The sequence below is a fragment of the Chloracidobacterium sp. genome, assembly GCA_016720705.1.
In the GTDB taxonomy this organism is placed as follows: Bacteria; Acidobacteriota; Blastocatellia; order Pyrinomonadales; family Pyrinomonadaceae; genus OLB17.
Genome location: JADKKB010000007.1, coordinates 692,059 through 749,226 on the forward strand (window position 1 = coordinate 692,059; position 57,168 = coordinate 749,226).

Sequence of the window (57,168 nt, forward strand, 5' to 3'; positions counted from 1 at the left end):
CTTCCGATCATTGCTTGCCTCAGTGATCGCCATTCTTTATGCCTGACTAGAAGCTTTGCGAACTTTGATAAATTCGTCGCGGCTCTGGGATGTATCGCGTGCAAGGCTATACATACGGGGAAAATTTGACTGTCATCCAAATCGGATAATTGGACCGTAGGTACAATCGAACCAAAGGGGCATCGTCAGGGGGATTTATCATACTCCACTATATATCCGCTTCCGGCGGAAGCGAGAATAAATGTGTCTGCATCAGATTCGTAAACACCGAAATAAAGCTTTGGCCGCTTTCCGTCTGTCATTCTGATAAAACATGATAGCGGAGCCTCGATCTTTTCACGATGAGCAACTGTAAAACTGCCTTTGGCCGAGCCGTTGAAAACGACGAGCATAAGATTCTGGTCATCCTTGCGGGACTCGGCATCTTCGGTCGTCGCAAACACTGGTTTGCCTGAGCGTGTCAGTAGCAGAGCAAAATCCTGAATCCTGTCACGGTTAAAATCCCCTGTCAGGTAATAAGGCTTAAAACTTTTCCCAAAGTAATCACGCATTTCGACCAGTGTCTTGTCATCGATCGCATACTCCTGCAAAAACCCTTCCCCGTCGTGTGTCGCTAGATAGTTCTGCAACTCAGCAGCATGTTTAGGTCGCAGGTCATCAACCGACTTTTGGCCCAAAACAGAGGAGCCCAGCAGCATGATTATTAGAATTATCACCTTCATTATTTGTTACGTTCCGGTCCTCTCACGCCAGCTTTGCGTTGGACCGCCCTCATCTCGTCGTTCCATCGTTATTGCCCCCGGTGCCGGGCAGATAAGGTAACAGAGATTGCAGCCGACGCATTCCTTCTCGATAACGCGCGGATAGCGTAGGCCGTTCGATTCGACGAACTCAAATGATTGATGGGCACCGTCCTCGCAAGCTACGTAGCAGAGATTGCAGCGGATGCAGTGCTCCTCATTGACGTGAGCTTTGACGTCGTAGTTTAGATCTAGATTTCCCCAGTCGGTGATGCGGCCTACGGATTTACCGACAATGTCGTTGACCGAGGCATATCCTTTCTCGTCGAGATAATTATTGAGCCCGTCGATCATATCTTCGACGATGCGATAGCCATAGTGCATCACCGCCGTACAGACCTGGACCGAACCCGCACCGAGCAACATAAATTCGACCGCGTCGCGCCACGTATTGATACCACCAATGCCCGAGATCGGAATATTGAATTCAGCGTCGCGGGCGAGTTCGCTGACCATATTGAGCGCGATCGGCTTGACCGCCGTCCCGCAATACCCTCCGTGGGCGGCCATTCCATTGACGTTCGGATACGGAATTAATGTGTCGATATCGACGCCCATTACGGAGTTGATGGTGTTGATAAGCGAGACGGCATCGCCGCCGCCCTTTTGAGCGGCACGTCCGGGCGGCACGATATGCGTCACATTCGGCGTGAGTTTAACGATAACCGGGATGTTCGAGACCTCTTTGACCCATTCGGTGACCATCGAGGTGTATTCCGGCACTTGTCCCATCGCGGCGCCCATTCCGCGTTCGCTCATACCGTGCGGACAGCCAAAATTAAGCTCAAACCCGTCACAGCCCGTGTCTTGAGTCCGTTTGGTGATCTCTTGCCAAGCCTCTTTTCTAGACTCGACCATCAGGCTCGCGATTACGGCGTTGTTAGGATATTTGCGCTTGCAGTCGGCCATCTCCTTGAGATTGATCTCGAGCGAACGGTCGGTGATCAGCTCAATATTGTTGAGCCCGATCAGCCGCGTCGGCCCGCTATCGAGTCCTGCCAGCCTGGACGAAACATTGGTGATCGGCTCGCCCAGAGTCTTCCAAACCGCTCCACCCCAACCGGCGTCGAACGCCCGTTCGATCATCGACCCCATATTAGTCGGCGGTGCCGAAGCGAGCCAGAATGGATTAGGAGATTTGATCCCCGCAAAGTTGATTTTTAGGTCTGCCATATAAAATTTTTAGCCGCAGATAAACGCAGATGACGCAGATTAAGACAAATTATTTTTTTACGCTTTTCACTGTAAATTACTGCTCACCTACCGATTAACTTTCTTGCGCTCATTTCCAAATACCGCACGTTTGAACTCAGGCTTTGGCCCGAAATTAAGTAATAACCCCACCTCGATCTCAGTCGCTTTAAGGTAATTGAGCAATTGCGCGATATGAGCCGATTCGATAGCCCGGACGGCCTTGAGTTCGAGTATGACGATCCGGTTCACCATAAGATCTGCAGCAAAGTCTCCGACTTGTGTCCCACGAAACCAGACCGGAATAGCTATTTGCTGATTTACATCGAAACCCTTTTCCTTCAGTGCAATCGCAAGCGAGTTTTCCTAGACTGACTCAAGAAATCCATATCCTAATTCGTTATACACCTCATAAAAAGTGCCGATTATACTTTCCGTCAATTCGGAATGCTTAAATTGTTCGTTTTCCGGCATGGCTCTCACCAACGGCTCAACAAAATGCAAATTCCTATCAGCGTCATCCGCGTTTATCTGCGGCTAAAAACTCCTATGCTCCCGCAAAGGTCACTTTTTCACCGGTCAGCGACAAATGCATTCCGATCGCGGCGTGTTTGCCCATTTGGGCGGCGTCGACAGCCTCGGCACCGCCGTTGGCGCAGTCGCCTCCGGCGAAGATATTGGGGTCCGACGTTTGCATTTGTTCATTGACGACGACACGGCCCTTTTCGTCGGTTTCGACACCGGCTACGTCGCTAAAGAATGAAGCCATTTTCTGTTGGCCAATCGCCTTGATCACTTGATCGCATGCAATTTCGCTCACAAGCCCGGCGGCATCGGAAACTCGTATGGCCGTAACTCGTGTGTCACCTATAATCTCGACCGGCGAGGCTTGCCACATAAACTCAACGCCGTCTTTGCGGGCGAGTTCCATCTCGTAATCGTATGCCGGGGCGTCCTTTTCCGTTCGGCGATAGACCAGCGTGACCCTTTCGGCTCCGAGTCGTTTAGCTTGAGTGACGGCGTCGATAGCAGTGTTGCCTGCTCCGAGAACAACGACATTCCGGCCGAGCGGAACAGACTTCCAGTCGCGGGTTTTTATCCGTTCGATAAAGTGCAGTGCGTCAATGACACCGTCGAGGCTTTCGCCGGGAATACGTAGTGAGTTGGTCTCGCCTAGCCCAACGGCGACAAAGATCACATCGTGCAACGAACGCAATTCTTCAATGCTCACGTCAGTACCAACTGCGGTATCCAGCCTAAATTCGACACCCAGCTTTCTGACCTGCTCAACTTCGGCGTACGACACGCTCTTCGACATTTTGTATTCGGCCATCCCGTAAGTGTCGAGGCCGCCTGCCTCGGCACGGCGCTCATAGACCGTCACAGAGTAGCCGAGCCGGGCAAGATAGGTCGCACACGAAAGTCCCGACGGTCCCGAGCCGACGATACCGACTGACTTGCCATTTGGCTTACCGGCAGTAAACAACGGCTTGCCGCTAGCGATCGCAAAGTCCGTCGCGTATCGCTGCAGACGCCCGATCTCGATCGGCTTATTGACCAGAGTTTTCTCGACACAAGCCCCCTCGCATAGCACATCGACGGGACACACGCGGGCGCAGGACGCCCCGATCGGATTCGCGTCAAATATGACCCTGGCCGCTCCGGTTAGATTCCCGTTGGCGATACGCTTGATAAATCCCGGCACATCGATATGCGTCGGACAAGCGTGCATACACGGAGCGTCGTAGCAATACAGGCAGCGATCGGCCTCAACCGCGGCCTCGGCCGCCGTCATCGCCGGATCGATCTCAGAGAAGTTTTGCTCGATCTGAATTATATCGAGCGGTGAGCAATAATTATTTGCCATATAGGTCTTTCAACATTTTGAGAACCGTGGCCTCAAGCTCGGGTATCTTGTTTGTGACAGCATCCCACACAAAATCGTGATCTACACCGAAGTGTTAATGAATCAACGTATCGCGCATACCGGCGATAGATTTCCATTGTAACTCTGAATAGTGCATTCGAATTTCGTCAGGGATCTGCTTGACCGCTTCGCCAATGACTTCGATACTACGAACAAACGCCCGTTTCGCCATTTCGTCATTCAAAAACCCGTCCTCGTCCAGAGCGGAAGATCTTGTCGAAAGGAATCGGTTTTCGTCCAGAATATGACGAAGATATTCCTCAATCGATAACACCATATTCAACCTCGGCTAGAATCTTGGGTCCGATATACGGGCTCAGTGACTCAGGCGTTACGATATCAACCTTGCGGCCAAACATATCTTCCAAGAAAAAAGAAAGGTTTATAAAGTTGTCAAAGGATTTCCTGCCGGGCTTAAATTCAATGAGTAGGTCAACATCGCTTTCGCTAGTCTGTTCATTCTTCACAAACGAACCAAACAGTCCGAAGCGATGCACTCCAAACTGCGACAGCGAAAGGCGGTTCCCCATCATTTTACTTACGATCTGCTCTTTGCTTGCCACTAACATAAGGTCTATTTTACCTTTACAAAATACTTGCCGTTGAACCTATAGGCGATATATTTATCTGTGACGCGACCGCCGTTCAAAAATTTCGGATCCTCTAACACAACGGGAAATCGAAATTCTTTCTTTTCCGGGTCGAATGAGAATAGCCTGATGGGACGTTCCGGGTGGTCCACGACTGAAAAGAAATCATATTCAAAACTAATTGAACCCGTAAGTCCCGAATTAGTGCGAATCATTTTCATATTTGTATTTAGTCGTTCGCCATCGATCCTGAATACCTCGAGTTCCTGCATTGCAAGTGGATTGGACAAGATGAATGTGGAATTGGCAAGGTAGACATTTCCCTGCCCGGTATTTACCTGAAATATTTGATGATAAAACCCTCCGACGCTAAAGTCCTCCGACTCCGGAAAGGACCACGAACGCACTTTTCCACTCTTGCCTTGGTATTGAAAAACGCTTTTATAGTCATGCATCGTCCCGCCTTCTTCCGTGTCCCACGAGTAGATGCGGAACTTGCCGTCCCGAGACGTCGAAATGAATATCTCCTTGGAAAGAGATGGAAAACTATAGCCCAATGTTCTCGTCAGTTTTGCGTATACCCGTAGCTTTTTGCTGAACGCGGCGTTTTCTTTACCGAGTCGGTCGTAATCGCGGCTCGGTCCATACGCCGAATACTTTTTGATGGTGCGCACGTGAACCATTAATTCGCTCTCGATCTTTCCGACAGACTGTGCGGAAGCAGCGATCGCAGCCAGGATAATGGCCACCGACGCAACTGTGACTCTTAAAGCGTGTTTCATATAGACTGATCGTCAATGATCGGGCCGTATAAGTCGGGGCGACGATCGCGGACAAATTGCCACGTGTTGAGGACCTCACGTGTCTTGTCCATATCGAGGTCAGCGACGATGAGTTCGTCCTGATCGCATGAGCAGACCCAAGAGGATAACCGCTAGTGGTCTCTCTTATATGTGACGGCACGTCAATGCCCGTCGGACACGCCTCAATGCATTTTGCATCGTAGCAATACAGACCGCGGGGATTGCTTCGTGCGTCACCTCGACCGCAGTCAACGCCGAATCGATCGCTACGAGATTTTGCACGATCTGAGCAATATCGCTCGGTATGCAAAAGCGTTTGTCCATAGTCTGGCCGCGAGTATTTTATCACTCAGTACGCAGTTTCTTCGTCATCAAAATCCCCGACAATCCAAATAAGAATAATCCGGCACCGATAGGCAGAAATATCGCGGCCATTTCATACGGGGCAGTCGCGGCGGAGCCTTCTTCCAATGCCTTTAACAACTCATTAGACTCAGCGGACTTTTTCGGCGAGCTGTACGGAGCGCTGTACGTGAGATAGCTGACAGCACCGTACGCTAGATTTCCGAGCCCGATGAATAAGATCAAAATGAAGAACACCCGAAGCGCGATGCGCGGTCCGTTCGATCGGATCAATTTACGTTTGAATGTCAGAACAAGTGCAAGAAGCGCGAACAAGGCTCCGACGAGCATTCCGCCCGATAAATTGCGAGCGAGTATCCGATACGAGAGCCGCCCGAGGTCCGCCTGAAGATCGCCGGAGGACCCCCAAAGACTGTATAAATAAAACGCTGCGGCAGCAAATCCGACAACCGAGACTAAAAAGCATAGACCAAAGAAGATCTTCTGCATCGTCGTGCCGCGGTAAACTGCTTCGTACTGAACAGGTATCGCAGCAACCTCAGGCTCAAGCACGGGCGGTGCTGGAATTGCAGCGAACGGTGCCTGCGTCGGAGCCGCATTCGGAAACATCACGCTGAGCTTTTTCCATTCCGTTTCACCCTGCCGGATGCCCATATCGTCGGGCGAAAACTGACCGCCGTGAAGCTGATCAATTACCTGATCTTCTTCAAAAGGGCCGAATTGCTGGCCATTCCTGTGGATATAGATCGACATAAATTCCTCCTTGTTCTAATCAGCAACGATCGGGCCGTACAGATCGGGGCGGCGATCGCGGAAAAATTGCCAGGTGTTGCGGACCTCGCGGATCTTGTCCATATCGAGGTCAGCGATGACGAGTTCGTCCTGATCACGACTGCCCACGGCGAGCATCTGGCCGCGCGGATCGCAGAAATAGCTCTGGCCGTAGAATTCGCCGATGTTCCAAGGTGCCTCGGTGCCGACGCGGTTGATCGCTCCGACAAAATAGCCGTTTGCGACCGCGTGAGCCGGTTGTTCGAGTTTCCAGAGATATTCGCTTAGCCCCGCGACGGTCGCCGACGGATTAAAGATTATCTCGGCACCGTTAAGGCCGAGACATCGTGCGCCTTCCGGGAAATGCCGGTCGTAGCAAATGTACACGCCGATCCGGGCAAATGCCGTATCGAAACACGGATATCCGAGATTGCCGGGGCGGAAATAGAATTTCTCCCAAAATCCGGGCGCGACGTGCGGGATATGTGTTTTACGATATTTACCGAGATATTTGCCATCAGCATCAATGACCGCTGCCGTGTTGTAGTAGATGCCCGATATTTCCTCTTCGTAGATGGGCACGACGATGACCATACCGAACTGTTTAGCAACGTCCTGCATCAATTTAACGGTCGGGCCGTCGGGCACCTTTTCAACGGCCTCATACCAGCGCGTCGTTTGTTCTGCACAGAAATATGGCGTCGTAAATATCTCCTGAAAACAGAGCATCTGGACGCCCTGACGCGCCGCTTCCTCGACGAATTTCATCTGGTGGTCGATATTCGCTTTTTTGATCTGCTCGATCGGCGCATCGGCCGCAGCCTGGTTGTGGGCCTGGATCAGGCCGGCTTTGATTATTCTAGACATAGTTTTTCACTCAATAGATCAAATGATTTTGCACAGTTTCAAGACTACGGTTTAGCAAATTTTGCGTCATCGACGGTGACGCTTTTAACCTCAAGTATCTTACGCGTCCAAGTGATGCCCGGCATCGCAAATCTTGTCGTCGCCGGGAGCTTTACGCCCCCAAAGTCCTTGTATTCGCTATAATCGACCTGATATTGAAATTGGCCGATGACGGTCATTGCCGATGCGACGCGTCGTACGAGTTGGCCCGTGAGCACATCGAAAATAAGCTGTTCTCGCCGATTATCGGCAGTCGTAGCATTTATGATGTAAACTTCGCGGCCGTCGATACGGTTCAGGAAGCGAAATTCCAGTTTGGCGTAAATCGACTTGATATCAGCATTGCCGAAAAGCTGAGCATCGCGTTTGATCTGCTCCGCCTCAAATGCCTTGAGCTCAACTGCCTCCGTGTTGCCAAGTTTTATTGCGTCCTTACCGTCAAAGAGTTCGGTAACGACATAGTCGGCATACCTGGTATCCGAGCGATACTTGCCGCCTTTCAGCCATATCTCCTCGGGCTCGACTGTTTTGCCGTCGGGTTCGATGCGGCTCGCCTTGATCTGACGTGACCCGGCCTTGGCGAGTGCGGCTTTTCCGCCGAGAGCCAATTCATATTTGGCAAGTATCTCATCGACGGTCGGCTTGACCGCCGGTTGCTTCGGCCGCTCCAGCGGGGGCGGAGGCGGCATCAGACTAGGTAGGGCGGCGGGGCGCTCGTGTCCGTTGTGACAAGTGTTGCACGACACTTCGGGCTTGCCCTCAAAATATGTCTTGTTAAGTTCCCAAGTCATTTTGATCATCTTGCGGGCGATGTCCTTATGGTCGATCCCGTCTTTGTCAAAATCCTTGTCATTCGACACGTGACACATCTTACAGTCAACGCCGAGACTTGCGGACATTATGTTCATCACCTGGCCCAACTGATCGGCGGGCATATCGTTGAGAACCTTGATGTTCTTAAACTTCTGGCCCGCGGTTACGGTCTGCGTCTGCGCGGTAACGGACGGCAAACGGATCGCAAAGGTTGCGGCCAAACCGACCGTCAGCACGACGATCAGCAATTTGATCTTCTGTTTCATCAGTACCCTCTTAGCTCATCCAATTGATGCCCGCCTCCGGATTCCATTTGGTGGTCGTCTTTTTAAGCTTGGTCCAAAAGTCGATCGAGCTTTTGCCCGTGATGTCGTTCGCACCAAATCGCGAATCGTTCCAACCGCCGAATGAGAATGGTTCGCGGGGCACAGGCACGCCGATGTTGACGCCGATCATACCGGCACTCGCGTGCTCCATAACGTATCTCGCGAGCCCGCCGCTCTGCGTAAAGACCGCCGCAGCGTTGCCGTAGGGATTGGCATTTTCGATCTTGAGAGCCTCGTCGAGTGTGTCGGTACGCATTATAGAGATGACCGGGCCGAAGATCTCCTCGGTAGCAACCGACATCTCAGGCGTGACATAGTCGATAACGGTCGCACCGACGTATGTGCCGTTCTCCTTGCCCTCGACCACGGCTCCGCGGCCGTCAACCAGGATCTTTGCACCGTCGCTTTCAGCCTGAGTGATGTAGGACTCGATCCGTTGCTTTGCCGCCTTTGAGATCACGGCACCTAAGTTTTTGCCGGGCACGATCTTGCGTGCCTCGTCGCAGATCTGTTCGATTATCGGGTCCACGTTGCCGACCGCCAGCATCGCTGACGCCGCCATACATCGCTGTCCCGCACAACCCGACATCGACGCCGTCACGTTGGTCGCGGTCATCGACGGATTGGCATCAGGTAGCACAAAAAGGTGATTTTTGGCACCGCCGAGTGCGACACAGCGTTTAAGATTATGGGTGGACTGCTGATAGACGAGCTTGGCGACCTTGGTCGATCCGACAAAGCTGACCGCCTCGATATCGGGGTGCGAACAAATACCCTCGACGATCTCCTTGCCGCCGTTGATGACGTTAAAAACGCCATCGGGCAGTCCCGCGTCCTTTAGGAGTTGAGCCATCCGCAAGACCGATAATGGCACGAGTTCGGATGGTTTCATCACCATCGTATTACCAAGCACGAGTGCATTTGGCATCGACCAATTCGGAACCATTAGCGGAAAATTGAACGGAGCGATCGACGCCACGACTCCGATCGGAAAATGCTCAACGCGGCACTCGACACCGCGGCTAACCTCCAAAACCTCATTTGAAACGAGCTGCGGCATCGAACAGGCAAATTCGGTCAACTCGATACTCTTATCAACCTCGGCCTTGGCCTCGTCCCACGTTTTGCCGTTCTCCTCAACTATCAAAGAAGTCAGTTCTTCGGAATTTTGCTCAAGTAGATTGCGGTATCGAAAAAAGATCTGCACGCGCTCCTTGATCGGCATATGACCCCACGCCGGTGCTGCCGCCTTTGCCGACGCAACCGCGGCATTTAGTTCTTCGGCCGCCGACATCGGCACCGTCGAAAGCAGATTACCGTCGATCGGCGATGTCACATCGAGAGCGTCTGACGAAACGCTGTCGACAAACGCGCCATTGTAAAAATTTTTAACTTTTTCGTATTTCATAAAGCTATTTCACCACAGAGTGCTCTGAGTTAAGAAGGATAACTCAGACCGTATATCGTATTTCCCCTTTTATTCCATTTACGCCTTCTCTGTGCTCGCCGTGTCTCTGTGGTGCAATTTTTTTGGCGGCATCGCGATCATCAGAACCCAATGAACTAAAAAGGCAACGCCGAAACCGATAAACCAACCGTAGTCGTAAAGCACGCTGAGACTTGGAATTATCAACCCTATCCACGCAAAAAAGCAACCTAAAAGCGTTGCGATGATTGCTCGCCAGTTCCATCCGCCGTATTCACCCTTGGTTTTGTAAAGGTCGCCAAGATTCAGGCCCGTCTTTCGCACCAGCCAATAATCCGCGATCAGAACGCCCGCAATGGAACCGAGGCCGCCGGAATACCCCACGAGCCAGCCGAAAATGTATCCGCTCGGGTCGGCAAGCAGCTTCCACGGCTGCATCAGAATGCCGATAATACCCGTGATCAGGCCGCCGGTGCGGAATGAGATGAGTTTCGGAAATGCGTTTGCGAAATCGTTTGCAGGGGAGACGACATTGGCGGCAATGTTGACCGAAAGCGTGGCAATCACGACGGTAAACATCGAGATGGCAACCACAACGGGCTGCGAGAATTGGCCGACAAGCTTGACCGGATCCCATGCATCGGCCGGGTTCATATGCGGGAATACGATCAACGCGGCCGAGGTGATCAAAATGCCCATTGCGGCAAAAACGACCATCGTCGTTGGTAGTGCGACCACTTGCCCGACCGCCTGTTCACGTTGACTCTTACCAAAGCGTGTAAAGTCGGGCATATTGAGCGAGAGCGTCGCCCAGAAGCCGATCATCGCGGTGAGGCTTGGGACAAACACGGGCCAAAATTCGCCGAGCGTTTGAAACTTACCGGGCTCGTGTAGCAAAAATCCGATGCCGCCGGCTTGGTACAATATCCAGCCGAGCAGAATGCCGGTCATCACGAGCACGTAAGGTGCGGCCCAGTTTTCGACCATTCGGAGCAGATCCATTCCCTTGTAGATGATCGCGATATTCATCACCCAGAAGATCAGGAACGAAAGCCATTCGGTCGGCGTGTGGCCGCCAACGGCAGGGCCGAGCAGTGTAGCCCAACCCGGCACGAACGCCGCAAAGAACGTATGCAACGCCTGCCCGCCGATCCACGCCTGTATGCCAAACCAACCGCACGCCACGATCGCCCGCATCAACGCCGGCAGATTCGACCCCATCGTTCCATATGCCGCCCGCGCAAATACCGGAAACGGAATACCGTATTTCGTGCCCGGATGCGAATTGAGCAAGATCGGCGCAAGCACAATGACATTGCCGAGCAAGATGGTGAACAGAGCCTGCCACCAGTTCATGCCCGCCGAGATCAACCCCGACGCCATCATATACGTCGGTATGCAATGCGCCATCGAGATCCAAAGAGCAGCGTAGTTATAGGTCGTCCAGTTGCGTTTCGCGATGGGCACGGGAGCGAGGTCTTCATTAAATAGGGCGGATGCCTGAATGGACTGGAGAGCTTCGTCCTTTAGCTCGACGCGTCCGTCCGGGTACTGAATAGTTTCTGCCATAAACATTTCCTTCCCGTTAAAATGAGAATTCGCCGTCACGACGACTGAGTTCCTTGCCGGCAAGCCGAGCACGCGGTATAGCGAAACCAAATCAATGATCAGCTTTCCGTCTCAATTCGCAGGGTTTACCAACACGCCGAAACCGCCTGAAATATGTTAAATCCACCGCTCAGTTCGAATGGCTCTGTTGCTTTGTAGTAGCCTCGGAGCCCCGTGATGTTGCAAACGTCACCCTCAGGAATGCAAATGTCGCCGCACGCCTTGGTTCCGGCCGAACAACCTCTTAATGATCCGGCGCCATCGGTCGGCGGTGCGTCATTGAAACTATTGACATTGACTAATCGAACGCAGTCCGTGGACATACCGATCCCGACGATCGAGTCGTAATCGTCCTTGTCCATTGCCCAGCCCTGGAATTTTACTGCCTGGTTCACAGAGATGACGTTGATGTGTGATATCTGTGCGGCGAGGCCCTTGTTCGATTTGATCCTGCCGTAAATAGTTGAAACGATCTCACTGTCGGCAACCTTGGCACACTGGGCGAATGTCGGCCGCTCAGAAGCCGCTATCGCCACTAAGAAGGCAAAAAAGCACAGTGACAATACCAATCGACGGGTAGGTGTGTTGGTCATACTATTCTTCTCCGTTATTTGATGTCGGTTATCATCGAAAGCAAGCTAAACCGAGTCTGCTTACCAAATACGATGGAACTGCCGTCGTGCAGCCAGGCAAGCCTGGAAAAATTAAGTCCGGAATCGTTATTGTTCGTCAGCTTACGAGGTTCACCACCCGAAGTGGAAACTACCCAAATATCGTCCCGATCATTATTACGGGCGGCGAACGCGATCAATTTGCGGTCGCCGGAGAGGAATATATTATAGAAATATGCATTTTTGAAACGCCCGATCACCGTTTCCGCTCCATTTGAGGCGTCGATACGCTTCAAGACCGTTTCGGGCGGCAGGCCGCTCATCTTGTCAGTCGCGGCAATGATAAGGCCGTTCTCGTCGGGCGTCCATCCGATCAGGCGGAAGTTCTGATCGTTCTCCGCAACCATAACCGACGATTTCGCCGCCACATCGACGACATTTAGGGCTCGAACCGTCTTCTGGTTTTCATTCAAGTTCTTTTTCTGACTGTAGTATGCCAGTCTTTTGCCGTCCGAAGACCAGATCGGGCAAAGAAATGCATATTCCTTTCCCGTATTGGCGGTCAACTGCGTGTCAGTGCCGTCCCGGACATCAAACTTCCAGACATTCGCTGAGCCATTCCTGTCAGAAACATAGGCTATCGCGGAGCTGTTGGGAGACCAGGCAAACGCATTCGTCTGAATGTGATTGTAAGGCGAGACCGAATAGCCGATCGCGGCGATGCCGCCCGCGGTAAGCTGTTTTGCTCCGCCGCCGTTCGGATTGGCGGTCATCAGCTCAATATTATTGAGGTTTTCGGCGTCTCGCCTAAAAAACGCGATCGATGTCCCGTCAGGCGACCAATCGGGTAAAAAGCCGCGTTCGGCCAGCGTAGTCGGTCGATCGTCGCGTGAGTTGAGCTTTTTAACGAGGATCGCACTTTCGAAAAGGTTATTGCCGCGGCTGAGATTTTTGGCCGCTTGGTAAACGATACGCGAGTCGTCCGGCGAGACGCTCGGCCACAACTCTGAGTTGACGCTACTCGAGATCGGAGTTTCCCGTGCATCGGCGACGGTTACCCTCCACACACTGGATTCCTCCTTAGCCGAACTGACGATGACCGAACCGCCATCGGCAGAAGCATCCACGATGATGCTATCTGTCTCGGTCGAGGTGATCCGTACGGGTTTTTGAAACGAATCGACGACGAAGACCTGAAACACTCCTTCAACCAGCGAACTGTACAAAAACCGCTTCTTTTCGGCGAGCCAAACGATGCGGTCGATCTCGCCGGTGCCCGCGGCAACCTCGGTTGGTGTGTTGGCGGCGATATCGGCGGTGAATATCTGCCAGCTCTTGTCTTTTTGAATGGCGTAGCCGACCGACTTTTCGTCCGGCGAAATGCTGACCCACATAACGCGTCCACCCTGAGCATCAGGCGTGGTTACCTTTTGCTTCTCTCCCGACACGACGTCGATGGCAAACAGGTCAGCGTTTGACTGGTAGTAGACCTTGCCGCTCGCGGCCCATCGCCGCAGTTCAAAATTGCCGTCACTGACGGCCCCGACCGACTTGGGCGTCCCGCCGAGTGCCGAAACGCGCCAGATCCCGGTAACGCTTCCGCGGCTGTCATTTACGTTGCCCTTTTGCGAGTAAAATGCGATCTCGTCACCCTTTGGCGACCAGATCGGGTCTTTGTTTGAAAATGCGTCGTTGGTGACTTGGATCGCCTCGGTCGAAGCTGTTTGGGTGACCCAAATGTTCTTTCCGGATGCTCTGGTGGACGAAAACGCGATCATTTTGCCGTCGGGTGAAAAGCTGGCGTTGCTGAAAAGCTCGCCCGGGGCACTATTCCAGGTCGCGACATCGGTCGTCTTGTAACTTCCCGGCACGGTCGATGACCGGCCGGCACGGAGCCACCAAATACCGCCCATCAGAATTACCGCGACTGCGGCTATCGCCAAGACGTGGAACAACGTAAATCGACGTTCGCGGAAAATGAGCGTCGACGTGTTTCGCGTCAGAGCTGCTTCGCCTTCGCCTGTGTTTTGAGCAGCGGCGACAGGACGCGTCAATTCGACCGACTGCCCGAGTTTTGCCTCAAATTTGAGTTCGTCCCGAAGATCGTCGAGGTCAATGTGCAGGTCCTTGATATGCTGATATCTCTGTTCGCGGTCCTTTCGGAGAGTTTTATCGATGATCCGTTCGAGTTGGCGCGGCAAGTCAGGCGACATCGACCGAAGTACCGGTGTCGGATCCTTTAGGATCGAACTTACAATGTCCATGGCACCGTCGCCGTGGAATGGACATTGGCCGGTCAACTGCTCAAAAAGTACGACGCCGAGACTCCAGATATCGGTTCGTGCATCGGTCTCCTTGCCGCGGGCCTGTTCCGGTGACATATACGAGACGGTTCCGAGGACCATTCCCGACCGGGTATTGACGAGGGCACGCGTTGCATCCTCGGACGACGCCGTCGCCGGCGTTCTCTCGGTCAGTTTCGCAAGGCCGAAATCGAGCACCTTGACCAGCCCGTCATCCCGCACCATTATGTTCTCCGGCTTGATATCGCGGTGGATGATGCCGGCCTCGTGTGCCGCGTTTAGAGCGGCTGCGGCCTGGACGCCAACATCGAGCGTCTCGCGCAAGGTCATCGGTTCGCGGTTGAGCCGGTCACGCAGCGTTTCGCCACTGATAAACTCGGTCGCTATGTAACGAAGGCCGTCGACCGTACCCATCTCGAAAACAGTCAGGATATTCGGATGATTGAGCGCCGATGCCGCCTTTGCCTCCAGCATAAACCGCCGGATGCGGTCGTCGTCACCGGCAGCGTCACCTGACAGCACCTTGATCGCGACCCGCCGATCTAATTTGGTATCTTTGGCAAGGTACACCTCGCCCATTCCGCCCTCGCCGATCTTGGAAACGATGCGGTAATGTGAAAGCTCTGTGTCGGGCTTGAGTTCTTGGCTCATTGATTAAGTGTCCACTCCGGCATATTCATCGATTTCCGCACAAACCTCAGCGATGTGCTTTCATATCTATCTCGACCAACTGGCCCGGCAGAGCTAGGAGTTTTACCTCGAATAATGTTGTGATCCGACACCGCTTTTTGCAAAGCGATCGTGATCGCCCAACAATCATAAACGCCGCCTGCCGCGTTTCTTTTTCTAAACTCCAAACTGCTTTAGATGATGGTCAATGTGTTTATGGACGATCAACGCCCATTCCTTCGCGCTCATTTTGCCGAACATTGGATGATACTGGCAGTCGCTATTGACCGGCAGACCACTTAATTTGTTCATTAGATCGATCAGACGCCCACGATCAGCCTCAAACTCCAAAGGCTTGCGGCCATTAACCTGCTGATCAAAATCCCCGCTCACCTTGACCTCTTTTGGCATTGGCAGCACGTAGAGGATGAGCGGTTTGATGAACGTTCGCGAGGTAAATGTGCTTTTATCCGGCATACTCGCCTCGAACGGTAATTCCCCGCCCTGAACGAGATGCGAAATCATCTGATTTACATTCATCTTGCCCCAAAGCGGCGTTTCATCACTGGTCAACTTATTTACGCGTTCGATCAAGCTCGACCGGTCGGTTTCATTTCTGATCGTTTTCATAGTTTCTGTGATCTCTTACCCGATGAGAATATCATCTTAATTTTCTTTCTATTCCGGAATCCCGACTCGTCTGACCAATTCCTTAAATCGCGGGTCGTCTCGCACGAAGTCCCAAGTTTTATTGACCTTTAGTAGGAGCAACTGCCTTTCACGCTCGTCATACCCTTTGTTCAGATATTCGATCGTATTATCTTTGTCTTTGCCCCAAGCATATGCGAAGGCAAAATCGATGGCTCTAACATAACCGTTTGGGTCTTTTGCATGTTTCGCGTTCAGCTCTTCGAGGCGTAGTTCCTGACGCATTCGCTCGTAGCCATCCCAGCCGCCTTTTTCGTAGGCTTCTTTCAATCTCGTAGTGTTTTCAGGTTTAAAATTTTTTGCTCTCGCCTCAAGCAGATATTCTTCGACAGCCTGATCATATTTGCCTTGGTCGGCATAAATATTACCATTGCGACGATGAAAACCCGCTTCACCGGGAAATAGCTCATTGAACTTCTTGTTTTGCAAAAGTGCTTCGTCAAATCGTCCGGCACGTTGCAATTGAGAACATATAGAAATATTGATCGCAATCGAAAACGGATCGAGTTCGATGGCTTTTGTGATTTCTCTGATCGATTCGTCATCCCTGCCGCTCCAGGATAATAGTTCGGCATACCATTGATGAGCCGTTGGGTAATTCGGATCAAGTTCGATCGCCCGTTTGTAAGATCTTTCCGCACCAGCAAAGTCATAATCAAAATGAATAATGATTTGTGCCAGCGACGTATGGGCTTCCGCCAAGTTCGGATCAAGTTCGAGAGCCTTGAGTGCCGCTTGCTTGCCTTGCGGAAAATAGTCTTTCGGTCTGAAGTCGCCGTAGGTGGGAAACTGGGAATAGGTATCGGCTAATCCGCTGTAAGCCAGAGCATAATTCGGGTCCTTCTCGATAGCCTGTTTGAAAAACACGACCGCTTTTTGAAATTCAGGTATGTTTCGCTTGTTCCAATGAAAACGGCCTTGCAAATAAAGTTGATAAGCTTCGTCGTTGTCGGTGTATTTCTTCGCCAGCTTTTGCTCGCTTTCTCCTGACAGTTTTAGTTGCAGTTTGCCCACGATTTCGGCGACGATCTCGCGCTGGGTGGTCAGCAGTTCCGAAAGTTTTCGTTCATACTGCTCGCCCCACAGCGACTTGTTGGTGCGGGCATCGACGAGCTCGACCGTGATGTTCAAATTGTCGCCCCACTTGGTAAGGCGTCCGGTCATCACCGCATCTACGCCAAGTTCGGACGCGATCTTTGCAATATCAGTCTCCTTCCCCTTGTAACGCATCACCGAACTCGTAGGCGAAACCCTTAGATCGGGAATCTGCGTCAGCCGAAAGATCAACGATTCCGCCAAACCATCAGACAAATAATCCGTGTCGGCATCAGAATTCTTATTCTCAAACGGCATCACGGCGATAGAATTGATCTGTTTGGTTGAGGCGAGATATTTGTAACCGAAGAAACCGGCGAGCACGATCACAGCAAGAGCCAATGCCCCAAAAAGCATGCGCTTGTCGAACATCTTGCTTTTCGGAGCTTTCACGATGCCGCTCGGCAAGACCGCGGTCTTCTCCGTAGTATGTATCTGCGCAATCGTCGGTGCTTCACCGACGGCATCGGTCGTATGCAATATCGCGGTCTGCGGCTCGTCGAACTGGCCGCCCGCTGACGCAGGCGGTTGCGACCTTGGGCCATACAACAACTCCGCCCCGTCGTCGAGGCAGAAACTCATCGACAGGTCATACTCACGGCCGCATTGCGGGCATTTCTTCATAGAGTTCTATTCCGGCAGGCCCACTCGTCTCATCAGGTCCTTGAATCTCGGGTCACCGCGGAGCGGTACAAACTGAGGAGATGTCCGCAGGCCCCATATATTACCGTACCGGTTGGCCTGAAAATCTTTTTCCAGCCATTCAAAAACGCGATCAGTTTCGCCGAGGCCCGCATAGACAGTTGCGACAGAGGTCCCGCTGGCGCTGGACGTGCCGTCCTTATCGCCTTTTGCGAAGCTGTTTTCAAGTTGGCTGAGTATTGCCTGCGCTTCTGCACGGTTGCCGGCTACTGCCTGAACATAACCGATCACCGAAAGAGTGTTTGGCGCACCATTTACTTCGTATGCTTTCCGTGCGTTGGCCAAAGCCTCGTCCGTTTTGCCAACACGCAAGTAGCAGTGTGCGAGCGTACGATATTGCCTCCAGAAAGGAGCGAGCCCTAAGCCGCGGTTGGCTTCGGCGATAGCCGCCTCAATATCACCTTTTTCATAAAGGGCTTCGGCCAGATTATTGCTAATGCCGGCAGACAACTCATCAAGCTGCTTTGCTTTAATGGCTTCATCGAGAGCTTCATCGAAACGGCCCTGTCTTCGGAGCAGGCGCGAATAATAATGGTGAGCTGACGGATAGCTCGGATTCAACTCAATAGAGCGTTTGAAGCTCGACTCAGCCTCTGCCCACTTACCCTCCGTGGAACTTATTATATTGCCAAGCGTCGCGTGGGCCTCAGCGAGGTACGGGTCAAGCGCAAGAGCTCTATCTAAATAAGTCCGGGCCATCGCGGTCGTTTCCTTTTGCTGCGCTGCCGCGGTGGTGTCCCCGACAACCTGTGTGAGGTAGTAAGCATCTGCGAGGCCGGCGAAAGCGAGAGCGAAATTGGGGTCTTTTTCGGCAGCCGCTTTGAACTGCTCGATCGCCGCCTTCATCCCCGCGGGAGTACGTTTGTTCGAGTAAAATCGCCCCTTTAGATAAAGCTGATACGCCTCACTGTTATTCGTATACTGCTTAGCGAGGCCCTTGGTTTGGTCACCTGAAAGCTGCAGCTGCAGTTTCTGAACGACAGTCGCCGCGATCTCGCGCTGTGTCGCTAACAGGTCAGCAAGCTTTCTGTCATACTGTTCCGCCCAGATCAGCTTTTTAGTTCGAGCGTCTATCAGTTCAACGCTAATAGTTAGATCGTCTCCGCGTTGCGTCACCCTACCGGACATCACGGCATCTACCTCCAGTTCCTTTGAAATCGCCGAGATGTCCGTCTGGGAGCCTTTGTACTTTACGACCGAACTTGTCGGGCTGACTTTTAGCCCAGAGAGCTGCGACAGCTTGTAAATGAGCGACTCGGCCAGCCCATCGGACAGGTAATCGGTGTCGGCATTTCCGCTGCGGTTCTCAAACGGAAGTACCGCGATCGAATTGATCGTACCCGAGCCCGCAGGCTGGAAGTATCGATAACCGAAGAAGCCGCCAACCAAAATCAACACAGCAACTACCAATAGCGCAAGCGGCTTTGTGGCTCTATTTGCGGAGAAGCTCTGCTGCTTCTCCACCGCGTCACCCAAATTCTTTTGAGGCTCTGCGACCGCTCCAGTTTGTAGGATCGCGGTTTCGTCGGTCGTGTGGACAAATTGACGAGTATGATCCTCGCCGCCCCGGAACCCGGTCGCTATCGCTCCCGGTTCGGACAAGATCGCCGTCGCAGGCTCGTCACCGGTACCAGAGCCGCTCGCCGGGCCTTCGAGCAGCGCATTTCCATCGTCGAGACAATACAGCAGCGTGTCGTCGTAATAATCGCGTCTGCATTCAGGGCATCGTTTCATAGCGTTACCAGCAAGAGTGTAGGCCACATTTCGGATATTTGACGAGATTATACGCTAAAAATTGGCCTACTAGCACTAAAATAACGAAGAGTCAGTTGTTTGACAGCGTATGTGTTCGTCAAATACGATAATCCTAAAACTCCAAGCGATCACAAATACATATGAAGAAAATATTCACAGCGTTTTCGTTGTCACTTTTGCTCTTTGCGGCTGCGGCAGCACAAGTCGGAGAGGTCAAATTCTCAAAGTCGCCAAAGACAGTTGACGGTTCGACAAGCTTCAATTCCGGAGAATTTATCTTCGCACATGTAAAGACTCCGCAACCGATCGCGTCTATGCTTACATTCAATGACCGACCGGTGACGTTTTCCGTCGAATTTTCGTCTAATGGCAATATGCTAGAAGAGGAAATGTACGGCTTTGATCAGACAAAGGTCAAAGGTGCGAAAAACGCATCTTTTGTCCTGCCGGTCGTCTCAGATCCGGCTGGAGACGTGCCCTTGTTTGGCAAAAATCTGTTCGCGATCCGATTGTCAGGTGCATTGGCGAAGTTGCCCGTCGGGAGCCACGAGATCGCTTTCGATTTTAAGTCGTATAACTACAAAGACGCAGGCGAATCTATCGCAAAGGGCAAATTTACACTTGTTGTCAGACCTGACGCAAAGACATTTTTTGCCAAGAACGAAAAGGACTCGTACGACTCGATGACCAAGCGAGGTGTATCGACCGTAACGGCAAGCTCACGCGACGTGGCGATGGGCGTGGTCGGCGGCACGAGTGTCATAACGCTGGTAAACAACTGCGGCCGCAGCGTCTGGATGCGAAAAGCCGGCAGTTCGGACAAGACCGAGTACCGCCTCTCATCGGGCCAGACAATGAAATACGACCGCGACTCAGGCTACCTCGAAGAATGGAATTTCAAAACGCTGAAATGGGGCACGGTCTCTACAGTTTGGTCGGCGGATTCGACGGGCAAAGCCAATATCTGCGCGAAATAGTACAAACTACAAATTTTAATGGCAGTCTTGCGATCAAACGCGAAGCTGCCATTTTGTGCGTGTATAAGCGATCTTAAAGCCGTTTTTCTGAGCGTTTTTCTGGGACTGACTGCCGGGCGATGCTCCCATAATGGCTAGCTTGCAGCCCTTTTCGGCGGCAAATTCCAGGCGGTCTTCGAGCAACGCGGTTTGGGCACCTTGATTGCGGCCCGCCGGGATCGTGCTGGCCCCGGCGAGTGCGCAGACGTCATCGTAAATGAACAATGATCCTGTGGAGATCGGATTGCCGTCGAGTTCGGCGAGGTATGGAAAGGCTCCTTTGCATTGCGCTCCGATCCGGCCGAAACTAAACATAAAATCCGCGAGGCCTTCGTGTTCCGTCGCCCAGCCGTCAGCAGACGTTCGAGCCCAAAGATCGATTTCATCGGACGAGATAACCCGAGTCGTCAGACTTTCATTCCGCCGCCGCTTTTCGATCAATCGGTCAAGCTCGCGAAACATCACGCTCGTCAATTCGATCGGCCGATAGCCCCGCGTCGACAATAACTCCATCAGCGACGGATCCGTCATCGGGCTGACTTCGTGAAAAACAGGGGCTTTTCGTTCGTTGAAAAACGCTTCGATCTCGTCGAGATGCTCGTCGGTTGCATCTTCAAATAGCCCTAGTCCGAAGGTCTGTGTCAGCGGTGATTCGACCCCGTCGAACATCGCGTATGTTCCGGCGACCTCGATCCATTCCGCTCCGATTTCGGACTCGAGCCTTGCTCGAGTTTCGACAAAGTCGGCGTTGACCCGGGCTTCGGTGCGCTCAAGTTTTTGGGAAAGCTTTATATCTGAAAAAATCACGTTCGTCTCTCCTAGTTTCCGTTAGTGTAGAAAGTCGTCCAATTCCGTCCGTTCCGATAGATTTCTTAATGAAATTGAAATCTTTTTTATAAAACTCGATTCTCAACATTACCTCGACGTCCTCCGAAATTAGGGAACGAATACTCAAATCTGACATTTAATTTTCTTATACGGGTGCACTGAATATGTGCTATTATGGCTTCGCTTCTCATAAGTTAATTGCCCGCTCGCTGGTCTTTTTTGCAGATGGTTTTCGGGCATTCGTCACAGTTCTGGAGACCGCAATGGAAATGTTCGGGTATCTAATTCAGACATCCCAAGTTAACCCGTTACGTACTTCAGTTCGATTTCACCTCAAAAAAACAAGGAGTTTAGGTATGTTTAGAAATTCGATCTTGGTCATTATGGCTGTTGTGCTTTTGGGTGTCGGGTCAGCTATGGCCGGCAATTGTAATAACGACAATTTCTTCGGCACTTACACGCGTGTCGATGCGGCAACGGATCCGATCGGTGATGGCACGTTACTTCATCAGTATATTTACAACCTGACATTGAGTTCTGATGGATCCGCCATCCAATATTGGACGGGATTGCCTGATTTTCAAATTAATTCTGGTACCGGTTCAACATTTGTCGGAAGCTGGAAATGCAAGAATAACGGCCAGCTAGTGGTAACGCTTCTCGCCAGCACTTACTATCCAACAGATCCCTCTGCAAACCAAAACGTCCCGCTGCCAGACGTCAGCCTTCAGTACAACTACCGTTACACTTACTTGTTCAAGGTCAATAATCCCAACACCCTGACCCGTATACAGGCTAGATCACGTCGATATCTTGCAAGCGAAGATTCGACGAATCCTACCGCAGGCATTCTCGGGACTCTCAGCACGACGCCGGTCACATACAACCGTTTTGTTGCAAGCGATGACGACCTTACAGCTCCGTAAGCCTATATCTAATATTGTGGGTATTGGGCGGTCGCGAAAGTGGCCGCCTCATTTTTTTTCACCTTTACACATTCACCGCATTAGAGAAATTGCTCGGAGCAGTATTGCAACCAATTACTCCGCATCGGTCGTGAGATTGGATCAGGGCAGCACAATAGGCGTGAACGTTCCCGGCGGTCCATAGGAATACGTGCTGCCGCTGCTAAAGCGTCCATCTCTTACGGTTTCTCTTGCGGTTTGCAATATGAGACTCCTTTCTTGAATCGCAAATTGATATGTTGCTTTCTCCAGCGTTCTTTTCTGGCTTACTTTTAGCGTATTCCAATTATCCGCCCCATTTCTCTTAGTCCATGCCTCGATCACACTCGTTTGCGGCGTTATTATCAGGCTGCTTCCGCTGACCGTATAGGTGCCGCTTTCCTTTATCAAAAGAGTTTCGTCACTCGCCTCGCTGTAATTTTTACCGTTGAAATAGTAAGTCCCGTCAGCATTAAACGTGTATTGCTGCTTGTTGTAACTATAGGTGCCAAATCGGTTATTCAGTTGACTCACTGCATTCGATTTTCCCCATGAACCAACGATCGCCGCGCTTCCAACTCCTTTGTTTGTTTGCCGTGTTCCCGCGGTCTCCAACTTTCCCAAACTGATCGATTTCAAAAATGCCGCAATTTCTGACTGGTATGCCTCGGTGTTAGTTAGCACAAATGCGTTTACCATTTTTCCATAACCGCTCGCCGTGAATAGCAATACATAGCCCTCCTCGAAATCTTTTTGATATGAAGCGGAACCAACGAGAAATTCCCAACCGCCCTTATTATACGAATCGGACATCTGCGGGGCGGCCGAAACATCTACCGCTTCCTTAATGAGCGTACGCCATGCGGCGTCGAAGTTTGCTTTCGAATTGTTTGTGCTGGGAAGCGATTTGATGAGAGTGATCAAGCAAACATTTCCAGTTGTTTTATCTTCGGTCGAAAATTGAATCGAACTTTGGGCTGCCTGCTTTTGCCAACCTTTCGGCGACTTAAACGTCGCGATATCGAAGGTTTCTGATGCCTGAGCCAAAGCGCCGCCTGAAAGGGTCAGAAAACACGTTATCCATAAAAAAGCATGTTTCATAAATAGCTCCGATCATCGACTTGCCGATCCGGTATGTCCCGTGAATTTTCAACATTGTTCCGCAAGATAAAAAAGAATCTTCCGGAGTACCAAATACTTCTTTACTGTCTCTGCATTTTTGGCAATGCAAATCTCACTTTTGTTTTTTGGGCACTGGCATATCCGTCATATTTAGAAACGGAATCTCTTTATCGCTTACGAAAAACATCACTAGTCGCAGAGGTCCGGTCGTGCTGCAATTGTATCCCGTCGTTTTCACGCCTGGTCGCTCGACGAACGAATCATTAGCAAAAGCCTCGACACGTTCGACGCTTTGTGAGAGATATTTATCGGCGTCGATCATCGTTCTCGGACTGTCTACTTCTTACGGCGAAAATCGAGATCGTGAAAGTCATAGCTGAAATCGGTGAGTGGTGAGATCGCACGCATTGTAAAGCCTGCGGCCGCTCCGTTTTCGTCGAGGCTAAAACTCACAAATGCGTCGGCGTCCATACTGAGGTCGTCCCATTTCACAACATATGTATTGGCTTTGTATGGGATCAGGTCACCGGTAAGCCGCGGCGAACGCTTTGAGCTGAATCGCAGCTTTCCGCCCTTCATTTCGATCGCGGCATCACCGAGCCACGCGTCTGTATATGTGCCCGAGATCAACTCCGCTTCAATTACAGCACCGCCGGACCTTTGGGCATTTTCAATATCGAGAGCGACCTTATCGGTGATGCCCTTTGCCGTCGCGATCGATTTTTGACGGCTAGCGGAAATGTCCGTGACCCAATCTCGGCCTTTGACCCCAAAATAACCGTCTTTTATCTGATTGGTGATCGATGAGAATGCACCGCCTTCTTGCTGGTTTGTTAGGACGATAATTCCAAGGTTAAGTTCCGGGATCATCGTGATCTGGGTGACCATTCCCTCGAGGCCGCCGGTATGCGACACCTGTTTGTAACCGTTAACATCGCTGACGCCAAACCCGAGAGCGTACGCTGAAAAATGTGTGTTATATGGTCCGGGCGCGTTGACCGGGATGATCGTCTGCGGCGACCAGATCTCTTTCAAAGTTCTTTCGGAAATAAGCCGCTTGTCGCCGTTGTATTTTGCGCCGTTCAAGAGCATCCCGACCCATTTCGCAAGGTCTGTGATGTTCGAATTGATGCCGCCCGCCGCCGCCGGCACGCGCACGTTACTTCGCTTGATGACCTGAACTTTTCCCTCCACGCTTGCGTGTCCCTCGATCACGTTACTGCGATCTTGCAGCCTCTCAAATAGCCCGGCAGAACTCGTCATCCCGAGCGGTTTCATTATCCGCTCCTCGACAAATTCGGGCCAGCTTTTGCCCGAAACCCGTCTGATCACCTCGCCCGCAACGATATAGAGATTGTTGTCATAATCATATTTGGTACGGAAACTCGAAACTTGTTTCAAATACCGTAGATTATGGATAACATCCTCGATCGTAAAATCACTGCCATCCGGGAAAAACATCAGGTCGCCCGCACCTAGCCCAAGTCCGCTGCGATGTGTCAGCAGATCGCGGATGCGAAAATCCTCCGTGACGTATGGGTTGTATAGCTTGAATTCAGGAATATAATCCTGAACGCGGTCGTCCCACTTGATCTTTCCCTCGTCGACAAGAATACCGAGTGACACGGTCGTAAACGCTTTTGAATTGGACGCGATGCCGACCAGCGTATTCTCGTCCATCTTCGCACTGGCATTCAGCGAACGAACGCCGTGGCCTTTCGCATATATGACCTTGCCATCCTTGATCACACCGACCGAGATGCCGGGCACGTCGAATGCCTTCATCGACCGCTCTACCAGCAGATCGATCTCCGCACTTGTCAGCACTTGAGAGTGAGCGCTGTTTGCCAAAACAAGGACCAAAATTGCCAGGCCTAGGAAATACGAGAAGATTTGTTTTTTCATAATTGTGATCGATCAGCGGGCCTCCGCGCGTCTTAGCCCCAACGACACCCTATATTGTCGAGTTGAAATATTACGCCTTTACGCACTCGCCGCGTTTCAGGAATTCACCGTCGCCTTGCTTGCCGGTGTGCTTACCGTTTTCGATGATGACGCGGCCGCGTGACAGGACGGTTTCGACCTTGCCCTTGATGGTCCAGCCTTCGTAACTCGAATAATCGACGTTCATATGTTCGTGTTCGACACCGAATTTGGTCTCGCCGTTGGGGTCGAATATTACGATATCGGCATCCGAACCGACGGCGATGGTGCCCTTTTTCGGGAACATCCCAAACATCTTGGCTGCGGCTGTCGAGGTGAGTTCGACAAAACGATTGAGCGATATGCGATTTTCGACCACGCCGCCGTTATAGATAAGTGCGAGTCGATTTTCGACGCCCGGAGCACCGTTCGGGATCTTTGAGAAATCATTGATGCCGAGTTCCTTCTGCTCTTTCATACAAAACGGACAATGGTCGGTCGAGATCACTTGAAGGTCGTCCATCTTGAGGCCTTTCCAAAGCTCGGCGCAGTTGTGCTTCTCGCGAAGCGGCGGCGTCATCACGTATTTCGTCCCATCCCAACCGTCGCCGTAATCTTCTATCGAGTGAAAAAGATACTGCGGACAAGTCTCCGCAAATGCGGAGATGCCGCGATCTCTCGCTTGGCGAACCTGATTGAGAGCATCGGTACACGAAAGGTGAACAATGTAAACCGGCGACTCTGCCATCTCTGCGATGGCGATAGCTCGGTGAACACCTTCGGCCTCAGCGATCGTTGGACGCGTGAGTGCGTGATACTTCGGAGCCGTTCGTCCGTTGGCGAGAAAGCGTTTGATGATCTCGTTTATGACGATGCCGTTCTCGGCGTGCATACAGATCAGGCCGCCGCGTTTTCCGGCGGCAGACATCGCACGAAAGATGGTCGCGTCGTCTGCCAAGAACACGCCCGGATACGCCATAAACAGCTTGAACGAAGTAATGCCCTCGTCCATCAGCTTATACATCTCCTTCTCATCGCCGTCCTCAAATTCGGTGGTGATGAGATGAAACCCGTAGTCGATGCAGGTCTTGCCCTCGGCCTTTTTGTGCCATGCGTCCACGCCCGAAGTCATCGATTCGCCCTTCGTCTGCACCGCAAAATCAATGATCGTCGTCGTCCCGCCAAACGCCGCCGCCCGCGTGCCCGTAAAGAAATCGTCCGACGCGAACGTCCCACCAAACGGCAGCTCCATATGCGTATGCGGATCGATCCCGCCCGGTATCACCAGCTTCCCGCTCGCATCAATTACCACATCCGCCTCGACATTGATCTCTTTCCCGATCAACGAAACCGTCCCATCCTCGATCAAAATATCCGCCCTGTAGTCATCAACCGCCGTAACAACGCGTCCGTTCTTAATTAGTGTTTTCATCTTTTTATTTCGTTTCTTTTCGAACTGGTTTTAGGTTATTATAAGGCTGTTATGGATCAAATAACCACTGCAATTTATGAAAATGGTGTGTTGCGTCCAGCTGTGTCTCTCGACCTGCCGGAACACTCGGAGGTTGAAATAACCATTCATACGCATGGCGATTCGCTTGACGATAAAGTTGGACGTGCGCTCGAAGTTGCCGGTTTGTCAACGCCGCGAAAGATAAGAAGGTCGCCTATAAGCGATGAACGACGGGCCGAACTTGCCAGGATATTTTCCTCAAAAACCCCGCTCGGCGATTATATCCGGGAAGATCGCGACGCCAGATGAGTCAAATCTATTACTCGGACAGCAGCGTTCTCGTAAAACGCCACATACACGAGATCGGCACCGACTGGCTCCTTGAGTTGCTCGACCCGGCGGCCAACAACTCGATCATCACATCAACGCTAACTATCGTTGAAGGTCTGAGTGCCTTAAATCGCCGTGTCCGCGAAGCCGCTCTCGACGCAACTGATTATCCGCAGATCGCCGAGGATTTTCTCGTAATTTCAAATAACGAATATCGTTTTGTAGATGTCACCGCTGAGGTGATAGATAACACGCAACGCCTGCTCGAAACTTACCCGCTTCGCGCGGGTGATGCGATACAGCTTGCCTCTGCAATCATTTCGAGAACAACAATCCAAAGTGCCAACCTAGCCGCTCCGATCTTTCTAGCCTCCGACATCAAACTTCTCGACGCTGCAATCGCCGAAGGTTTTACGACTGATAATCCTTTACTACACCCCTAAGATACTACCTTTCCCGCTCAATGAAACCGTCCCGTCCTCGATCAAAATGTCGGTCCTGTAGTCATCAACCGCCGTAACAACGCGTCCGTTCTTGATTAGTGTTTTCATAGGTTATTTAAGAAAATGATTGAACTAGAAGCCGAATAGTTTCCAAACAATAAACTCATCAAGCTTGATTTCTTAGTGAATGTCTCCCCAAGGATTTCAGGTCTCGCGTTTCCCCTTACATCGGTGGCAAATGAGACTATGTTGCTAGCTAGGCTTCTACCCTCATGAACGCCGCCGCCGTATCCTATAATAAGGTCGTAGTCGCCCTTTGAAACACGAACATAGAAGTTATAGCGAAGTTTCTGTCCTCCGGCAAGATATATCATGTAAGGATCTTGCTGAATGCCTTGTTCGACATCCACAGAGTAGCTGTCTGAGGTCAATTGACCCGCAGGTCCGTATGTTAGTCTGGGAAAACCGCAATGAGAGCCAAAATTACACCGAGTGATCTTCGCCTCCGAATCGCCGTCGGCTGGCGAAAAAGGATCGTCGTCAATTTTCTTTCCAAATACCGTTGGAGCAATCTCGGATTTCAATATGGCTACCTTAAAGCGATTTTGATTGTCGATCTCAACGTTAAACCTGAGCGAATTGCCAGCAAGTCTTTCCTCGGTCAGAGTAAGTTTAAGGCCATCAACTGCAGGAAGTCTTTCCGATACCGTCGCATCACCTAAAAAGTTGAATTCAGTAATTAATCCGTCTCCGGGGTTCATAGGCTGGAATACCTCAGTAGCGTCGATGCGTATCGATCTTCCAACATATGGCCTTAGAAGCTCTTTCTTCTTCTCGGAAATATACATCAAGTACGTTGAGCTATAGAGATAACAAGTGTCCCACCGGTCAAATACAACTACTCCGGAATATTCTCCCGCCGAACGTATTCCACCAAACGCCATCCCAATCCAACAAAACAAAATCAACACAGCTACTGCTATCACATTAAAGCTTGTTCTGATTAGATTGTTCATTGTGGCTCTTTGCCAAACGGCGTGTTGTCGCCCCTATTTCTCGTTGGGCTTTGCCCATCGATGTGCGGGAAAGCTGTGCTTTTCCGTCACGTCTAATAAATGACCCAAGCGGCTATGACGCCCGTCAGGAGCGGCGGCGTAGCGGTAAAACTTTAATCCGAAACCGCAACAACAACGCGTCCGTTCTTAATTAGTGTCTTCATAACCATATCCCGTCAACAACGAATAACATCGTCAATCTCTCTCATCGTGCGGTATATGTCCGCTCGCAACGATCAAGACGCTTCGCTTTTCATTAAGGCTTCTTCGTTTTAGCGTCTTGAATTTTCTGTTTCAACTGCTCGCCTTCAGCCTTGATCTTCGGTGTTATAAAATCCTGAACCTTAGGCAAAAGCATTGATTGAAATGATTGCTGAACTTGGGCAGAGAGAGTGGGTAGGAATTTAAGAGCCTTCTGTCCTGTCGCGTTACTGTAGAAAGCAATTAGTTCCTTTAGTTCGGCTTCAGTGAACGCTTGGTCATAGACCTGAAAGACTGCCGCCTCTGAAATCGGTGTTATCTTCGGTTGGTCGTTGAGGAAGTCCTTTAGTTGCTGGTCAAGGCGATTGTAAGCGTCAACCGCAGACTTCCGAAGTTCCTGTTTTTGTGAATCCGTCAGTTCTTTATCGCTGTCAACGCTTCCGATAAGGTCATTCTTAATGTCCTCAAAGGAAACATTGATTTCTAGCATCACATTGTCAGCACCAGTAAGTTTCCGAAACTTCATCACAAGAGCTTGTTTTTCTGTCTGAGGCTCCTGCTGCGCAAACGTTGAAATTCCAACGAAGGCTGTAAAGATGAGGACCACGGCGCAATAGGTAACACGAAGTTTTTTCATATAGTAGTTTGATGTCCCGATTTCTTTGGGCTTTGCCCATCGATGTGCGGGAACGCTGTGCTTTTCCGGTACGTTTAATAAATGACCCAAGCGGCTATGCCGCCCGTCAAGAGCGGCGGCTTGAGCCGTCAAACGCGCCCACGCGGCAGATAGCCACGCTGTTTACGGCGTGGTGCGGTCGCCTAATGATCTCTAAGGGCAATTCTGGCACATAATACGTGCCAGTGTTGCGAGCACGTCGCAACTGTAACGTCCCTTTAATTCTAACGGCTGATCAGTCTTCGTCCGAAAATGCTTGTTTCAGCGCGTATAGTTCTTTGAGTCCGGGCACGTCCTTTTCCCGGCCTGCTTCGGTTTTCGCGCGGATCAGGCCATCTATCGAGAGGATATTCACCTTGTATCCGCCGACCTCGATCACAACGCAGTCGTTAACCGCATCGAGATATGTTCCGACACCTTTAACCTTGCCCAAAAGATCGATATCACCAAAGGACGTTCTGAGTGTGAAATTTGTTGCGTTTCGTAGCGTCGATTCGTCCCAAACAAACGGAAGTTCGTCGAGAAAATTTCGAGGCCTTGGGTCAAGGGGAGCCAGAGCCTTTGCCAGCTTTACCAAATTTGTTTTTTCGCGAGAATAACAAACGTCCAAGTCCTGCGTTACATACGACGAGCCGTGACTACGAATCGCCATGCCGCCGATCACAACAAAATCAACCTTATTCTTCGCAAGTGTAATAATGGCTTCGACCAACAGACTCATTGATTTTTCTTTGCCTGTCTTGCTTTTCGCATTGCCTCAGCAAGAATATCCAGACCACTAATAATGTCGTCATTCTTACGCATTCGTTCCTCAGCGGACAGCCGCAAATTCGAAACCAACAGCGTCAGATCGATCCCATAATCCCTCGCCTCAGCGATCTTGCTTCCGGGACGCGGGTTCAGCAATTTTTCTTCCGGCGTTCTCATGGTTCTATTTTAACTCAAAATGACCATGTCGCATCAGCAATCTTATCCGGCTCGACATCGATCTCTTTCCCGATCAACAAAACCGCCCCGTCCTCGATCAAAATGTCCACCCTGTAGTCGTCAACCGCAGTAACAACGCGTCCGTTCTTAATTAGTGTTTTCATCGTCTTAATGCCTTTACTTTACGGTTACGTCGATTTATTTCGGCGGTCCATAATCAATAAGTTCTGCCATTCCACCGTCTCGCTCGTTATACTTTTCGCCACGAACAACAAAAGTGAATGTTCCTCGGGCGCCATTAATCCCGGCTTTTAATAATTGCGTTCGAAGTTGTTCAGATTTGGTTCCGCGTTCCATGTAGACATAAACCAGTCCTCGTGACGCATCAACTATTTCGAACGCATGATGGGTGGCTTGGGCTTTACCATAACCGTAGTTATAGTAGGTAGAAATCTTTATTAATCCGCTTGCTCGCACCGGCACATCAATGAATCTTGGGATATCAGAAGTGAATTCAAGTAAATTCGAAAGCTCTCTGACTTTTGTCGAGGTTTGGTTTGGCCTTACCTCAGCCGTGAGGGGGACAATCGCATCCATAATTCTTCTAAAATCTTTTAGTTGAGTTTCCGAAAGTGTAATGACCCTTCGACTAATTTTCAGTTCAGCAGCGCTGGCAGAATAAAGGGCTTTTCGTAATCCTAGTTCTAAAGGAAGTTTGAGAACTAACCAGCTTTTCCCTGACGGGTATTGGTAAGGAATCTCAAAGCTCTGACCATCTATAATCAAAAACGCACTATCAGAGTCCGCAATGCGCGTATATGACTTATAATTCATGTAGTCAAGCTGAAGGTAAACCTCGCTTATATTGTTAGGAACCGCACCTCGGTACTCGGCGACTGCCTTGACAAGGATTAAATCTAGCGGGCTTGATGATTCTTTAAGAACATCGAGTGGTACAGACACTACCGACATGTTCTTGAAACGGTCGTAGTCTGTAAGGGAACTCAAATCCACATTTGAAGAAGATGTCGGTGTCGCTGATGCATCTATCTTATAGACCCAGGTTCCGTCAGGCTTTAAGATAACTTTTTTCCCGGTCTCTGTAACAGCCGTTTGAGTTACCTCTTGAGCTCCAGCATATGTGGAGAGCAAACAAAATAAACACAAAACTAGCTTAGCTGGTCTTTTCATAATTAAACATCTCCTCTGGCAGGGGAATTAGGACATCCGCGGAATATTCTCTCCCAAAATTATCTCGAAATGAAATATTTACAGAGCTACGATTTCTAGGCTCTCCTACTTCTCGAATACCAACAATGTAGTCTTTAATTTTCGCCGCTTCTAAGGTTTTCGGCACTCCATCGTTGAACAGTTCTGAATATGCAGTTCCGCTTCCCATTGGATAAACCCATTTCTTTTCAGAGCCAAGCGATACTTCTTGCATCTCTGGGGCATTCATTACTTCAAGGTTCGTGGACCGCACTTCGATATCTAGGATATCAACAGCTTTCTCGACGTCCCTGTTGTTAATTCGAATAGGAATCACAATATCTACAACTCGCTGAGTTATGTTCGTCCCAAAAACACCCCGTGTCCACGAGATGGTCTTTACCTTGTCACTAATCACGGTTAGTTCGAGCATTCGTGGACGCAGCACTCCTAACTCTTTTAACGATTTCCAACCCGCCACAAGTGCTCCCGGAATCGCCGCTAGGACGATGAAAATAGTTGGGTCACTTTTTCCTGAGATAAACTGGTAGGCGACAACATAAATAGTACATACCGGCACTAAAACTACTAGACCGATCAGTACAATGTTGATGACTCCAATTCGTCTTAGTTCCATAGTCAGTTTCATTATCCTACCTGCGCGCGAGAACCTGTGCTTTTCCGTCACGTTTAATAAATGACCCAAGCGGCTATGCCGCCCGTTAAGGATAGGCGGCTTGAGCCGTCTTTCCGCGTTTCGCGGCAGATAGCCACGCTGTTTACGGCGTGGTTAGGATGCCTAGTGATAGCAAAGGGCGTTTTAACGTCCTTCTATTCCGGTGGCTTAAGCCAATTGTTGGTAAGGGCGTTAAAACGCCCTTCCTATCTCGATCAACCGACCACCACGCCCTAAAGTGCGTGGCTATTCGCCCAAAGGGCAAGCCCCTTGAACGAGGCTAAACAAAGCTACGGCGTTGGCGTCTTCTTCGTCGGGCTCTTGTATTCGCTCTTTTTCTTGAGGCCGAGGACTTGGATCTCGTTGGAGCTGTCGCCGAACTGCGCTTTGACCTGTAGTTTGGATCCGAGGACGCAGTCGTGAAACGCCCATTGGGCGGCGATCTCGTCGTCGCGGCAACCTCAGCGGCCATCGTCTCTTTTAGCTCGGTTACAGCTTGATGATTTCCATATCCTTTTTCAGAAGGCGATTAACCACCTTGCTTCTGTCGATGTTCTTTTCCGCCGACAATTTATCAACGAACGCCGCGATCTCAGGCTCAAGATAGATAGGTAAATTAAACTCGCCATCAGGGTTATGAAATTTACCTCTTACACCATTTGAAAAATCATATTCCTTTTTCATATTGTTTTGTTTCTGCTTTAGAAGCTTTTCTCGCGGAAATAATTCTGATCCGCGAACTCTCGTCGTCGAGGCTCATAAATTTATGTGATAGGACGAGTAAGACTCCGTTTTCATCCAAACCAATTGTAATCCAACGTTCCTCTAATCGACTACCTTCGACGTCCGGGATCGAGAGCAAATTTGGGTCCCGAAAAACGCTCGTCGCCCGCTCAAAGTTAACTTTGTGCTTGCGAATATTGCCCCTTGCTTTCTTTGGATCCCATTCAAAATCGTAACGCATAGCAACAAATTATCTGAAAGCCAAACAAGTCCGTCGTTTTAGAACCCTTCCTAGTCAAACCGGAATTCTTCTCGGATTTGAGGACGAATCCTTGGCTCCGTACATCTGCCGTCGGCATACTCATTATTCTCAGTATAAACAGTTCCCATCGGGAACAGGGCCCGCGAATCGTAATCAATCCAAACCAACGCTAACATAACGTTCCCTTCGCGAACAAAAACCGCGAATCGTAACGAATTCAACCCGATGATCACACGAAAGGTTCCTTCGGAAACAAGATACAATGCGTCCGTCATTGACTAGCGTTTCACCACTCTTTCCCAAACTCTATTTGGTGAAGGGCTAACTCGACAATTATTATCCCGTTTCTGCTCAAACACCAACCCTGCCGGGGCTAACTCGGGCGAATTGAACCAGGCTGATTTTCGGTTCGTTTGCTTTGCAGATCTGCCGCGGCGGCACGCGCGGCCGACACTCGCTTTGCCGCATTTACTTTGTACCGCCAGATCAGGAACTCTGCAAGCATAAGGTTGGGCACCCATCCAAGCCACGCGACGGTGCGATAGACGTCCATCGGCGGCAATTCAAATGAGTTATTTACGCTCCATTTCCACGCCCGTAGCGTCAATGCCGACAGCGTCAGTGCATAACTTCGGATCATATAGTCGCGATGAGCGTCGTAGTCGCCCTTTCGGGCCTTGATCACCGCCATCCCAGTAAAGTATATCCATAGCAACGCCAGCAGGATGAACGCGACCTTAGAGGTCGGTCCGCCATTTGCATAGAATCCCATTATCAACCCGGCGGGACCGGTTATGAGTAAGATATCGGCTACATAAACGTATCCGAATACACGATGCAGTTTAGGAAACCGCGAACGCATAGACTGGGAGAATTGCGTAAATCCGGCAAAGAGAACCCAAATGCTTGTGTAAACGTGAACAAAAAATGCGATCCGCCAATGGTCGATCTCGATATATTGCTGCTTTATTCGCAGGAAGCCGACATCGGTATTATATGGAATATATGCCGCGGTGATCCGAGCCATCTGATACGTGAAAAATGCCAGTGCTAAAAACGATATCGCAGAAATGACGTTCGTGCGGTTGAATGCACTTTGGATCTTAGGTAATAATCGTTGATTAAGCATATGAAAAACCTAGTATTACTCTTGATCGCGACGACGTTCCTTTTCGGCTGTAGTGTTCAGAAAACTGCAGAAAAGACTACTGATAAGTTTGATGATACCGCAGCTAACAACTCAATGGCGACTGCGGCAAATGCCCCGACGGCAGCGGCCGGCGACGCAGTAGCTCAAGAAATACTTGGATCATACGTCGGCACATTTGGCGATAACAAAATTACGCTGCTGATCACGAGCATCAGCGGCAATACGATCTCCGGACGCAGCATCGTCGGCGGCAATGATCGCCCGTTCGACGGGACGTTCGCATTGGAGAATGGCTCGTATGTCGTCTCCGGCAAAGAACCGGGCGACCATAAGGACGACGGAGCCTTCAAATTTAATATCGCCAAGTCGAATATAAATGAACTTGTCGGCACGTGGAAGGCCAATGACACCAAACGTCCTGAAAAATCCTATAAGCTCGAACGCAGAAAGTTTGAATACCGTGCCGGCGTTGGCAATTGGCCGCAGGCGTCCAAGCGTTTGCTCAAGCCTGCTGATGTCGAGAATTTGCCAAAGGGCGAACTCGAATTTATGCGCAACGAGATCTTTGCCCGTCACGGATACTGCTTTAAGAAAAAAGAACTTCGTCAGCAATTTGAGAACGAAGACTGGTATATCCCCAATACCGTAGATATCAAAAACTACCTGACCGATATCGAAAAAACCAATATTGCTCTGATCAAACGCTACGAGAAATACGCGGATGAATACGGCGACGAGTATGGCCGTTAACCTCGGTACTCGGGCTGTGGAGCCGAACTTGATCTCGCGATACAAACGTGCGATATCTCTCGCATTCGGCTAAAATCGGCGGGCAGTCGTTAGGCATTTTGGCCTTGTTGCCGACTGAGACGATCGAGAGCGGCTCCGCCGTGATCCGAACTTTACGGGTCGGCGGCAAATTAAATAGGGTCCCATTGAGTGGACGTCCATTCCGGCCTTTCCGAGAGCCGTAGTGGACGTCCATTTTGTTTATTTCTTCTGCCCCAGGCGTAGGGCGTGTTTGCAGTCTGTAACAAAATTGGAGCTGTGTCGTGAGCAACGATCTAATCCACGATCTAATACACAAAGTGGTATGTGATCTTTTTTTTGAACTATTACCGCAATTGTGATATGTTACTCTCGATTAATACCCAAAGTGACGTTTTCCTTAATTTAAACGCAATTTTTTATTATTTGCTACAAAAGGGGGACGTCAAAAGTGAAAGGAACTTCTGTACTCGCAGCCTGTCTTTGTATCCTGTGTTTTTTCATCGGATATTTAGCTTATGCAGGAACTGCGCTGATCGTGGGCTTTGTAAAGGACAACGTTGATCCGTGCCGGACGTCGGTAGAGTTATGCTCGCAGCAGGAAATGACCACCACTGCACGCTAACCCTCAACCCGACACCCGCCATCGGGCAACACTATACGCTGCGCGCCGCACGCTCTAACACAGAGCAAAGCCGGCATCGAGCGCACGTATCAATTCATCGACATTATCCTTTGTCGAATTAAGCATCATTCCCGTTCGGATGACGTTGCCGTAGAGGCCGCCCTTGCCGATGAGGACGCCTTGGCGTTTGGTCTCTTCAAAAACGGTGAGAACCGCAGCCGGTGCGGGTTCCTTGGTCTGGCGGTCTTTGACGAGCTCGATTCCCTGCATTAAACCCATACCACGGACGTCGCCGATCACCGGATATTTGTCCTTAAGTTCGTCGAGTTTGCTGCGGAAATAATCGCCGACCACGCGGCAGTTGGTACGAAGGTCGTCGTCCTCGATCATTTTGATAACGGCAAGGGCCGCAGCGGTCGAGACAGGATTGCCGCCGAAGGTGGCGAAGGTCAAGCCCGGGAATTTGTCAGCGACCTCAGGAGTCGCGATCGTCCAGCCGATCGGAATGCCGTTGGCCATACCTTTGGCGGACGTGATGATGTCCGGCTCAACATTCCAGTGCTCAATGCCGAACCACTTGTCACCCGTACGCCCCCAAGCGGTCTGCACCTCGTCCGCGATACACAGGCCGCCGTAATTACGCGCGATACCGTACGCGATTTCAAAATACTCAGGTGGCGGCACGATAAATCCGCCGACGCCGAGGATCGGTTCGGCCATAAACGCCGCGATCTCGCCGGTCGTCGTCGTCTGGATCAGTTCCTCAATATCTTGGGCACACGCTACACCGCAACTGGGATATTCGAGCTTGAACGGGCATCGATAGCAATACGGTGCAGGTGCGTGGACAATACCCGCGACCTGTGCCGGCAACGGACGCCAGTTCGAGTGTCCCGTCGATGACAGTGCCGTCGCCGAACGCCCCGAATAACTGTGGCGCAAAACTACGACCTCGTGACGTCCGGTTGCGATCTTGGCCGCCATCTGTGCCGTATCGTCCGCCTCGGTGCCGGTTGAGGTAAAAAATGATTTCTTCAGATCGCCGGGCGTGATCTCAGCCAATTTCTCGGCCAGGTTCGACTGGTTCGGATTAGCATAGAGCGCGGAGGTATGCTGGATCGTTTTGTTTTGCTCAAGCACCGCCTCGTTGATCCGCGGATTGGCGTGCCCGACACTCACGGTCAGCACACCGCCGAAGCAATCGAGATACCGGTTCCCCTGATCGTCCCAGACGTACTCGCCTTCGCCCTTAACGAGCGCGATCGGCTCCTGATAGTAAGTGGCGACGGCCGGAAATAGAAATTCCTTGTGCTTTTCGATAGTACTTTTTAAGGACGATTTTTGTTCTGGTTGTGTCATATATTTATTTCCAAGATTGTCCGGAGCAATAGAACTTTCAGCGAAGCCGATTAATCTTGAAAGTACCGAATATCTTACGCCAAATTACAGAAAAATAAAGTGTCAAATCTCGCATTTGTCAGTTTAATTGCGGCGACTGTATTAAACGCAAAGTCATTCCCGGATGATAATTGTGCGATCGGATCATAGACGCATTGGCATCGCCGTGTTGTAAGTTGTAAACTCAGACGTTTCGTATGGGAAATCGGACATTAGGAATTGCAGTTGTTGGCATTGGCGGTGCGGTCGGCACGACGATGGTTGCCGGCGTCGAACTGCTCAAGGCGGAGGCGATCGGAACCGAAGGCTTGCCGCTCGCCGAATTTGAGATCGATGGACTGGCTGATTATTCGCAGATCGTCTTTGCCGGTTGGGACCTTTTTAGTGAAGACCTCGCCGCCGCCGCCGAAGAACACGATGTCCTGACGTATAAACAGTTTCGAGCGGTCGAAGAACCGCTGAAAGCTATAAAACCCTGGCCCGCGGCGGGCAATGACCGTTTTTTATCTAATATCGACGGCGGCAATCGGATCACTGTCCACAACCATCGCGATACGATCGCCAAACTGCGAGCTGACCTGCAGGGGTTTCGCCGGACTTGCTCATCGGTAGTTGTCATCAATCTCGCCTCGACCGAAAAATACGTCGCCGATGGCAACGAGATATTTGATTCGATCAGCTCGTTTGAAACGGCACTTGACGACAATTCGCCTGACATTTCGCCGTCTATGCTCTATGCGTACGCCGCGATCGTCGAGCGGATACCGTTCGGCAATTTCACGCCGTCCGTTGCTGCCGATATTCCTGCATTGATCGAATTTGCTACCGCCAGCGGCGTGCCGATCGCCGGTCGAGACGGTAAGACCGGACAGACCTTTATCAAATCTGTCATCGCCCCCGCACTGCGAGCAAGAGCCCTAAAGGTCGACGGTTGGTTTTCGACCAATATCCTGGGCAATCGCGACGGTCTCGCACTTTCAAACGAAGATTCGCTCGCATCTAAGATAATGACCAAGAGTTCGTTGCTCGAGGACATCCTCGGTTACGAAGTCGAAGATCATCTGGTCGATATCCGATATTACCGCCCGCGAAGGGACAATAAAGAGGCCTGGGATAATATCGATATCAGGGGCTTTCTCGGCCAGAATATGCAGCTTAAGATCAACTTTCTCTGCAAGGACTCGATCCTAGCGGCACCGCTCGCGATTGAGATAGCACGCTGTCTCGACCTCGCTATGCAGCGTGGCAAAGGCGGGATACAGGATCAATTGGCCGTATTCTTTAAGTTGCCGATGGCGAGCGACGGTCATCCCGAACACGCATTTCATAAACAAGAAGACGCTCTGATCGACTGGCTCAAAAGCGAGTGAGATCAGGCCGCAGCAGATCGTGCAGATGATCTAGAACATACAGAAATGTGCGTTTTTTATTGTTCGTCGTGATACCAAAACCGCCAATTTCTCGCTGATATGATAGAGATCTGATTGTACCGAACAGAATCAGTCCTCCGATTGCGCGCACGATCACTGTTAGCTCTCGCGGTCGCCGCTCTGAATATTTCAGTGACCGTCGAATTAAAATAATAATGAGATCAATAATACTTTTTACAATTTTGTGTTTTCCCGTCGGATCACTGGCCCAGTCGGTCAGTGAGCTTTACCTTGCCGCACCCGCCGATGCGATCAGTGTCCCCGCAGTACAGCGAGCGGCCAACTCCTCGTCCGAGGGCGATCTGCTGCGATTTCGCGTCAATGACACGACAAGCGGCGAGATGAAGCTCATTTCCCGCTCGGGATCGAAAATGCTGGTCGGGATCTCGACGTACGATTGCGATGCGAGCGATCTGCAGTTTTGGGCGGTTAAAGGCGGCAAATGGATCAAAACCACTCCGGCAGTTATCAAGCCACTGGGCAAGAAAGACATCGTTGCCATACTTAGCACCTCGCCGGCGACGGTTAGCGAACTTGGCAAAGAGATCGGTATTCCTTTCTACTACACCTTCGAAATCGCTACGGACCATCTCAAACTCATCGCCCGCAAGCAAACGGGCTGCGATGTCGCCGGAACGGTCTATAACTACAGTTTTGACGGCAAGCGGTACAAGATCCAAAAATAGTTTCTCAACTAAGTTTGCGCTCCGACCGCTGAATTGTTTGACAGGCCGCCTGCCATTGTCTGAATATTGACGTATGCTCAATCAATTCAGTTTTCATTTGCCGGCATCGATCGAAACCAAATTTCAGTCCACGATCCGCGAATGGTCCGACGCGGGCAGCGTTGCAAGAATCTGGAACAAAGACGCGACTCTGTGGACCGGCACCGACGAAGCGGTGTGGTTGGACTGGCTCGAGATAGTCGAGGCCGAACTGGGAAATGCTGAACGGTATCGTAGCCTAGCCGCGGAGATCAGCGATGCCGGATTTGAAAGCGTCCTGCTGATGGGAATGGGCGGTTCGTCGCTGTGCCCGGAGGTTTTGGCGATGACCTTTGGCAAGCACAATTTCCACATCCTCGATTCGACCGTACCGGCACAGATCGCCGCGGTCGAAAGCAAACTCGACAATTCAAAAACGCTCTTCATCGTTGCGAGTAAATCCGGATCGACGCTCGAGCCGAATTGCTTCAAGCAGTACTTTTTTGACCGTGTGTCTCAGCTAGTCGGAGCAGAAAACGCGGGAAAACAGTTTATCGCCATCACCGATCCGGGTTCGAAGATGGAACAGGTCGCCCAGACCGACGGATTTAGGCATATCTTTTATGGCAAACCGCAGATCGGCGGTCGTTTCTCCGCCCTTTCCGCATTTGGGATGACCGCTGCGGCGGCGATGGGCATCGATGTCGAACAGTTTTTGCAAAGTACGATGCCGATGGTCGATGCGTGCAGGTCAAATGACCCGAACCAAAATCCCGGCGCCGCCTTGGGCATAATGCTTGGCGTCTGCCACGCTGCGGGCCGCGACAAACTCACGATCTTTACAACACCGGAGATACACGACCTCGGTGCCTGGATGGAGCAGTTGGTCGCCGAATCGACGGGCAAGATCGGTGTCGCCATAATTCCCGTTGATCGCGAAAAGCCGCAGGCCGCCGCCCTTTACGGGTCTGATCGTATCTTTGCATTTCTAAGCGTTGCGGGTAACGACAGCCTCGACGAACAGTTTGCGTCAGTAACCGCCGCCGGACATCCCGCCGTCAGGGTCGTGCTGGATTCGATCGACACACTTGGACAAGAATTTTTCCGATGGGAGTTTGCGACCGCGACCGCAGGCTCCATTATGGATATAAACCCATTTAACCAGCCCGACGTCGAGTCCGCCAAGATCGAGGCTCGCAAGATCACAGACGAATACGAAACCACCGGCTCGCTACCCCCCGAAACGCCATTTTTCGCGTCTGAGAATATGTCGCTTTTCACGGGCAACGAATACGCAATGGAGTTGCTCGCCGCCGCCGAGGAAGAGACCGTTGCGGCAATAATTGATGCCCATTTATCACGGATCGGCGAGGGCGATTACTTCGGACTGCTCGGTTATCTTGCGATGAGTCCCGATAATGCACAGGTGATGCAAGCGATCCGCACATCAGTCCTCGAACGGTTTGAATGTGCGACGTGTCTCGGATTTGGCCCACGATTTCTGCATTCGACCGGCCAGGCATATAAGGGCGGCGGCAATAACGGCGTCTTTCTGCAGATCACGTCGGACGACGATTCTGACATTCAGGTTCCGGGACAGCGATACACATTCGGCGTGGTCAAGGCCGCACAGGCCCGCGGAGATTTCCAAGTACTCCTCGACCGCGGCCGCCGTGCACTTCGCGTTCACGTGGGCTCCGACGTTTCCGCCGGACTTCGCGAATTGTCGATAATTATTTGAACGGGCGACAACTTTCAGTTTCCGTCCCGTAATTTCGCCGCACATGCACAACACAAAAAAGGCCGATCTGATCGGCCTTTTTTAGGTTTGAGTTTTGTTTAAGTTGAACTATGGGGTCACAGGCGTCGTTTCGACAAATCTGGGCAGTGAGACAGATTGGTTCAGGTACACGCCAAATTCTGTGCCGGCTTTCACTGTCGCTTCTTCGCCCTTGGTCTGGGTCTCGGCGATCAGTCCGCCGACACCGCCGATGATGCCGCCGATGAGCGCACCCTTGCCGCCGCCGACCGCGCCGCCGAGGACTGCACCACCGACGCCGCCGCCGCCGATAAATTTCACCTTACGCAATTTCGTCTTGTCGCCTGAGGCGGTTCCCTCGTTGTCGCTCTTGGCACTCTTGCTGTCGAGTTCGGTCAGCGAACCATTTATCGTCCGCAAGGCTCCGTTCGGCATCCTGACAGATATAAAGCTTGCTCCGATCTCGCCGACATTTCCGCCCTTGTGCGCGGCCTTTACGGTATCCACCCTGCCGGTAACCGTCGAGCCGGTCGGTATTACGACCACGCCGGTCGACGAATAGACAGGTTCCGTAACGGTCGTCGTAAACGTATCGCCGACCTTGGCAGTCTTGGAAGAGATCGTCTTATTCATACGCACGCGGATCGTCGATCCGGACTCGACCGTAAAGAGCGGTATGACAGGAGCTCTAACGATCGGCTTTTTCGCGACCGGCCTCTTTTTCAGTACCGGTTTACGCTTCTGTGCTAGTCCATCGCTAACACCGATGGACATAATTACCGCCATAAACAACACAAAGGTTTTAATATTAAATATCTTTTTCATATCGGTTCACTCTCGATGGCCCATAAGTTCGCAGGCCGTGCTTTTGTATCAAATTCGGAGCGAATAGTTGCCCCGAACGATCGCTCTATAAACGACTATGTACCTATACAGATTACCATTTGTAAGTTGGAAAATAAATTGTGATCTTTTTTCTGAAATTCGCTTCTATTAGCACTGTACTCAAAGCGTCACAGTTAGTTTGTAATCTCCAGAAGTTGAATTAGCCCCCGGCCTGCCAAAGCCGGGGGTTAAGTCGTTAAAGGGAGAGTTTAAACATAATTTTGCAAGGAGAAACGTCTTTATGTCTTTAGCAACGCCGGCCTTCCTTCTATTCGCCCTTAACTTGCTTGACGCCCTTTTGACGATCGTCTGGGTACGTTCGGGCGTCGCTACCGAGGGAAATCAGCTGATGGCGTCGCTTCTGGACATTGGCAACGGCCCATTTCTCGCGGTGAAGATAGCGATGGGCACGATCGCCGCTTTCGTACTTGTCCGATGGGGCGGACGACCGCTGGCGAGATATGGAATGGCGATCGCGTTAGCGATATATATCGGCCTGATGGGAGTACATCTTTTCACGGGCTTGGCCGCATTTGGCTATGTCTCCGCCGACCAGATCAAGAATTTTACCGATATTCCGGGGCAGTTGTTCGCTTTCTTTGTTTGATCACAGAATATAAAATCGCTTCGGGCTCGTTGTTTCGAAATTGGAAACAACAGCCCGTTTTTTTTCGTACCTTAATACACAACGCAAAGGGATTTCGACGGCATCAAAATCCTTTGATAGTTTTATTTTGAGGTAATTTGGCATTATGAATAGGAACTCGATATATCAGGTTTCCGCACGGCAGATCTTGCTGCTCGCTTTTGCATCAGCATTGATCGCGGTCGGTGCGACGGCATTGCTTTACAACTACGGCAAGGATCTAATGGCGAAGAGCGGTTCTGACGTGACGCTTGCCGAGCAGGCACCGCCGCAGGGCATCACGGACCCGTCTCAGGTCTCAGACGAGCAAAACAGTATCGAGGTCTATCGGGCGATCTCACCGGGCGTAGCTTTTATCAATACGACATCTTATCAGCAGGATTTCTGGGGCGATGTGCAAGAGGGTAAGGGCAACGGTTCGGGCTCGGTGATCGACGCCGACGGCAATATCCTGACCAATTTTCACGTGATCGACGGCGCTCAAAAGCTGACCGTTAGCTTTGGCGGTGACAAGGTCTATCCGGCCAAGGTCGTCGGCGGTGACCCTGATACAGATCTCGCGGTCATCAAGATCGACCCGCCGCCGGGAATGACGGTCGTTCCGCTTGGCGATTCGGACAAACTCGTTGTCGGACAGAAGGTACTCGCGATCGGCAATCCGTTCGGACTTGACCGCACCCTTACCACCGGCGTCATCTCAGGTCTCCAACGCCCGATCCGTGCCCGAAACGATCGTCCGATCGATGCGGCGATTCAGACCGACGCATCCATCAACCCGGGCAATTCGGGAGGCCCTTTGCTCGATAAGTTCGGTAAGATGATCGGGATCAATTCACAGATACTGTCGCCCGCGGGCGGATCTGTTGGTGTCGGATTTGCCGTACCGGTCAATATCGCCAAACGCATCGTGCCACAACTGATAAAGTTTGGCGAAGTTCGACGGCCGAAACTAGGTGCATCGACCATCAGTGCCGCCGAGGTCAACAATCGGGGCTATCGACTGCCGATCGAAAACGGCCTGGTCATACAGCGTGTGGAGCCCGGCACGACAGCATTTAACGCGGGGCTTCGCGGCCTGACGCAAGCTCCGACGGGCGGCATTACGCTCGGCGACATTATCACATCGATCGATGGCGAAAAGATGGATAGTCTTGATGACCTCTACCGTTATCTGGATAAAAAACAGATCGGCGACACCGCTCAGGTCGAACTCTATCGCGGCGGCAAAAGTGTTACCGTTGCGGTCAAGTTGCTGGGCTCGCTGCCGGCGACTCGTACGACCCGTAAACTCGAATAGAACCTCAAAAGGTGCGGCAGACGCTATCAAGGGTCTGCCGCACTGCTCACAGATGACGGAAACGCACGATTTCTTTAACGAAGGTTACGGCTGGCAATGCCGTGTATGCTCGCGCGAAATGGAACTTGCCCGTGCCGACACCTCGACACTCCCGCTGTACTATCGACAGGGCGAGGCCGAGTCCCGCGGCCCTTTGCCGACCACCCAAGCACTCGCCCGTTGGACCGACGCGACCCGGCGTTCGTTGACCTGCCCGAGATGCGGTATTACAGAATTGATCGACATCAACTGAAGCCTGCATAGCTTATGCCCTGCCTGCGGCTCGTGATAGATTTATATCAATGATGCAAAAAGAGCTTGAGACGGCGATCGCGATCGCGCGCCTTGCCGGCAAGACAATACTCGAACACTACGCCACCGATTTTGAAACGCACCAGAAACTTGGTGCGGACAATCATTACGAACCGGTGACCATCGCCGACAGAGAGGCTAGCCGCATCATCGTCGAAGGCCTGGAGGCCGCGTTTCCGGATGACGCGATCCTGTCTGAAGAAGAGGTCGATGACATCGAAAAGCGGCTTGCCCGACGTCGGGTCTGGATAGTCGATCCGATCGACGGCACTGCCGGATTTGTCAAAAAAGATGGTGATTTCGGGGTTCAGATCGGTCTCGCCGAGGATGGCATACCGGTTCTTGGGGTCGTATTTTTACCCTTTTACGACGCTATGAGCTACGCGATGAAAGGCGGCGGTTCATTTACCCAAACGGGCGGCGAAACCCCTGTGCGAGTGACGGCATCGGCTCGCGACGATCTGACGTCAATGACGATCGCCGTGTCGCGCAATCACTTACCCGCCAGGATGAACCGAATCATCGAGCATTTTGGGTTTGCCGACGTCGTTCGCCGCGGTTCGGTCGGCCTCAAGGTTGGACTGATCGCCGACCGCACCTGCGATGTATACATTCATCCGAGTCCACGGACCAAGCTTTGGGACACGTGTGCACCGCAGATCATACTGGAGGAGGCGGGCGGTTCATTTACGGATCTTTTTGGCTTCCCTTTCCGCTACGATCGTGCCGAATTGCAGAATTTGAACGGAATACTTGCAACCAACGGAGCAGTCCACCGGCAGGCGGTCGAACGACTTGCTCCGCTGCTCCACGAATTTGGCCGCGTGCGTGTCTGAAGCGGAGTAGCGGAAAGTTTAACAGTTGTGCTTCCGTGATATGATTTAGGTGTCGGACAAAGGCAGAAATATGGAAAACGCGATCTGGATATTGTGGCTGATTCTCGGTGTTATCCTAGTGGTCGCCGAGGTTTTCACGCTCGGATTCGTCTTGCTTTGGTTTGGTGTCGGCGCTCTCGCCGCAGCACTACTCGGCTATTTGGGATTTGGGCTCGGATCGCAATTTGCGGCGTTTGCGGTCGTGTCAGTTGCTCTGACGGCGATGTCGCGGACGATATTTGCCAACTATTTCACGCACGGCGACGGAAATCGTCTAAAGATGGGTGTTGACTCGATGCCCGGCCAGATCGGAACGGTAACCACGGCCAGTAGCGGTTCGATGCTCGAGGCCGCGGTCAAGGTCTTTGGCTCGACGTGGACCGCGTTTCCGGTAGATGGCGAATCGGTACTCGTGCAGGGCGAAAAGGTGGAGATCGTAGAGGTCAAAGGGTCCTCGGTATTTGTCCGAAAGATGACCAACGAATTACCTGAGTGGCGCCGCGAGTCGTAAAGAGTGATCGAGAGCATCAGAAATTAAAAATGGACAATTGCCTCAATGTGCAATTGTCCATTTTCAGTTAAATTTAATTGATTTAGATGATCTCGGCCGTGTCCTGATCCGCGGTGTCGTGAATGCCGCCTAGATCGATCAGTTCGAGTTTGACCTCATCGCCTTCGGGAGCGGGCAGGCCCTCGCCGCTAAACTTGGCTAAAATGACTGTGATATTGTCTTCACCGCCATTCTCATTGGCCTCGCGAATAAGCTCGACACAGGCATTTTGAAGATCGTCAAAATTATCCTGGACGATCCGCTGCATACTTCCCGCCGAAACCTTGTTTGACAGTCCGTCACTACATATCAAAAATATATCGTCACGATTAGGCGTTACTCTGGCCGAAACCGGATATATCTCATTCTGCGCACCGAGAGCCTGCAGGATCACGTTCTTCAGCGTGTGCGTCTCGGCTTCGGCTTCGGAAATTTGTTGTGCGTCGATCAACTGCTGGACGAGCGACTGATCCTTGGTGACTTGATATATCTTGCCGTTACGCACGAGATATGCACGGCTGTCACCGACCTGGATCACATCTGCCGCCTCCGGCGTAATGCCGATCCCGGTAAAGGTCGCACCCATTCCCTGATATTGCGGATCAGTGCGGCCCTGATTGTGAATCAACTGATTGGCAAATAGAGTTGCTTCGTACAGTTTGTTGATCAAGTAATGTTCGTAAACGCTGGGCTCGATCGTCTTGTCGATATCATCATCGCCAAGTATCTGTTCGCTGACGGTTTCGACCGCCATCGTGCTGGCGACTTCGCCGGCAAGCGCTCCGCCCATACCGTCCGAGACGGCAATGACCACGCCATTGCTGTCCACCTCAAACGATTGAGACTCGACAATAAATTCCCCATCATCCTGCGAACCGGTCCAGCGCTTGGCTCCGGTGATGTTCAGCACAAGATAATTATCCTCGTTACCTTTACGCACGCGGCCGATATGCGATGTGGCGTGTATCTCAACTGTAAACATAATTAACTCAGCGCCTGATCAAGGTCCGCAAGGATGTCCTCGACATCTTCGATACCGACAGAAACACGGACAAGGCCGTCGGTGATACCGAGGCTCTCACGCTTATCCTGCGGCACCGACGCGTGTGTCATTGATGCCGGGTGCGAGATCAAACTCTCGACACCACCCAAACTCTCGCCAAGCGTACAAAGCTTGACGCTTTCCAAAACTTTTTTTGCATTAGCCAGCGATCCCGTCTCAAAGGCGACCATACCGCCAAATCCGGACTGCTGCCGCTTTGCCAATTCGTGCTGCGGATGCGATGCAAGGCCCGGATAGAATACCTTTTCGACTCGCGGATGCTCAGCCAGAAAATTCGCGACCATCCGTCCGTTCTTATCGTGTGCCTCCATTCGCACCGCCAGAGTCTTAGTGCCGCGCAGCACCAGAAACGAATCGAATGGTGAGAGAATAGCACCAACGCTGTTCTGAATAAAGCCGATCCACTCAGCGTCCTTCTCATCATTGAGTGCGACAAACCCGCCGACGCTGTCCGAATGGCCGTTAAGATATTTGGTCGTCGAGTGAACGACGATGTCCACGCCGAACTCGATCGGACGCTGGAAATACGGCGACATAAATGTATTGTCGCAAACGACACGTGCTCCGTGGGCGTGAGCGAGGTCCGACACCGCCTTAAGGTCCGTCACGGTCATCACCGGATTGGTCGGCGTCTCGACAAAGACCATCTTCGTATTCGGTTTGAATGCCGGCTCCAGATTGGTCGCATCCGACGTATCGACCAGGTCAAACTCGACACCATACTCCGAAAGCACGCGGCTAAACAGGCGAAATGTGCCGCCGTAGGTGTTGTCACCAAGGATGACGTGGTCGCCCGCCTTGACGAGCTTTAACGTCGCGTCGATCGCCGACATTCCCGAGGCAAATGCAAATCCATATTTGGCACCTTCGAGTGCCGCAATATTTTTCTCAAGCGCCGACCGCGTTGGATTTTGCGTACGTGCATACTCAAAACCCTTGTGCTGCCCCAGTCCGTCCTGTGCGTATGTGGACGTCTGATAGATCGGTACGCTCACCGCTCCGGTCGCGATATCAGGCTCGTTGCCCGCGTGAATTGCCGTTGTAGAAAACCCCATAAACTAAACCCAAAAACATTATAATAGCGAGCATTTATGGTAACTTGCACACATCCAAATTGCAAACAAGCTAACCGCAGAGCACCTGTTGTTATCAGCTCAGATCCGATTATCAGTGATCCCAATCGCCGTACAAACTAAAACCGGCCCAGTAAAACGGATGTCGGGTTTTGGCGTCGCCTATGCGTTTGATAGCAGACGACCGGATCGCTTCGGATTTTGAGATGTCCGCGGGATCATTTAGTGCGCGATAGTAATCGACCATAAAATCAGCCGTCGCGGCCGAATCCACGTTCCAGGTGCTGGCAATCACACTTGGCACACCGGCGGCGGCAAAGCTCCACGCAAGGCCAACCATTCCTTCGCCGTTGATGTCGCGGCCGCGGGCCGTTTCACAAGCCGAGAGTACGACCATTTCGGCATTCAAAGTCATATCGGCGATCTCGCGAGCCTCTATCAGGCCGTCGTCCGCACGGTCCCCCGCCAGTAATAGATGCGAAAACAGCGGCTTCTGGCCGTCGCTTATGCCGTGCGTCGCAAGGTGCAAGATACGGTATTTCGGTGCCTCGCTGCGCCAGACACCTTCGGTAGCTTTCGCCCCGACGTATGTGCGGCCTTTCGGGTAGAACTTGCCGATCGTCTTGACCTCGGTTTCGGCATCGGGGAGGCTTTCGATCTGGCCACCACGATATCGCGAACGCAAATTCGCTACGGCCTCCGATGATAATTTAGGATTGCCGAAAGCAAGAAAATCGCCTTCGAATTTGAAATCTTCCCGATTCAGCCGATTTGCTCGCATTCGCGCCAGAGCGTTTAGCGACGGCGCGTATGAGATCGAGAGGTCCTCGATCAAAAATCGACCGTTTTCATTTATCAAAGCCTGAAACGGAATATTACCGACCGACCCCGACGGTATGATCACAACTTGTTTTTTGTCCTTTATGAACGGGATCAGATCAGCAACCAGGTCGTTGTAAAGCAGGCGGGCGTTACCCTTGTAATTTGGCGAATTTCCGGCTAACCGTTCTCTGAAATCGGCTGAGCGGTTTCTAAAGCTGATCGCCCAATTATTATATTGATCACCAACCAACCAGTCTTTAGGATAGAAGACTCGCAGATTGCAGACTTGCCCATCCGAAAGGTCGGTCCGATGGGTCAGCAACTTCGTTATTGGGGAGGACGGGACAAGATCGGTATCGTCTTTCGTTAATACAAAGGTTGCGTCCAGAAAATCGTTGTTTGTCGTGTACTCGATAAAAGCAGTGTTGCTATCGGGCAAAAGGGCGCACATTTGTGAAATATCTATATTTTGCGGCCGAATCGGTTGCTTACCTCTTTCATTGTCGAAAGCGATATTCGCCTGCCATTCTTCTTTGGCAAGACGTGCTGTCCGCAACTGGCGTCCTAATTGGGCAACCGACGGATCTGTACTATCGGCTTGCTTGGTCTGTAAAAGTTTTTGATTGAGCAGATTTAATTGGTCGTTAAGCCGCTTTTCTTCTGCCGTATCTACGGCAGACAGGACGCGCCGCCGGTGATTTTTGTGACGATCCATCAGATTGCGAAGCGCCAATGATTTCATAGCTTCGTGCGTTTCCAACATCTCTGCCGCGAGTCCTAATTTATACAGCACTTCCATTTTTACACGGTAGCTGCCGATCAAACTCTCAAAGTAACGACTGCTGTCCAGCGGATCGCCGATCGGCTGATAATAGAGATCTTCGGCGATCTTAATGCTTTCATTCACGACGGGCAATACTTCGGAGTACCGCCCGAGTGCTGCAAAACAAAACACTTTTCTGTCGAGCACTTCCCGCAATTCCTGCCGGTCACCTATCTCACGAAATATCCGGGCGGCCTCGTCGGCCGTTTCGATAGAACTTTCGAGCTTTGCTATGTCTTCAGCGGTCGCCACTCGGCCCAAAACTTTTGCGAATTCCCGCCCCGCGTTGAATTGATTCGTTGCAATATTATTCAAAACCACTGCATACAAACGCCGGTAATTGGAATCTTTCAAACGGATCCGCAGCGGTTCAAAATAACTCATTGCCTTTTCGAGATATTGCGGCAATTTATCCTGATTTTGATAGACCAGTCCGATCTCTTTGAGCGTCGTCAATTCACCTTCTTCATCGCCGATCTTGCGGGAGATCGCCAGACTACGTTCAAGAAGATCTAAAGCGGGCTTGCAGTTTGAATAGACGCCTTGGTCAATAGTTTTTGGAAATATAGCTTTGCCGTTTTCCAATCTGCCCAAAAACCGCAAAGTAAGCGCGATGTTTATTTCATCATTTGTCTTTTCAAAGACTTCGAGAGCGTCTGTAAGCAGCATTTCGCCATCTTCGACCTTGCCGACACGCCAGTAAAACTGACCGAGAAAGGCCCAAGCCCTCGCCTCTTCGCGCTTGTCTTTGGCAGCGACCGCCAATTTTTCGGCTTGGCGAAAATACCGCATCGCCGGAGCATACTCCGCCCAGGTATAGGAGATCTGCCCGAGCAGATTATTAGCCCTCGCCTGCGCCGAGAGATCGCCGGCCCGCTCATCAAGAGCAATGGCTGACTTAAAATTTCGCTCGGCATCTGATCTCTCGCCACGTTGCCGCGCCGCTTCGCCATTGACCACAAACGACGAAACACCCTGCGCCCATAGGTTTACACAAGCGAAGACGAGAAACGCCGAAAAAACTAACAATTGTGGCGCTTTGGTCGCCATACGCTACAGTTCCTCGTCGATCAGTTTATCCGCGATCACCGGTCAAAAGCAAAATTGCCCCGAATGTAGATACACGCATCAAATACATCCGGTTTGTCTCGGTCCAATTTCAGCTTTTTTAATCTAATGGTAGCCGACAGGTAAATTTTACACTCTTTATGATGTAGGCGGGGAGCCTCGGCTATCTGAAACACGACATTTTTGCAATATTTGCCCGTATCTCCGACACTTTTCCCACGAACTTACGGGCAAATGGGTTGAACGCGGACCGTGTGGTGCGTTGCATTACGCAGTCCACGTTCGACCCGATGTCATTGCGAGTTAAGTTCTGGTGGCGAGATATGGAATAATTGCAACGACCCGATAAATGTCGTTAAGCGAAATACTGGACACCGATGAATTGCTGAGGTTGTACGCCGGGGCGGCAACGGGTGCGGAGTCTGCCCAAATTTTGAAAGTATTGATCGAGGACCACGCATTACCGGTCATCAAACGTGTATTGCGGACTAAGATGCTCTCGGCAATATGTGAAGGTTCGTGGTACTCGGAACGTGATTTCGAAGATCTTTGCAGCCAGGCGAGCTTGCAAATGATCGAACGACTTACGGCCGAGAACTATGTCCGAAACGGAAACATCGAGGTATTTGATATCGGCTCGTATGCGGCAGTGGTCGCATTTAATACCTGGCACGCACTGCTCGCCGAACGCTCGCCCCATTGGCAGAGCCTAAAAAATAAGATCCGATACGCCACCGGAAAAGATTCGGAGATAGAAAAGTCAAGTATTAATGGCACGAGCCACGTACGACTGCGGACAAATGGTAACTATCCGACCCAATTGGACGTGAAACAGATCATCAGCTCGATCGAAGCCGATGTGGCCGGATTTAGAACACTCGACCTGCCCCATCTGATCAAAGAGATCTTGACGTGTGCCGCCGGCAGTTTGCGGCTAAACGAGCTAGTTTCGATCGCCGCCGGGCTGCGGAGTGTCGCGGATCAGTATGAGGTCCCTTTCGAAACCGCTTTCGAAACCGAGATCGCCTTAAACGACAATTTACAAGGATCGATGGAAACGCGAGACGAACTAAGATCGATATGGCTCGAGATCGCCGATTTGCCCATCAATCAGCGGACCGCACTGCTATACAATCTCCGCGACGAGAGCGGAACCGAAATGCTATTTGTGCTCTTTAACAGCCGCATTGCCAAACTTGGTGACCTGGCCGAAGCGTTGGGACTCTCGCCCCAAGAATGTGCCCATATTCTCCCATTGTTGCCGCTCGAGGATAAGTTGATCGCCGAGAGAATGGGGATAACTGCAAAACAGGTCTCGAATCTGCGAAAGGTGGCTCGCGAAAACCTTCGCCGCCGCCTCGCCGGCAAGCCGAGTCGAAAAAGGAGTAATTCCGACCGGGAAAGGGCCTGATACGTCCGCCAAAACGAGGTGATATGCAACATCCCGAAAGATCAACATTAGTGGACTACGCCGAACGCCGCCTTGACGTACGGGCGATCAGTGACGTCATTCTCCACCTTGACCAGTGTCCCGAGTGCTTTGAGGTAGTTGAAACATCGACGTCCCGGAGCAAACAACTCATCGATCTCCAATTTGCCGACAGCGAGCGTGACGCCTTTCATCTAAGTTACGCCGAACACCTGGAGCCATTTGTTGACGAAACCGCTGACGCCGTCACGCGAGAGATCGTCGAAACGCACACGGATAGTTGTTCGGCCTGCGCCTTTCAACTTCGCGAACTGCGAGAATTTGCTGAAACATTGCGTCTGCACGAGATCGAACGCCAAGCAAAACAGCCGCTGGGACTAATCGCCGCGATCCGTACCTGGGCCGGAAGTTTATCGCACAATCGTGCTTTACGCCTTGTGCTGCCCGCGGCGGCACTGCTTTTGATCGGGATGGCTGCATTTCTGTATCAACGGACGCTCCCTGAACCCGAATTGACCGCCGAACCCGTGGCCAATGTGTCACCCGCATCGTCGGACGACGCAAAGGTCGAGCCAGTGGCCGATACAGATACCGCCGAGGTCGCCGACGGCAACCCGAGTGATGCAAGCACCACTCTGAAATTAAGAGCGATCGAGCCCAAAATTGATCGCGCTGAAATAAAGGCCGTCGATATCGTCGGAAAAGCTCCCGTCGCTCCGAGTCTCCGCCTGCCCGACTTCTTAGCGTTGATCCGGCCACGAACGACCTTACGCGGCAAGAGCGATCCATCCGGCGTGACGCTCTCGCCAAATGGCGAAGCCGTTCGCAACGGATCGCCCGACTTCGCCTGGCCGGCATTTGGACCGAAAGGCGGTCAATATATTCTTGAATTATTTGACGAAAACGATGATCCTGTAATGGTTAGCCCGCCCGTCACGGCCACGCATTGGCGGTTCGACAGGCCGCTCCGGCAAGGCAGCATTTACAAGTGGGAAGTCCGGACCGAGGACGCAAAGAGCCAATTTAGTGCATTCGCCGGTCGTTTCAAGGTGCTCGATGAACGGGCACTGGCCGCGGTAAACGCCGTGTCCGTGGCGAAGCCGTTCGATCGCGGCGTCGCCCTCGCGTCCAATGGCCTATTGACCGAAGCCAAAGCGGCTTTCCGCCAAGCGATCAAGACCGGCGACCGCGCCGACCTAGCCCGACAGTACCTCCGGCAGATCACCACAGATAAAAACTAGTCCATTTTACGATCGGTACTAACGTGCAAATCGCTGTTCGTAGGCGGTGTTGGCGGATTCGTGTTTGAGGGTGAGGCCGTTGTCGTCGAGGCCGTTGATCAGGCAGTGGCGGCGAAAATCATCGACGGCAAACGTTCGTGCAAACGCGTCTCCGTCGGTGACGGTGCAGGTAACGAGTCGATCGTGAACCACTTATCAGGAGCGGCGGCCGCGGCCAGTGTGACCAGCTTAGGCGGTAGGCTCGCTGAAAGCCACGATTATACAATTCCCTTTTGTATAAGCTTTCGTAATGCCGCTATAATCTATTTCGGCTAGCGTTAAACTGAGCAATTTTCGATCGACTGTCGAGCATCTTACGGCACCGCCGTCTTAAATCGGGTTATGGACATCAATCAATTAGAGGTTTTGGTCACGGTTGCTCGCGAACGCAGTTTTTCGCGGGCAGCGGAGGTTCTCGACCGCACACAGCCCGCGATCAGCCAGGCGATCAGGCGACTGGAGATCGAACTCGGCGAGCGATTGTTCGACCGCTCATCCAAGGACGGGACTCTGACTTTTGCCGGCGAGGTTTTGCTCGACTATGCCCGACAGATGATGAATCTGCGGTATGCGGCACAGACGGCACTTGTCGAGATGCGCAACCTGCAGCACGGCAAGGTCACGATCAGCGCCAATGAACATACGGTATTTTTCCTGCTTCCGGCGATCGCGGAGTTTCGCCGCCGGCATCCGCTGATCAAGATCGAGGTACAGCGCGGCGTAGCCAGCCGCATCCCAAAGCAGATCACTGCCCGCGAAGTCGAACTCGGGATCATATCGTTTTCGCCAAACGACGAATCGATCGTTTCGATCCCGGTTTTGACGGACGCTTTGACTCTGATCGTCGCTCCGCAGCATCGATTTGCATCTGCCGGAACGATCTCAATCAAGCAACTTGGAATCGAAAGTTTTATCGCGCACAACGCTCCCTCGCCCTACAGGCAAAAGGTGATCGAGGCTTTTGATAAGCACAATACGCCGCTCAATATCGCGGTCGAGTTGCCGTCACTTGAGGCGATCAAAAAGTTAGTGCAAAGCGGGGATGGTGTCGCACTTGTTCCGCGACTGACTGCCAAGAGCGAGATCGAGGCCGGACAATTGGCGGCAGTGTCGGTCAAGGAGATGCAGCTCGAGCGAAAACTCCATATTGTCTATCGCAAAAACTCGGAATTATCGCACGCCGCTCAGGAATTTATAAAGATCGCCAAAGAAATCAACGGATAACCGTTCTTTTGTTCGCTAATTTTCTATCCTTTAAGACATTTTTCGGTTAGAATTATGGACAAGTTTTGCTCCGTGCAAATGAATATCTTTCTAAACTCTTCTATAATCGGTGGTAAGCAATGACTGAAAATATTCCCAGTGAAGCTAGCTCTCCTTCCGAACGCCGTGATTCGGACCGTAAAAAGTTGATCGTTGACGTCAGATTTGAGGGCGGCGACGGTACGGGTATCGCAAATACCCGCGATATCGGGGTTGGCGGCCTGTATATGACGACGACCTCGACCCTTGATATTGGCACGCCGATATTGATGAATGTCAGCGTCGCGGGCCGCGAAATGCATATTGCGGGCGTTGTGGTATATTCGGACCCGGGCCACGGTGTCGGTGTCCGTTTTAAGGATCTGGCGGCCGATGACCTTGACTATCTTCGCAGTGAACTTAACTTAGCCTAACGTCAAATAAATATGTTCGATCAATTTACGCTCGGTATTGAAGAAGAATTTCAGATAGTTGACCCCGACACACGGGAGTTGAAATCTCACGTTTCAGAGATCCTCGATGAGGGAAAGCTCCTGCTTGGTGAAAAGATCAAGCCGGAAATGATCCAGTCAATGATCGAGGTCGGCACGGGCGTCTGTGCAAATATCCAGGAAGCTCGCGAAGACCTGACCAAATTACGCTGTATCATTTCGAGCCTCGCCCGAAAAAAGAATATGGCGATCGTCGCCGCTTCGACGCACCCGTTCTCAAAATGGTCGGAACAGGAGATCTATGACGGCGACCGCTATAAGTTGCTTGTCGATGAACTGCAAATGGTCGCACGCAGTCTGCTGATCTTCGGTTTACACGTCCACGTCGGCATCCCGGACCTCGAGAAACGCATTCAGGTAATGAACGCGGCACGATACTTTCTGCCGCACGTACTCGCATTGACGACGTCGTCACCGTTTTGGCTCGGATTCAATAGCGGGCTCAAATCATACCGCAGCGAAGTATTTAAGAAGTTTCCGCGTACGGAGATCCCGGACACATTTGAGTCGTACCAACAGTATCAGGCCTACGTTGATCTGCTGGTCAAGATGAATTGTATCCAGAATGGATCAAAGGTCTGGTGGGATGTCCGCCCGCACCATCTGTTCCCGACCCTCGAATTTCGCATTTGCGACATACCGACCCGCGTCGATGACACGATCGCGATCGCCGCACTGTTTCAGGCTATCGTCGCAAAACTGATGGTCTTGAATGAGGGCAATATCGGATTTCGCATCTATCATCGCCGCCTCATCCTCGAAAATAAATGGCGGGCCATCCGCTATGGTTTGGACGGGATGATGCTCGACCTCGGCAAGCAAAAAGAAGTTCCGGCACGCGACCTGATCCGCGAATTACTCGATTTCATCGATGACGTGGTCGATCCGCTTGATTCACGCAAGGAGATCGAACACATCCACACGATACTCGAACGCGGAACCTCTGCCGACGAGCAATTGCGGGTGTGGGAAGCAACGGGCGGCGACCTCAATGCAGTCGTTGATATGCTGATGATCAACACGCTCGAGAATGTGCCGGCAAACTGCTTTGATTAGTTGAGTTGGAAAACCACGGTAACCGTCGACTCGATATTGATCGTACCGACCGAGAAAGTTGCAAGTTTATTTGTGATCGACACTGTTCGTGGCGTCGTTAAGTCTAAGCCGGATCTGTAGTTGGCATTCAAATTACCCGTAGAATAATATTTGTCTGAGGCGTTTCCTTCGTTGATCTTGATCGCCTTTCCGATGGTCTGCCCGATCGCTCCGGTCATCGCTTGAGCCTTTTCGTAAGCGGCTTTCATTGCCATTTCACGAGCTTTTTGACGAAGTTCGATCAATTTTGACGTTTCGAAGCTCACACTGTCGATCTCTGTTGGCTGCGTTGTTAAGATCTCGTTAAATATCGCCTCGAACACTTCGAGTTTGGTCAACTTGAAGGTTACCGACCGCGAAACTTCATATCCCTGAAATTCGCGCGTACCGATCTCATCACCGTCCTCGTCGTATATCGGCTTTTGTCGGTCGCGGGTCGAGATATATTTCATCGAGACCGAGATGTTGTTCGTACGGACGTCCTGCGGTGGAATGGCGTATTTTCTGGCAATTTGCAACATCTTAGCAACGCCATCTTCATTTGCTTTCCGCGCGGTCTGAAGGTCTTTGTCGACTTTGGTGAAATCGACAGAGATAGTTGCCGAATCAGGTTCCACGGCGATCTCAGCCTTTCCCGTGACCTCGATGATCGGGATATTTATACTATCGGTTTTTGATTGTGCTGACGAAGGGTAGGTTGCGAGAGAGAGCAGAGCGAGGGTAAATAAGATCAGAGATTTACGTTTCATAGCATTTTGGGGTACTGCCGGCGAAACTCTTCGATCACTGCGTGACCGATGCCGATCAGCTGTTCGATCGATGTTTAAGTGCCAGTTTGAGAAAGTTTTCAAACAAAATACGACCGTCCCGCGATTCATTGGGGTGCTCCCAGCGGGTCGGATTGGTCGACCAATCCTCAAATGATTTTTCGAGATGAAACTGCACGGAGTAGATAAGTTGGCCTTCGCTACGCTTGACCATCATCTGATTTTTGCAGAGATAAGAGGTTGCGAGTAGCTTGAAGCCCTCCGGGACGCCATCGATCTGGACGCCGTGATTTTGCCAAACGCGCAAAATATCATCATCCGTCGTATAGTCCTGCCATATTCCCGACTCTCTGTCATCATTACCCTCGAAGATCGGATCTGTGATATCGACAATTTTTACA

Annotated in this window: 58 protein-coding genes and 2 pseudogenes (1 of these 60 only partly in view); 19 read left to right on the plus strand and 41 right to left on the minus strand. The window is 51.4% G+C overall.

Features of this window, described 5'->3' with window-relative positions; all coding sequences use genetic code 11:
- Positions 1-185 precede the first annotated feature (185 nt).
- From IPQ00_10265 to IPQ00_10350, 18 genes and pseudogenes are all read right to left on the minus strand, one after another.
- On the minus strand, positions 186-722 hold the full coding sequence (locus IPQ00_10265; protein MBL0240941.1) for a hypothetical protein: 537 nt from the start codon (positions 720-722) through the stop codon (positions 186-188).
- A 6-nt stretch (positions 723-728) separates the two neighbouring features.
- Positions 729-1,973 (minus strand): NAD-dependent dihydropyrimidine dehydrogenase subunit PreA, encoded by a 1,245-nt coding sequence (preA, locus tag IPQ00_10270; protein MBL0240942.1) that lies wholly within the window; start codon positions 1,971-1,973, stop codon positions 729-731.
- 87 nt (positions 1,974-2,060) lie between these two features.
- Positions 2,061-2,465 (minus strand): annotated as a pseudogene (locus IPQ00_10275) (GxxExxY protein).
- 73 nt (positions 2,466-2,538) lie between these two features.
- A complete protein-coding gene (locus IPQ00_10280) occupies positions 2,539-3,858 on the minus strand; it encodes an NAD(P)-dependent oxidoreductase (GenBank protein MBL0240943.1) in 1,320 nt (439 codons plus the stop codon).
- Positions 3,848-4,195: pseudogene (locus IPQ00_10285) on the minus strand (DUF86 domain-containing protein). The gene IPQ00_10280 and the pseudogene IPQ00_10285 overlap by 11 nt, the downstream one beginning before the upstream one ends.
- Positions 4,179-4,487, minus strand: coding sequence for a nucleotidyltransferase family protein (locus IPQ00_10290; GenBank protein MBL0240944.1), 309 nt, complete (start codon positions 4,485-4,487; stop codon positions 4,179-4,181). The pseudogene IPQ00_10285 and the gene IPQ00_10290 overlap by 17 nt, the downstream one beginning before the upstream one ends.
- 5 nt (positions 4,488-4,492) lie before the next feature.
- Complete coding sequence (locus IPQ00_10295; protein ID MBL0240945.1) at positions 4,493-5,191, minus strand: hypothetical protein; 699 nt, start codon at positions 5,189-5,191, stop codon at positions 4,493-4,495.
- Complete coding sequence (locus IPQ00_10300) at positions 5,121-5,621, minus strand: hypothetical protein (GenBank protein ID MBL0240946.1); 501 nt, start codon at positions 5,619-5,621, stop codon at positions 5,121-5,123. Before IPQ00_10300 ends, IPQ00_10295 begins: the two co-directional genes overlap by 71 nt.
- Before the next feature lie 35 nt (positions 5,622-5,656).
- Positions 5,657-6,427: a DUF4339 domain-containing protein gene (locus IPQ00_10305; GenBank protein ID MBL0240947.1), complete on the minus strand. Its 771-nt coding sequence runs from the start codon at positions 6,425-6,427 to the stop codon at positions 5,657-5,659.
- Between the two features lie 15 nt (positions 6,428-6,442).
- Positions 6,443-7,312, minus strand: a complete 870-nt coding sequence (locus tag IPQ00_10310) for an acyltransferase (protein MBL0240948.1) — start codon at positions 7,310-7,312, stop codon at positions 6,443-6,445.
- Between the two features lie 44 nt (positions 7,313-7,356).
- Positions 7,357-8,430 carry a c-type cytochrome gene (locus IPQ00_10315; protein ID MBL0240949.1) on the minus strand — a complete coding sequence of 358 codons (1,074 nt, stop codon included), beginning with the start codon at positions 8,428-8,430 and terminating at the stop codon, positions 7,357-7,359.
- A 10-nt stretch (positions 8,431-8,440) separates the two neighbouring features.
- Complete coding sequence (locus IPQ00_10320) at positions 8,441-9,898, minus strand: CoA-acylating methylmalonate-semialdehyde dehydrogenase (GenBank protein MBL0240950.1); 1,458 nt, start codon at positions 9,896-9,898, stop codon at positions 8,441-8,443.
- 78 nt (positions 9,899-9,976) lie between these two features.
- Entirely contained in the window at positions 9,977-11,485 is a 1,509-nt protein-coding gene (locus tag IPQ00_10325; GenBank protein MBL0240951.1) for an NCS1 family nucleobase:cation symporter-1, read from the minus strand.
- Between the two features lie 125 nt (positions 11,486-11,610).
- Positions 11,611-12,117 (minus strand): hypothetical protein, encoded by a 507-nt coding sequence (locus IPQ00_10330; GenBank protein MBL0240952.1) that lies wholly within the window; start codon positions 12,115-12,117, stop codon positions 11,611-11,613.
- A gap of 14 nt (positions 12,118-12,131) precedes the next feature.
- The gene (locus IPQ00_10335) at positions 12,132-15,089 is read right to left on the minus strand and encodes a serine/threonine-protein kinase (protein ID MBL0240953.1); all 2,958 of its coding nucleotides are present in this window, start codon (positions 15,087-15,089) and stop codon (positions 12,132-12,134) included.
- Positions 15,090-15,284: 195 nt separating this feature from the next.
- Complete coding sequence (locus IPQ00_10340) at positions 15,285-15,737, minus strand: DinB family protein (protein ID MBL0240954.1); 453 nt, start codon at positions 15,735-15,737, stop codon at positions 15,285-15,287.
- Positions 15,738-15,785: 48 nt separating this feature from the next.
- Positions 15,786-17,534 carry a hypothetical protein gene (locus tag IPQ00_10345; GenBank protein ID MBL0240955.1) on the minus strand — a complete coding sequence of 583 codons (1,749 nt, stop codon included), beginning with the start codon at positions 17,532-17,534 and terminating at the stop codon, positions 15,786-15,788.
- A gap of 6 nt (positions 17,535-17,540) precedes the next feature.
- Positions 17,541-19,346, minus strand: coding sequence for a tetratricopeptide repeat protein (locus IPQ00_10350; protein MBL0240956.1), 1,806 nt, complete (start codon positions 19,344-19,346; stop codon positions 17,541-17,543).
- Between the two features lie 161 nt (positions 19,347-19,507).
- On the opposite strand from IPQ00_10350, the gene IPQ00_10355 reads away from it, so the two are divergent.
- Positions 19,508-20,344, plus strand: a complete 837-nt coding sequence (locus IPQ00_10355; protein MBL0240957.1) for a hypothetical protein — start codon at positions 19,508-19,510, stop codon at positions 20,342-20,344.
- A 33-nt stretch (positions 20,345-20,377) separates the two neighbouring features.
- On the opposite strand, the gene IPQ00_10360 is transcribed toward IPQ00_10355, so the two are convergent.
- Entirely contained in the window at positions 20,378-21,190 is an 813-nt protein-coding gene (locus tag IPQ00_10360; protein MBL0240958.1) for a GNAT family N-acetyltransferase, read from the minus strand.
- Between the two features lie 377 nt (positions 21,191-21,567).
- Here IPQ00_10360 and IPQ00_10365 point away from each other — a divergent pair, with 377 nt between their 5' ends.
- A complete protein-coding gene (locus tag IPQ00_10365; GenBank protein MBL0240959.1) occupies positions 21,568-22,137 on the plus strand; it encodes a hypothetical protein in 570 nt (189 codons plus the stop codon).
- A 141-nt stretch (positions 22,138-22,278) separates the two neighbouring features.
- On the opposite strand, the gene IPQ00_10370 is transcribed toward IPQ00_10365, so the two are convergent.
- The 4 genes from IPQ00_10370 to hydA form a co-directional block, all read right to left on the minus strand.
- Positions 22,279-23,256 carry a hypothetical protein gene (locus IPQ00_10370; GenBank protein MBL0240960.1) on the minus strand — a complete coding sequence of 326 codons (978 nt, stop codon included), beginning with the start codon at positions 23,254-23,256 and terminating at the stop codon, positions 22,279-22,281.
- A gap of 133 nt (positions 23,257-23,389) precedes the next feature.
- Positions 23,390-23,599 carry a hypothetical protein gene (locus tag IPQ00_10375; protein ID MBL0240961.1) on the minus strand — a complete coding sequence of 70 codons (210 nt, stop codon included), beginning with the start codon at positions 23,597-23,599 and terminating at the stop codon, positions 23,390-23,392.
- Between the two features lie 14 nt (positions 23,600-23,613).
- Positions 23,614-25,182 (minus strand): serine hydrolase, encoded by a 1,569-nt coding sequence (locus IPQ00_10380; protein MBL0240962.1) that lies wholly within the window; start codon positions 25,180-25,182, stop codon positions 23,614-23,616.
- 70 nt (positions 25,183-25,252) lie between these two features.
- Positions 25,253-26,632 carry a dihydropyrimidinase gene (hydA, locus tag IPQ00_10385; protein ID MBL0240963.1) on the minus strand — a complete coding sequence of 460 codons (1,380 nt, stop codon included), beginning with the start codon at positions 26,630-26,632 and terminating at the stop codon, positions 25,253-25,255.
- Between the two features lie 51 nt (positions 26,633-26,683).
- On the opposite strand from hydA, the gene IPQ00_10390 reads away from it, so the two are divergent.
- Positions 26,684-26,962 (plus strand): antitoxin family protein, encoded by a 279-nt coding sequence (locus IPQ00_10390; GenBank protein ID MBL0240964.1) that lies wholly within the window; start codon positions 26,684-26,686, stop codon positions 26,960-26,962.
- Positions 26,959-27,426: a type II toxin-antitoxin system VapC family toxin gene (locus tag IPQ00_10395; protein ID MBL0240965.1), complete on the plus strand. Its 468-nt coding sequence runs from the start codon at positions 26,959-26,961 to the stop codon at positions 27,424-27,426. The genes IPQ00_10390 and IPQ00_10395 overlap by 4 nt, the downstream gene beginning before the upstream one ends.
- Positions 27,427-27,530: 104 nt before the next feature.
- Here IPQ00_10395 and IPQ00_10400 read toward each other — a convergent pair whose 3' ends face one another.
- Together IPQ00_10400 and IPQ00_10405 are read right to left on the minus strand one after the other, a co-directional pair.
- Entirely contained in the window at positions 27,531-28,442 is a 912-nt protein-coding gene (locus tag IPQ00_10400; protein ID MBL0240966.1) for a hypothetical protein, read from the minus strand.
- Positions 28,443-28,737: 295 nt separating this feature from the next.
- Positions 28,738-29,319 (minus strand): DUF2059 domain-containing protein, encoded by a 582-nt coding sequence (locus tag IPQ00_10405; protein ID MBL0240967.1) that lies wholly within the window; start codon positions 29,317-29,319, stop codon positions 28,738-28,740.
- Between the two features lie 11 nt (positions 29,320-29,330).
- On the opposite strand from IPQ00_10405, the gene IPQ00_10410 reads away from it, so the two are divergent.
- A complete protein-coding gene (locus IPQ00_10410) occupies positions 29,331-29,534 on the plus strand; it encodes a hypothetical protein (protein ID MBL0240968.1) in 204 nt (67 codons plus the stop codon).
- A gap of 59 nt (positions 29,535-29,593) precedes the next feature.
- Here IPQ00_10410 and IPQ00_10415 read toward each other — a convergent pair whose 3' ends face one another.
- The 8 genes from IPQ00_10415 to IPQ00_10450 all read right to left on the minus strand — a co-directional run bounded on the left by IPQ00_10415 (position 29,594) and on the right by IPQ00_10450 (position 34,284).
- The gene (locus IPQ00_10415; GenBank protein ID MBL0240969.1) at positions 29,594-30,079 is read right to left on the minus strand and encodes a nucleotidyltransferase; all 486 of its coding nucleotides are present in this window, start codon (positions 30,077-30,079) and stop codon (positions 29,594-29,596) included.
- On the minus strand, positions 30,076-30,285 hold the full coding sequence (locus IPQ00_10420) for a hypothetical protein (GenBank protein ID MBL0240970.1): 210 nt from the start codon (positions 30,283-30,285) through the stop codon (positions 30,076-30,078). Before IPQ00_10420 ends, IPQ00_10415 begins: the two co-directional genes overlap by 4 nt.
- Before the next feature lie 14 nt (positions 30,286-30,299).
- Entirely contained in the window at positions 30,300-30,449 is a 150-nt protein-coding gene (locus IPQ00_10425; protein MBL0240971.1) for a hypothetical protein, read from the minus strand.
- A 34-nt stretch (positions 30,450-30,483) separates the two neighbouring features.
- Positions 30,484-31,476 (minus strand): hypothetical protein, encoded by a 993-nt coding sequence (locus tag IPQ00_10430; protein ID MBL0240972.1) that lies wholly within the window; start codon positions 31,474-31,476, stop codon positions 30,484-30,486.
- Positions 31,460-32,131, minus strand: coding sequence for a hypothetical protein (locus IPQ00_10435; GenBank protein ID MBL0240973.1), 672 nt, complete (start codon positions 32,129-32,131; stop codon positions 31,460-31,462). The genes IPQ00_10430 and IPQ00_10435 overlap by 17 nt, the downstream gene beginning before the upstream one ends.
- Before the next feature lie 528 nt (positions 32,132-32,659).
- Positions 32,660-32,854 (minus strand): hypothetical protein, encoded by a 195-nt coding sequence (locus IPQ00_10440; protein MBL0240974.1) that lies wholly within the window; start codon positions 32,852-32,854, stop codon positions 32,660-32,662.
- Positions 32,838-33,134, minus strand: a complete 297-nt coding sequence (locus tag IPQ00_10445; protein ID MBL0240975.1) for a BrnT family toxin — start codon at positions 33,132-33,134, stop codon at positions 32,838-32,840. The genes IPQ00_10440 and IPQ00_10445 overlap by 17 nt, the downstream gene beginning before the upstream one ends.
- Before the next feature lie 394 nt (positions 33,135-33,528).
- On the minus strand, positions 33,529-34,284 hold the full coding sequence (locus IPQ00_10450) for a DUF2306 domain-containing protein (GenBank protein MBL0240976.1): 756 nt from the start codon (positions 34,282-34,284) through the stop codon (positions 33,529-33,531).
- Between IPQ00_10450 and IPQ00_10455 the strand changes: the two genes are divergently transcribed.
- On the plus strand, positions 34,285-35,055 hold the full coding sequence (locus IPQ00_10455) for a YARHG domain-containing protein (protein MBL0240977.1): 771 nt from the start codon (positions 34,285-34,287) through the stop codon (positions 35,053-35,055).
- Between the two features lie 697 nt (positions 35,056-35,752).
- On the opposite strand, the gene IPQ00_10460 is transcribed toward IPQ00_10455, so the two are convergent.
- The gene (locus IPQ00_10460; GenBank protein ID MBL0240978.1) at positions 35,753-37,057 is read right to left on the minus strand and encodes an aspartate aminotransferase family protein; all 1,305 of its coding nucleotides are present in this window, start codon (positions 37,055-37,057) and stop codon (positions 35,753-35,755) included.
- A 236-nt stretch (positions 37,058-37,293) separates the two neighbouring features.
- On the opposite strand from IPQ00_10460, the gene IPQ00_10465 reads away from it, so the two are divergent.
- The 3 genes from IPQ00_10465 to IPQ00_10475 all read left to right on the plus strand — a co-directional run bounded on the left by IPQ00_10465 (position 37,294) and on the right by IPQ00_10475 (position 40,971).
- Positions 37,294-38,466, plus strand: a complete 1,173-nt coding sequence (locus IPQ00_10465; GenBank protein MBL0240979.1) for an inositol-3-phosphate synthase — start codon at positions 37,294-37,296, stop codon at positions 38,464-38,466.
- A gap of 215 nt (positions 38,467-38,681) precedes the next feature.
- Complete coding sequence (locus IPQ00_10470) at positions 38,682-39,212, plus strand: hypothetical protein (protein ID MBL0240980.1); 531 nt, start codon at positions 38,682-38,684, stop codon at positions 39,210-39,212.
- 73 nt (positions 39,213-39,285) lie between these two features.
- Positions 39,286-40,971, plus strand: a complete 1,686-nt coding sequence (locus IPQ00_10475) for a bifunctional transaldolase/phosoglucose isomerase (protein ID MBL0240981.1) — start codon at positions 39,286-39,288, stop codon at positions 40,969-40,971.
- Positions 40,972-41,079: 108 nt separating this feature from the next.
- Here IPQ00_10475 and IPQ00_10480 read toward each other — a convergent pair whose 3' ends face one another.
- Positions 41,080-41,814: a hypothetical protein gene (locus IPQ00_10480; protein MBL0240982.1), complete on the minus strand. Its 735-nt coding sequence runs from the start codon at positions 41,812-41,814 to the stop codon at positions 41,080-41,082.
- Positions 41,815-42,115: 301 nt separating this feature from the next.
- Between IPQ00_10480 and IPQ00_10485 the strand changes: the two genes are divergently transcribed.
- The 5 genes from IPQ00_10485 (at position 42,116) to IPQ00_10505 (ending at position 45,554) form a co-directional block, all read left to right on the plus strand.
- Entirely contained in the window at positions 42,116-42,481 is a 366-nt protein-coding gene (locus tag IPQ00_10485; GenBank protein MBL0240983.1) for a hypothetical protein, read from the plus strand.
- A 145-nt stretch (positions 42,482-42,626) separates the two neighbouring features.
- Positions 42,627-43,817: a trypsin-like peptidase domain-containing protein gene (locus IPQ00_10490; protein ID MBL0240984.1), complete on the plus strand. Its 1,191-nt coding sequence runs from the start codon at positions 42,627-42,629 to the stop codon at positions 43,815-43,817.
- Between the two features lie 52 nt (positions 43,818-43,869).
- A complete protein-coding gene (locus IPQ00_10495; protein MBL0240985.1) occupies positions 43,870-44,109 on the plus strand; it encodes a hypothetical protein in 240 nt (79 codons plus the stop codon).
- 49 nt (positions 44,110-44,158) lie between these two features.
- Positions 44,159-45,004 (plus strand): 3'(2'),5'-bisphosphate nucleotidase CysQ, encoded by an 846-nt coding sequence (locus IPQ00_10500; GenBank protein ID MBL0240986.1) that lies wholly within the window; start codon positions 44,159-44,161, stop codon positions 45,002-45,004.
- A 70-nt stretch (positions 45,005-45,074) separates the two neighbouring features.
- Positions 45,075-45,554 (plus strand): NfeD family protein, encoded by a 480-nt coding sequence (locus tag IPQ00_10505; protein ID MBL0240987.1) that lies wholly within the window; start codon positions 45,075-45,077, stop codon positions 45,552-45,554.
- Positions 45,555-45,636: 82 nt separating this feature from the next.
- On the opposite strand, the gene IPQ00_10510 is transcribed toward IPQ00_10505, so the two are convergent.
- The 3 genes from IPQ00_10510 to IPQ00_10520 all read right to left on the minus strand — a co-directional run bounded on the left by IPQ00_10510 (position 45,637) and on the right by IPQ00_10520 (position 50,424).
- Positions 45,637-46,575, minus strand: coding sequence for a serine/threonine-protein phosphatase (locus IPQ00_10510; GenBank protein ID MBL0240988.1), 939 nt, complete (start codon positions 46,573-46,575; stop codon positions 45,637-45,639).
- Positions 46,576-46,577: 2 nt separating this feature from the next.
- Entirely contained in the window at positions 46,578-47,711 is a 1,134-nt protein-coding gene (locus tag IPQ00_10515) for a cystathionine gamma-synthase (GenBank protein MBL0240989.1), read from the minus strand.
- A 112-nt stretch (positions 47,712-47,823) separates the two neighbouring features.
- Positions 47,824-50,424: a CHAT domain-containing protein gene (locus IPQ00_10520; GenBank protein ID MBL0240990.1), complete on the minus strand. Its 2,601-nt coding sequence runs from the start codon at positions 50,422-50,424 to the stop codon at positions 47,824-47,826.
- A 367-nt stretch (positions 50,425-50,791) separates the two neighbouring features.
- Here IPQ00_10520 and IPQ00_10525 point away from each other — a divergent pair, with 367 nt between their 5' ends.
- Both IPQ00_10525 and IPQ00_10530 read left to right on the plus strand, forming a co-directional pair.
- The gene (locus tag IPQ00_10525; GenBank protein ID MBL0240991.1) at positions 50,792-51,853 is read left to right on the plus strand and encodes a hypothetical protein; all 1,062 of its coding nucleotides are present in this window, start codon (positions 50,792-50,794) and stop codon (positions 51,851-51,853) included.
- A gap of 23 nt (positions 51,854-51,876) precedes the next feature.
- Entirely contained in the window at positions 51,877-53,112 is a 1,236-nt protein-coding gene (locus IPQ00_10530) for a hypothetical protein (GenBank protein ID MBL0240992.1), read from the plus strand.
- A gap of 18 nt (positions 53,113-53,130) precedes the next feature.
- Here the strand turns inward: IPQ00_10530 and IPQ00_10535 are convergent, their stop codons facing one another.
- Positions 53,131-53,304 carry a hypothetical protein gene (locus tag IPQ00_10535; GenBank protein ID MBL0240993.1) on the minus strand — a complete coding sequence of 58 codons (174 nt, stop codon included), beginning with the start codon at positions 53,302-53,304 and terminating at the stop codon, positions 53,131-53,133.
- A gap of 189 nt (positions 53,305-53,493) precedes the next feature.
- Between IPQ00_10535 and IPQ00_10540 the strand changes: the two genes are divergently transcribed.
- From IPQ00_10540 to IPQ00_10550, 3 genes are all read left to right on the plus strand, one after another.
- Positions 53,494-54,375, plus strand: a complete 882-nt coding sequence (locus tag IPQ00_10540) for a LysR family transcriptional regulator (protein ID MBL0240994.1) — start codon at positions 53,494-53,496, stop codon at positions 54,373-54,375.
- A gap of 119 nt (positions 54,376-54,494) precedes the next feature.
- Positions 54,495-54,827: a PilZ domain-containing protein gene (locus tag IPQ00_10545; GenBank protein MBL0240995.1), complete on the plus strand. Its 333-nt coding sequence runs from the start codon at positions 54,495-54,497 to the stop codon at positions 54,825-54,827.
- A gap of 12 nt (positions 54,828-54,839) precedes the next feature.
- Positions 54,840-55,961 (plus strand): carboxylate-amine ligase, encoded by a 1,122-nt coding sequence (locus IPQ00_10550; GenBank protein ID MBL0240996.1) that lies wholly within the window; start codon positions 54,840-54,842, stop codon positions 55,959-55,961.
- Here IPQ00_10550 and IPQ00_10555 read toward each other — a convergent pair.
- A complete protein-coding gene (locus IPQ00_10555; GenBank protein ID MBL0240997.1) occupies positions 55,958-56,749 on the minus strand; it encodes an SIMPL domain-containing protein in 792 nt (263 codons plus the stop codon). The two genes, IPQ00_10550 and IPQ00_10555, sit on opposite strands and share 4 nt — an antisense overlap.
- A 55-nt stretch (positions 56,750-56,804) precedes the next feature.
- Positions 56,805-57,168, minus strand: the end of a protein-coding gene (locus tag IPQ00_10560; protein MBL0240998.1) for a gamma-glutamyl-gamma-aminobutyrate hydrolase family protein. The gene runs 557 nt beyond the window's last position; only the last 364 of its 921 coding nucleotides appear in the window; its start codon lies off the right edge, out of view; it ends in the stop codon at positions 56,805-56,807.

Coding starts and splice junctions, on each gene's coding strand:
- IPQ00_10265 (MBL0240941.1), bottom strand. CDS start 722: ATGAAGGTGATAATTCTAATAATCATGCTGCTGGGCTCCTCTGTTTTG.
- preA (MBL0240942.1), bottom strand. CDS start 1,973: ATGGCAGACCTAAAAATCAACTTTGCGGGGATCAAATCTCCTAATCCA.
- IPQ00_10280 (MBL0240943.1), bottom strand. CDS start 3,858: ATGGCAAATAATTATTGCTCACCGCTCGATATAATTCAGATCGAGCAA.
- IPQ00_10290 (MBL0240944.1), bottom strand. CDS start 4,487: ATGTTAGTGGCAAGCAAAGAGCAGATCGTAAGTAAAATGATGGGGAAC.
- IPQ00_10295 (MBL0240945.1), bottom strand. CDS start 5,191: ATGGTTCACGTGCGCACCATCAAAAAGTATTCGGCGTATGGACCGAGC.
- IPQ00_10305 (MBL0240947.1), bottom strand. CDS start 6,427: ATGTCGATCTATATCCACAGGAATGGCCAGCAATTCGGCCCTTTTGAA.
- IPQ00_10310 (MBL0240948.1), bottom strand. CDS start 7,312: ATGTCTAGAATAATCAAAGCCGGCCTGATCCAGGCCCACAACCAGGCT.
- IPQ00_10315 (MBL0240949.1), bottom strand. CDS start 8,430: ATGAAACAGAAGATCAAATTGCTGATCGTCGTGCTGACGGTCGGTTTG.
- IPQ00_10320 (MBL0240950.1), bottom strand. CDS start 9,898: ATGAAATACGAAAAAGTTAAAAATTTTTACAATGGCGCGTTTGTCGAC.
- IPQ00_10325 (MBL0240951.1), bottom strand. CDS start 11,485: ATGGCAGAAACTATTCAGTACCCGGACGGACGCGTCGAGCTAAAGGAC.
- IPQ00_10330 (MBL0240952.1), bottom strand. CDS start 12,117: ATGACCAACACACCTACCCGTCGATTGGTATTGTCACTGTGCTTTTTT.
- IPQ00_10335 (MBL0240953.1), bottom strand. CDS start 15,089: ATGAGCCAAGAACTCAAGCCCGACACAGAGCTTTCACATTACCGCATC.
- IPQ00_10340 (MBL0240954.1), bottom strand. CDS start 15,737: ATGAAAACGATCAGAAATGAAACCGACCGGTCGAGCTTGATCGAACGC.
- IPQ00_10345 (MBL0240955.1), bottom strand. CDS start 17,534: ATGAAGAAATGCCCGCAATGCGGCCGTGAGTATGACCTGTCGATGAGT.
- IPQ00_10350 (MBL0240956.1), bottom strand. CDS start 19,346: ATGAAACGATGCCCTGAATGCAGACGCGATTATTACGACGACACGCTG.
- IPQ00_10355 (MBL0240957.1), top strand. CDS start 19,508: ATGAAGAAAATATTCACAGCGTTTTCGTTGTCACTTTTGCTCTTTGCG.
- IPQ00_10365 (MBL0240959.1), top strand. CDS start 21,568: ATGTTTAGAAATTCGATCTTGGTCATTATGGCTGTTGTGCTTTTGGGT.
- IPQ00_10370 (MBL0240960.1), bottom strand. CDS start 23,256: ATGAAACATGCTTTTTTATGGATAACGTGTTTTCTGACCCTTTCAGGC.
- IPQ00_10375 (MBL0240961.1), bottom strand. CDS start 23,599: ATGATCGACGCCGATAAATATCTCTCACAAAGCGTCGAACGTGTCGAG.
- IPQ00_10380 (MBL0240962.1), bottom strand. CDS start 25,182: ATGAAAAAACAAATCTTCTCGTATTTCCTAGGCCTGGCAATTTTGGTC.
- hydA (MBL0240963.1), bottom strand. CDS start 26,632: ATGAAAACACTAATTAAGAACGGACGCGTTGTTACGGCGGTTGATGAC.
- IPQ00_10390 (MBL0240964.1), top strand. CDS start 26,684: ATGGATCAAATAACCACTGCAATTTATGAAAATGGTGTGTTGCGTCCA.
- IPQ00_10395 (MBL0240965.1), top strand. CDS start 26,959: ATGAGTCAAATCTATTACTCGGACAGCAGCGTTCTCGTAAAACGCCAC.
- IPQ00_10400 (MBL0240966.1), bottom strand. CDS start 28,442: ATGAACAATCTAATCAGAACAAGCTTTAATGTGATAGCAGTAGCTGTG.
- IPQ00_10405 (MBL0240967.1), bottom strand. CDS start 29,319: ATGAAAAAACTTCGTGTTACCTATTGCGCCGTGGTCCTCATCTTTACA.
- IPQ00_10410 (MBL0240968.1), top strand. CDS start 29,331: ATGTCCCGATTTCTTTGGGCTTTGCCCATCGATGTGCGGGAACGCTGT.
- IPQ00_10415 (MBL0240969.1), bottom strand. CDS start 30,079: ATGAGTCTGTTGGTCGAAGCCATTATTACACTTGCGAAGAATAAGGTT.
- IPQ00_10420 (MBL0240970.1), bottom strand. CDS start 30,285: ATGAGAACGCCGGAAGAAAAATTGCTGAACCCGCGTCCCGGAAGCAAG.
- IPQ00_10425 (MBL0240971.1), bottom strand. CDS start 30,449: ATGAAAACACTAATTAAGAACGGACGCGTTGTTACTGCGGTTGACGAC.
- IPQ00_10430 (MBL0240972.1), bottom strand. CDS start 31,476: ATGAAAAGACCAGCTAAGCTAGTTTTGTGTTTATTTTGTTTGCTCTCC.
- IPQ00_10435 (MBL0240973.1), bottom strand. CDS start 32,131: ATGGAACTAAGACGAATTGGAGTCATCAACATTGTACTGATCGGTCTA.
- IPQ00_10440 (MBL0240974.1), bottom strand. CDS start 32,854: ATGAAAAAGGAATATGATTTTTCAAATGGTGTAAGAGGTAAATTTCAT.
- IPQ00_10445 (MBL0240975.1), bottom strand. CDS start 33,134: ATGCGTTACGATTTTGAATGGGATCCAAAGAAAGCAAGGGGCAATATT.
- IPQ00_10450 (MBL0240976.1), bottom strand. CDS start 34,284: ATGCTTAATCAACGATTATTACCTAAGATCCAAAGTGCATTCAACCGC.
- IPQ00_10455 (MBL0240977.1), top strand. CDS start 34,285: ATGAAAAACCTAGTATTACTCTTGATCGCGACGACGTTCCTTTTCGGC.
- IPQ00_10460 (MBL0240978.1), bottom strand. CDS start 37,057: ATGACACAACCAGAACAAAAATCGTCCTTAAAAAGTACTATCGAAAAG.
- IPQ00_10465 (MBL0240979.1), top strand. CDS start 37,294: ATGGGAAATCGGACATTAGGAATTGCAGTTGTTGGCATTGGCGGTGCG.
- IPQ00_10470 (MBL0240980.1), top strand. CDS start 38,682: ATGAGATCAATAATACTTTTTACAATTTTGTGTTTTCCCGTCGGATCA.
- IPQ00_10475 (MBL0240981.1), top strand. CDS start 39,286: ATGCTCAATCAATTCAGTTTTCATTTGCCGGCATCGATCGAAACCAAA.
- IPQ00_10480 (MBL0240982.1), bottom strand. CDS start 41,814: ATGAAAAAGATATTTAATATTAAAACCTTTGTGTTGTTTATGGCGGTA.
- IPQ00_10485 (MBL0240983.1), top strand. CDS start 42,116: ATGTCTTTAGCAACGCCGGCCTTCCTTCTATTCGCCCTTAACTTGCTT.
- IPQ00_10490 (MBL0240984.1), top strand. CDS start 42,627: ATGAATAGGAACTCGATATATCAGGTTTCCGCACGGCAGATCTTGCTG.
- IPQ00_10495 (MBL0240985.1), top strand. CDS start 43,870: ATGACGGAAACGCACGATTTCTTTAACGAAGGTTACGGCTGGCAATGC.
- IPQ00_10500 (MBL0240986.1), top strand. CDS start 44,159: ATGATGCAAAAAGAGCTTGAGACGGCGATCGCGATCGCGCGCCTTGCC.
- IPQ00_10505 (MBL0240987.1), top strand. CDS start 45,075: ATGGAAAACGCGATCTGGATATTGTGGCTGATTCTCGGTGTTATCCTA.
- IPQ00_10510 (MBL0240988.1), bottom strand. CDS start 46,575: ATGTTTACAGTTGAGATACACGCCACATCGCATATCGGCCGCGTGCGT.
- IPQ00_10515 (MBL0240989.1), bottom strand. CDS start 47,711: ATGGGGTTTTCTACAACGGCAATTCACGCGGGCAACGAGCCTGATATC.
- IPQ00_10520 (MBL0240990.1), bottom strand. CDS start 50,424: ATGGCGACCAAAGCGCCACAATTGTTAGTTTTTTCGGCGTTTCTCGTC.
- IPQ00_10525 (MBL0240991.1), top strand. CDS start 50,792: ATGTCGTTAAGCGAAATACTGGACACCGATGAATTGCTGAGGTTGTAC.
- IPQ00_10530 (MBL0240992.1), top strand. CDS start 51,877: ATGCAACATCCCGAAAGATCAACATTAGTGGACTACGCCGAACGCCGC.
- IPQ00_10540 (MBL0240994.1), top strand. CDS start 53,494: ATGGACATCAATCAATTAGAGGTTTTGGTCACGGTTGCTCGCGAACGC.
- IPQ00_10545 (MBL0240995.1), top strand. CDS start 54,495: ATGACTGAAAATATTCCCAGTGAAGCTAGCTCTCCTTCCGAACGCCGT.
- IPQ00_10550 (MBL0240996.1), top strand. CDS start 54,840: ATGTTCGATCAATTTACGCTCGGTATTGAAGAAGAATTTCAGATAGTT.
- IPQ00_10555 (MBL0240997.1), bottom strand. CDS start 56,749: ATGAAACGTAAATCTCTGATCTTATTTACCCTCGCTCTGCTCTCTCTC.